This is a genomic window from Cellulomonas sp. 73-92 (assembly GCF_001898175.1).
Classification (GTDB): Bacteria; Actinomycetota; Actinomycetes; order Actinomycetales; family Cellulomonadaceae; genus Cellulomonas.
In genome coordinates this window covers 346862-404115 of sequence record NZ_MKTH01000013.1, presented here as the reverse complement: position 1 = coordinate 404115, position 57254 = coordinate 346862, and the positions used below count along the sequence as shown (strand labels likewise).

Annotated in this window: 50 protein-coding genes and 3 tRNA genes (1 of these 53 cut by a window edge); 20 read left to right on the top strand and 33 right to left on the bottom strand. The window is 73.7% G+C overall.

Translation table 11 applies throughout. The annotated features are described in order from the left end of the window. Positions 1-99: 99 nt before the first annotated feature. The 4 genes from BGO37_RS08520 to BGO37_RS08505 form a co-directional block, all read right to left on the bottom strand. Entirely contained in the window at positions 100-1413 is a 1314-nt protein-coding gene (locus BGO37_RS08520; RefSeq protein WP_291753928.1) for a DUF58 domain-containing protein, read from the bottom strand. Then, positions 1406-2374, bottom strand: a complete 969-nt coding sequence (locus BGO37_RS08515; protein WP_291753927.1) for a MoxR family ATPase — start codon at positions 2372-2374, stop codon at positions 1406-1408. The genes BGO37_RS08520 and BGO37_RS08515 overlap by 8 nt, the downstream gene beginning before the upstream one ends. Next, entirely contained in the window at positions 2371-2871 is a 501-nt protein-coding gene (locus BGO37_RS08510; RefSeq protein ID WP_291753925.1) for a hypothetical protein, read from the bottom strand. The genes BGO37_RS08515 and BGO37_RS08510 overlap by 4 nt, the downstream gene beginning before the upstream one ends. 64 nt (positions 2872-2935) lie before the next feature. After that, positions 2936-3679: a DUF4129 domain-containing protein gene (locus BGO37_RS08505; RefSeq protein WP_291753924.1), complete on the bottom strand. Its 744-nt coding sequence runs from the start codon at positions 3677-3679 to the stop codon at positions 2936-2938. A 325-nt stretch (positions 3680-4004) separates the two neighbouring features. Between BGO37_RS08505 and BGO37_RS08500 the strand changes: the two genes are divergently transcribed. Continuing rightward, the gene (locus BGO37_RS08500) at positions 4005-4733 is read left to right on the top strand and encodes an SDR family NAD(P)-dependent oxidoreductase (RefSeq protein ID WP_291753923.1); all 729 of its coding nucleotides are present in this window, start codon (positions 4005-4007) and stop codon (positions 4731-4733) included. Positions 4734-4736: 3 nt separating this feature from the next. Here BGO37_RS08500 and BGO37_RS08495 read toward each other — a convergent pair whose 3' ends face one another. Genes BGO37_RS08495 through BGO37_RS08475 form a run of 5 tightly spaced genes read right to left on the bottom strand, consistent with a single transcriptional unit; the run spans position 4737 to position 11249 of the window. After that, positions 4737-6428 carry an alpha-glucosidase gene (locus tag BGO37_RS08495; protein ID WP_291753922.1) on the bottom strand — a complete coding sequence of 564 codons (1692 nt, stop codon included), beginning with the start codon at positions 6426-6428 and terminating at the stop codon, positions 4737-4739. Next, on the bottom strand, positions 6425-8038 hold the full coding sequence (locus BGO37_RS08490; RefSeq protein ID WP_291753921.1) for a glycoside hydrolase family 66 protein: 1614 nt from the start codon (positions 8036-8038) through the stop codon (positions 6425-6427). The genes BGO37_RS08495 and BGO37_RS08490 overlap by 4 nt, the downstream gene beginning before the upstream one ends. A 57-nt stretch (positions 8039-8095) precedes the next feature. Continuing rightward, entirely contained in the window at positions 8096-8938 is an 843-nt protein-coding gene (locus BGO37_RS08485) for a carbohydrate ABC transporter permease (protein WP_291753919.1), read from the bottom strand. Next, a complete protein-coding gene (locus BGO37_RS08480) occupies positions 8935-9903 on the bottom strand; it encodes a carbohydrate ABC transporter permease (RefSeq protein ID WP_291753917.1) in 969 nt (322 codons plus the stop codon). The genes BGO37_RS08485 and BGO37_RS08480 overlap by 4 nt, the downstream gene beginning before the upstream one ends. Before the next feature lie 32 nt (positions 9904-9935). Beyond that, positions 9936-11249 (bottom strand): extracellular solute-binding protein, encoded by a 1314-nt coding sequence (locus BGO37_RS08475; protein WP_291753915.1) that lies wholly within the window; start codon positions 11247-11249, stop codon positions 9936-9938. A 220-nt stretch (positions 11250-11469) separates the two neighbouring features. Here BGO37_RS08475 and BGO37_RS08470 point away from each other — a divergent pair, with 220 nt between their 5' ends. Beyond that, on the top strand, positions 11470-12627 hold the full coding sequence (locus BGO37_RS08470; protein ID WP_291753913.1) for an ROK family transcriptional regulator: 1158 nt from the start codon (positions 11470-11472) through the stop codon (positions 12625-12627). A gap of 39 nt (positions 12628-12666) precedes the next feature. On the opposite strand, the gene BGO37_RS08465 is transcribed toward BGO37_RS08470, so the two are convergent. Beyond that, the gene (locus BGO37_RS08465) at positions 12667-13713 is read right to left on the bottom strand and encodes a DMT family transporter (protein WP_291753911.1); all 1047 of its coding nucleotides are present in this window, start codon (positions 13711-13713) and stop codon (positions 12667-12669) included. Positions 13714-13871: 158 nt separating this feature from the next. On the opposite strand from BGO37_RS08465, the gene BGO37_RS08460 reads away from it, so the two are divergent. Beyond that, positions 13872-16103, top strand: coding sequence for an EAL domain-containing protein (locus tag BGO37_RS08460; RefSeq protein ID WP_291753908.1), 2232 nt, complete (start codon positions 13872-13874; stop codon positions 16101-16103). An 11-nt stretch (positions 16104-16114) separates the two neighbouring features. Here the strand turns inward: BGO37_RS08460 and BGO37_RS08455 are convergent, their stop codons facing one another. From BGO37_RS08455 to BGO37_RS08435, 5 genes are all read right to left on the bottom strand, one after another. Continuing rightward, entirely contained in the window at positions 16115-18856 is a 2742-nt protein-coding gene (locus BGO37_RS08455) for an ABC transporter permease (RefSeq protein ID WP_291753907.1), read from the bottom strand. After that, on the bottom strand, positions 18853-22134 hold the full coding sequence (locus BGO37_RS08450) for a hypothetical protein (RefSeq protein ID WP_291753906.1): 3282 nt from the start codon (positions 22132-22134) through the stop codon (positions 18853-18855). The genes BGO37_RS08455 and BGO37_RS08450 overlap by 4 nt, the downstream gene beginning before the upstream one ends. After that, complete coding sequence (locus BGO37_RS08445) at positions 22127-22810, bottom strand: ABC transporter ATP-binding protein (protein ID WP_291753903.1); 684 nt, start codon at positions 22808-22810, stop codon at positions 22127-22129. Before BGO37_RS08445 ends, BGO37_RS08450 begins: the two co-directional genes overlap by 8 nt. Beyond that, positions 22807-23760 carry an ABC transporter ATP-binding protein gene (locus BGO37_RS08440; protein WP_291753902.1) on the bottom strand — a complete coding sequence of 318 codons (954 nt, stop codon included), beginning with the start codon at positions 23758-23760 and terminating at the stop codon, positions 22807-22809. The genes BGO37_RS08445 and BGO37_RS08440 overlap by 4 nt, the downstream gene beginning before the upstream one ends. A gap of 155 nt (positions 23761-23915) precedes the next feature. Continuing rightward, positions 23916-23998 (bottom strand) — tRNA-Leu (locus BGO37_RS08435). A gap of 160 nt (positions 23999-24158) precedes the next feature. Here BGO37_RS08435 and BGO37_RS08430 point away from each other — a divergent pair. Genes BGO37_RS08430 through pknB form a run of 7 tightly spaced genes read left to right on the top strand, consistent with a single transcriptional unit; the run spans position 24159 to position 33142 of the window. Beyond that, positions 24159-24866: a DUF3662 and FHA domain-containing protein gene (locus tag BGO37_RS08430; RefSeq protein WP_291753901.1), complete on the top strand. Its 708-nt coding sequence runs from the start codon at positions 24159-24161 to the stop codon at positions 24864-24866. 9 nt (positions 24867-24875) lie between these two features. Beyond that, positions 24876-25415: an FHA domain-containing protein gene (locus BGO37_RS08425; RefSeq protein WP_291753899.1), complete on the top strand. Its 540-nt coding sequence runs from the start codon at positions 24876-24878 to the stop codon at positions 25413-25415. Between the two features lie 3 nt (positions 25416-25418). Beyond that, on the top strand, positions 25419-26744 hold the full coding sequence (locus tag BGO37_RS08420; RefSeq protein ID WP_291753897.1) for a PP2C family serine/threonine-protein phosphatase: 1326 nt from the start codon (positions 25419-25421) through the stop codon (positions 26742-26744). Beyond that, positions 26744-28156, top strand: a complete 1413-nt coding sequence (locus BGO37_RS08415) for an FtsW/RodA/SpoVE family cell cycle protein (protein ID WP_291753894.1) — start codon at positions 26744-26746, stop codon at positions 28154-28156. The genes BGO37_RS08420 and BGO37_RS08415 overlap by 1 nt, the downstream gene beginning before the upstream one ends. Beyond that, positions 28153-29604, top strand: a complete 1452-nt coding sequence (locus tag BGO37_RS08410; protein WP_291753893.1) for a penicillin-binding protein 2 — start codon at positions 28153-28155, stop codon at positions 29602-29604. Before BGO37_RS08415 ends, BGO37_RS08410 begins: the two co-directional genes overlap by 4 nt. Further along, positions 29601-30941, top strand: a complete 1341-nt coding sequence (locus tag BGO37_RS08405; protein WP_291753891.1) for a serine/threonine-protein kinase — start codon at positions 29601-29603, stop codon at positions 30939-30941. Before BGO37_RS08410 ends, BGO37_RS08405 begins: the two co-directional genes overlap by 4 nt. 56 nt (positions 30942-30997) lie before the next feature. Continuing rightward, on the top strand, positions 30998-33142 hold the full coding sequence (gene pknB, locus BGO37_RS08400; protein WP_367188096.1) for a Stk1 family PASTA domain-containing Ser/Thr kinase: 2145 nt from the start codon (positions 30998-31000) through the stop codon (positions 33140-33142). 4 nt (positions 33143-33146) lie between these two features. Here pknB and BGO37_RS08395 read toward each other — a convergent pair whose 3' ends face one another. From BGO37_RS08395 to BGO37_RS08380, 4 genes are read right to left on the bottom strand one after another with little or no spacing between them, the layout of a single operon-like run. Beyond that, the gene (locus tag BGO37_RS08395; protein ID WP_291753889.1) at positions 33147-33770 is read right to left on the bottom strand and encodes an aminodeoxychorismate/anthranilate synthase component II; all 624 of its coding nucleotides are present in this window, start codon (positions 33768-33770) and stop codon (positions 33147-33149) included. After that, positions 33767-33928, bottom strand: a complete 162-nt coding sequence (locus BGO37_RS08390; RefSeq protein ID WP_291753888.1) for a hypothetical protein — start codon at positions 33926-33928, stop codon at positions 33767-33769. Before BGO37_RS08390 ends, BGO37_RS08395 begins: the two co-directional genes overlap by 4 nt. Before the next feature lie 16 nt (positions 33929-33944). After that, a complete protein-coding gene (locus BGO37_RS08385) occupies positions 33945-34748 on the bottom strand; it encodes a class E sortase (protein ID WP_291753887.1) in 804 nt (267 codons plus the stop codon). Next, positions 34745-35521 (bottom strand): DUF881 domain-containing protein, encoded by a 777-nt coding sequence (locus tag BGO37_RS08380; protein WP_291753886.1) that lies wholly within the window; start codon positions 35519-35521, stop codon positions 34745-34747. The genes BGO37_RS08385 and BGO37_RS08380 overlap by 4 nt, the downstream gene beginning before the upstream one ends. Positions 35522-35635: 114 nt before the next feature. Here BGO37_RS08380 and BGO37_RS08375 point away from each other — a divergent pair, with 114 nt between their 5' ends. Next, a complete protein-coding gene (locus BGO37_RS08375) occupies positions 35636-35884 on the top strand; it encodes a cell division protein CrgA (protein ID WP_291753885.1) in 249 nt (82 codons plus the stop codon). 47 nt (positions 35885-35931) lie between these two features. On the opposite strand, the gene BGO37_RS08370 is transcribed toward BGO37_RS08375, so the two are convergent. Further along, entirely contained in the window at positions 35932-36564 is a 633-nt protein-coding gene (locus BGO37_RS08370; RefSeq protein ID WP_367188095.1) for a rhomboid family intramembrane serine protease, read from the bottom strand. Positions 36565-36802: 238 nt separating this feature from the next. Continuing rightward, on the bottom strand, positions 36803-37342 hold the full coding sequence (locus tag BGO37_RS08365; RefSeq protein WP_291753883.1) for a peptidylprolyl isomerase: 540 nt from the start codon (positions 37340-37342) through the stop codon (positions 36803-36805). Between the two features lie 92 nt (positions 37343-37434). Here BGO37_RS08365 and BGO37_RS08360 point away from each other — a divergent pair, with 92 nt between their 5' ends. Further along, a complete protein-coding gene (locus tag BGO37_RS08360; protein ID WP_291753882.1) occupies positions 37435-38334 on the top strand; it encodes a hypothetical protein in 900 nt (299 codons plus the stop codon). A 179-nt stretch (positions 38335-38513) separates the two neighbouring features. Then, the gene (locus tag BGO37_RS08355) at positions 38514-39089 is read left to right on the top strand and encodes a hypothetical protein (protein ID WP_291753880.1); all 576 of its coding nucleotides are present in this window, start codon (positions 38514-38516) and stop codon (positions 39087-39089) included. A 90-nt stretch (positions 39090-39179) separates the two neighbouring features. Here BGO37_RS08355 and BGO37_RS08350 read toward each other — a convergent pair whose 3' ends face one another. The 12 genes from BGO37_RS08350 to dnaA form a co-directional block, all read right to left on the bottom strand. Next, positions 39180-39548 (bottom strand): hypothetical protein, encoded by a 369-nt coding sequence (locus BGO37_RS08350; RefSeq protein WP_291753878.1) that lies wholly within the window; start codon positions 39546-39548, stop codon positions 39180-39182. Positions 39549-39628: 80 nt separating this feature from the next. Further along, a tRNA-Ala gene (locus BGO37_RS08345) sits at positions 39629-39701 on the bottom strand. A gap of 32 nt (positions 39702-39733) precedes the next feature. Continuing rightward, on the bottom strand, positions 39734-39856 hold the full coding sequence (locus tag BGO37_RS08340) for a DLW-39 family protein (protein ID WP_291753876.1): 123 nt from the start codon (positions 39854-39856) through the stop codon (positions 39734-39736). A 21-nt stretch (positions 39857-39877) separates the two neighbouring features. Then, positions 39878-39951: transfer RNA gene (locus BGO37_RS08335), tRNA-Ile, on the bottom strand. Positions 39952-40006: 55 nt separating this feature from the next. After that, positions 40007-40939 carry a DUF3566 domain-containing protein gene (locus tag BGO37_RS08330; RefSeq protein ID WP_291753875.1) on the bottom strand — a complete coding sequence of 311 codons (933 nt, stop codon included), beginning with the start codon at positions 40937-40939 and terminating at the stop codon, positions 40007-40009. Further along, on the bottom strand, positions 40936-43488 hold the full coding sequence (gyrA, locus tag BGO37_RS08325; protein WP_291753874.1) for a DNA gyrase subunit A: 2553 nt from the start codon (positions 43486-43488) through the stop codon (positions 40936-40938). The genes BGO37_RS08330 and gyrA overlap by 4 nt, the downstream gene beginning before the upstream one ends. Before the next feature lie 47 nt (positions 43489-43535). Then, the gene (gyrB, locus tag BGO37_RS08320) at positions 43536-45557 is read right to left on the bottom strand and encodes a DNA topoisomerase (ATP-hydrolyzing) subunit B (protein ID WP_291754563.1); all 2022 of its coding nucleotides are present in this window, start codon (positions 45555-45557) and stop codon (positions 43536-43538) included. A gap of 208 nt (positions 45558-45765) precedes the next feature. After that, a complete protein-coding gene (locus tag BGO37_RS08315) occupies positions 45766-46557 on the bottom strand; it encodes a DUF721 domain-containing protein (protein ID WP_367188094.1) in 792 nt (263 codons plus the stop codon). Further along, a complete protein-coding gene (gene recF / locus BGO37_RS08310) occupies positions 46547-47728 on the bottom strand; it encodes a DNA replication/repair protein RecF (RefSeq protein ID WP_291753872.1) in 1182 nt (393 codons plus the stop codon). Before recF ends, BGO37_RS08315 begins: the two co-directional genes overlap by 11 nt. Next, positions 47729-48628, bottom strand: coding sequence for a phosphogluconate dehydrogenase (NAD(+)-dependent, decarboxylating) (gene gnd / locus BGO37_RS08305; RefSeq protein ID WP_291753870.1), 900 nt, complete (start codon positions 48626-48628; stop codon positions 47729-47731). It lies immediately after the preceding gene. Between the two features lie 94 nt (positions 48629-48722). Continuing rightward, the gene (gene dnaN, locus BGO37_RS08300) at positions 48723-49853 is read right to left on the bottom strand and encodes a DNA polymerase III subunit beta (protein WP_291753868.1); all 1131 of its coding nucleotides are present in this window, start codon (positions 49851-49853) and stop codon (positions 48723-48725) included. A gap of 615 nt (positions 49854-50468) precedes the next feature. Then, positions 50469-51905: a chromosomal replication initiator protein DnaA gene (gene dnaA / locus BGO37_RS08295; RefSeq protein ID WP_291753867.1), complete on the bottom strand. Its 1437-nt coding sequence runs from the start codon at positions 51903-51905 to the stop codon at positions 50469-50471. 442 nt (positions 51906-52347) lie between these two features. On the opposite strand from dnaA, the gene rpmH reads away from it, so the two are divergent. The 7 genes from rpmH to rsmG all read left to right on the top strand — a co-directional run. After that, positions 52348-52485: a 50S ribosomal protein L34 gene (gene rpmH, locus BGO37_RS08290; protein ID WP_043601468.1), complete on the top strand. Its 138-nt coding sequence runs from the start codon at positions 52348-52350 to the stop codon at positions 52483-52485. A gap of 11 nt (positions 52486-52496) precedes the next feature. Then, positions 52497-52859 (top strand): ribonuclease P protein component, encoded by a 363-nt coding sequence (gene rnpA, locus BGO37_RS08285; protein ID WP_291753861.1) that lies wholly within the window; start codon positions 52497-52499, stop codon positions 52857-52859. Continuing rightward, positions 52856-53161 (top strand): membrane protein insertion efficiency factor YidD, encoded by a 306-nt coding sequence (gene yidD / locus BGO37_RS08280; RefSeq protein ID WP_291753859.1) that lies wholly within the window; start codon positions 52856-52858, stop codon positions 53159-53161. Before rnpA ends, yidD begins: the two co-directional genes overlap by 4 nt. Before the next feature lie 22 nt (positions 53162-53183). After that, positions 53184-54356: a membrane protein insertase YidC gene (gene yidC / locus BGO37_RS08275; RefSeq protein ID WP_291753857.1), complete on the top strand. Its 1173-nt coding sequence runs from the start codon at positions 53184-53186 to the stop codon at positions 54354-54356. Positions 54357-54373: 17 nt separating this feature from the next. Further along, complete coding sequence (locus BGO37_RS08270; RefSeq protein WP_291753856.1) at positions 54374-54886, top strand: R3H domain-containing nucleic acid-binding protein; 513 nt, start codon at positions 54374-54376, stop codon at positions 54884-54886. A gap of 1129 nt (positions 54887-56015) precedes the next feature. Next, entirely contained in the window at positions 56016-56534 is a 519-nt protein-coding gene (locus tag BGO37_RS08265; RefSeq protein WP_291753854.1) for a tetratricopeptide repeat protein, read from the top strand. Between the two features lie 243 nt (positions 56535-56777). Next, on the top strand, positions 56778-57254 hold the 5' portion of the coding sequence (gene rsmG, locus BGO37_RS08260; RefSeq protein ID WP_291753852.1) for a 16S rRNA (guanine(527)-N(7))-methyltransferase RsmG. 222 nt of this gene lie beyond the right edge of the window; 477 of the gene's 699 nt are visible here — the first part of the coding sequence; the start codon lies at positions 56778-56780; the stop codon falls past the right edge of the window.

Genomic DNA, 57254 nt, shown 5'->3' with positions numbered 1-57254 from the left:
CGCCGCCGCTCACCGGCACAGCACCGAGCGGGGAGGGTTCGGGCCGCCAGGCGGACCGATTCCTCCCCATAGGCGCCACCCGCGCGACGTCCGTTCCCGTCATCGCGGCACCCCCGCGCCGGGGCGGCGGCGGTCGGAGCGGGCGAGCACCGCGAGCGCGAGCGCCGGGTCGTCGCGCCACGTGACCACCTCGACGTCGAGGTCGCGCAGGTCGGCCAGCCGGTCCTCCCGGTCGACGAGGACGAGCCGCGCCGCCGTGGCCGCACGGCCCGACAGGTGCGCCGTCCGCAGCCGCGGCAGCACGTCCACGGCGACCACCCGGTGACCGACGCGTCGCCACGCGGCGGCGGCGTCCGCCGGTTCGTCGTCCAGGAACGTGGAGAACACGACGACGAGCGCGCCCGACGGCAGCCGGGGCGAGCGCACCCGGTGCCGCGACCAGCCCTCCGGCTTGGTCAGCGCGAGCGCGTGGGTGATCCGGTCGAGCTGGCCGCGCCCGCCTCCGGGTGGCAGCGGGCGCCGCACCACGCCGAGGTCGTCGAGCCCCACGCGGTCCCCGCCGGCGATGAACGCCCGCGCCACCGAGGCCGCCGCTCGGCGCGCGACGTCGAGCGACGTGGGGTCGTCGGGCCGCGTCGGGCGGCTGCCCGCCCAGGTCCGCGGGTCGGGACCCACCTCGTCGCGCGAGTCGACGACGAGCATCACCGCGGCCTCCGCGAGCGCGTGCTCACCGCGCACGTAGAGCTCGCTCAGCCCGGGCGAGCGGCGGGCCGTGACGCGCCAGTCGATGCGGCGGAGCCGGTCGCCCGGGTGGAACTGGTGGACGTCGCGCAGGTCGCCACCCTCACCCGGCCGCCGCGAGACGTGCGCGCCCGTCAGCCCGCGCAGCCGCGCCGGCAGCGGCACCTCCCGCAGCGGCGCGGCCGACGGCAGCACCAGCGCGTCGCGCCGCACCGGTCCACCCGCCTCGCTCGCCGCGGCCAGGCCCGGCCCCAGACCCTGGACCTCCACGGTCGCCAGCTCCTGCGGCCCGGTCCGCACGGTGCGCACGACGAGCGGCACGCGCCGCGTCACGGGGCCCGGCCCGGCCTCGTCGGGCAGCGCGAGGAGCGCGTCCGCCGCGGGCAGTCCCGCGCGGTGCACACCGACCGCCACGGCGACCGCCCCCGCCGGGGCCTCCAGCGACAGCTCCGCGCGCAGCGCGCCGTCGTCGTCCGCGCGCGCCGGGGGTCCCAGGGACGGCCGGACCTCCCCGGTGGGCCGCCGCAGCAGGTCCCACGCACCCACCACCAGGGGCAACGCGCCCACGAGGGCCACGTCGCCCCGGCCGGCGAAGGCCCCGAGCGCGAGCAGCACGGCGCCCGCCAGCACGGTGCCGGTGGCGGCGGCGGTGACGTGCCAGCGGTCAGCCACGGGCGGTCGTCGGCCCCGGGACGTGCTCGAGCACGTCGCGCACCACCGCCTGCGGCAGGGTGCCGGTGGCCCACGCCTGCGGCGTGAGCGACAGCCGGTGCGCCAGCGCCGCGACCGCGACCTGCTTGACGTCCTCCGGGAGCACGAAGTCGCGCCCGTCGAGCACCGCCAGGGCCCGCCCGACGAGCATGAGCGCCTGCGAGCCGCGCGGTGACGCGCCGACCTCGACGGCCGGGTGCGACCGCGTGGCGGCGGCCAGGTCCACGCAGTAGCGGAGCACGTCGTGGTCGACGGCGACCGCCTCGACGCCCGCCTGCATCGCCCGCAGCGTGCCGGCGTCGACCACCCGGTTCACCGGCGCCCACTCGGTGCGCCGGGCGAGCCGGCGGGCGAGCACGTCCACCTCGGCGTCGGCCGTGGGGTAGCCGATCGCGAGCCGCACCATGAACCGGTCGAGCTGCGCCTCCGGCAGCGGGTACGTCCCCTCGTACTCCACAGGGTTGGACGTCGCGACCACGAAGAACGGGTCGGCGAGCTTGTGCGTCGAGCCGTCGACCGTCACCTGGCGCTCGGCCATCGCCTCCAGCAGGGCCGACTGCGTCTTGGGCGCCGTTCGGTTGATCTCGTCGGCCAGCAGCAGGCCGGTGAACACCGGGCCCGGCCGGAACTCGAAGCTCGCGGTGCCCGGGTCGAACACCGACGAGCCCGTGATGTCGCTCGGCAGCAGGTCCGGCGTGCACTGCACCCGCCGGAAGTCGAGGCCGAGCGCGGCGGCCAGCGACCGGGCGGCCAGCGTCTTGCCGAGGCCCGGCACGTCCTCGAACAGCACGTGCCCGCCGGCGAGCAGCGCGGCCAGCGCGAGCCGCAGCGGGTCACGCATGCCAACGACGACGGTGCCGACCTCGTCGAGCACGGCCCGGCCATGGGCCGCGACCTCGGGGACCGGCAGGGGAGTGCTCATCTCGGGTTGCTCCTCGAGGAGGTGGTGGCCCGGGCCGGCTGGCCGGGGCCGAGGCGGTCGAGCACGATCACCGTGTGGTCGACGTCGCTCAGGCGCGGCCACGGCTCGCGCTCGCAGCGCAGCGTGGCGAGGGCGCGCGGCCCGACGAGGGCCCGCAGCGCCGCGTCGTCGGCGGGCGACGCCAGGTCGAGGCCGTGCCGGGCGAGCCGATGGGCGCCGATGCGCTGCACCTGCTGGAGCGCGCGCCTGCCCACCCGGCCCTCGTGGCCGGCGAGCGCCCACGTCAGCATGAGGGCCTCACGGCGCTCGCCCGCCCGCTGCGGGCGCTCCGGCAGCCAGCGCAGCGGCTCGGTGACGGCACCGAGGCGCTGCACCGCGAGCCCGAACGCGACGACGACGAACGCCACGGCGGTGGCGCCCAGCCAGTCGAGCAGCAGCAGCCGCGCCAGGCCGGCGACGACGAGCGCAGCGACGACCACGCGCCACACGCGGCTCACGTGCTCACCCGCCGCGACGGAGCGGCGGCGACGGCCGGCGGGACGACGACCCGCGGGGCCTGGCTCACGACGCGGCCTCCCTCGTCGTGCCCGCCGGCCGTGGAAGTGCCGCGGCGAGGACGCCGAGCGCCGCCCGGGCCGCGGCGACGTCGCCGGGCCGGATCTCGTGGTCGCTGAACCGGGCCCGGTGGTACAGCCGCAGCAGCGTCCGCGCAGCGGCCGGGTCGGCGGGCGTCCGGTCGAGCAGCGCGAGCGTGAACTCGGTCGCCGTCGCCGCCGGCTCGCGCTCCACGCCACCGCGGCCGGCGGCGTGCTCGAGCGCCAGCCACGCCGCGATGACGGCATCCCCCGGCGGCAGCTCGTCCCGCAGCGCGCGGCCGGCGTCGAGGTAGCCCTCCTGGAGCGCCGCCTGCGTCACGTCGTCGAGCGCGTCCAGCACGGCCCCGCCGGCGGGCTCGTCGCCGGGGCCGCCGGTGTCGACCGAGCCCAGTCGCTGCTGGACCAGGCGGTACAGGAAGCGCAGCAGCAGGAACACGAGGACCGCGAGCGTCGCGAGCACCAGCCACCGGACGGTCTGCGTCACCCACGCCGGCGCCTGCAGGGAGTCCTGCGCGGTCCCGGTCGAGGGCGGCAGCGTCGGCCCGGGCGGCGGTGTCGGCAGCACGCCGTCGAACGCGAGCCAGCTCGGCGCGTCGTGCCACCGCGGCACCAGCGGCCCGGCGAGGACGGTGACGAGCACGACGATCCCGGCGAGCAGCACGACGAGCAGCTCGCGCCGCCCCGTCGTCGTGCCCCGCCCCGTCGCCACGCTGGCGAGCCTAGCCAGCGGCCCGGCACCCGGTGGCGGGCTCGGCGACGACGTCCCCGGGCTCCGAGCAGGGCGCGACTGCGCGGCGGCCCCGGCTGTCCGAGCAAGGAGGGCCGAGCCGCCGGCCCGGAGTCCGAGCGGCGCGCACCGGGCTCGCGGCGGAGCACTGTGCTCCCGGCCCGCCGACCCGGGGTCGTCGCCAGCGTGAGCGACCATGGTGCGCGGACCACCGGGGCATCGGGTGGACGTGCAGGCGGATGGCGTCTGCACGTCCACCCACAAGGCGCCGCGGGCGGATCCCGACGCACGGAGAGTGGAGGACCGCATGACCGGCTCAGCGGACTTCGTCGGGCGCACCGCTCTGGTGACCGGCGCCGGCGGTGGCATCGGGTCGGCGCTCGTCGTCGCCCTGCTGGACGCGGGCGCGACCGTGGTCGCCACCGCCCGCGATCCCCACCCCGCACGCCTGGCGGCGGTGCCCGACGAGCTGCGCGCCCGCCTCGACGTGCGCGTGGCGGACATGCGCGACCTGGCCTCGCTGCCGGCGCTCGTCGCCTCGGTCGAGAAGGACCACGGCTCGCTCGACGTGCTCGTCCCCGCTGCCGGCGTCGGGGCGGTGCACGGCCTGGACCTGGCGCTCGACGTGTGGCAGGACGCGCTGACGGTCAACCTCACCGCGCCGTGGCTCCTGGCGCAGGCCGCGCTGCCGGGGATGACGGCCCGCGGGTTCGGCCGGATCCTCTTCGTCTCGTCGATCGCGGCGTACACCGGCGGCCGGATCGGCCCGCACTACGCCGCGTCGAAGGCGGGCCTGCACGGGCTGGTCCACGCGATCGCGTCCCGGACGGTCGCGGCGGGCGTCACCGCGAACGCCATCGCGCCGGCGCTCATCGGGGGCACCGACATGGTCGCCGCGATCCCGGACGTCACGCTGCCGCCGATCGGCCGGCTCGGGCGCCTCGAGGAGGCGACGTCCCTGGCCCTGGCCCTGCTGTCGAACGCCTACCTCACCGGCCAGGTGGTGCTGCTGGACGGCGGCATCCGCCCGGACTGAGCGCTACCCGGCCAGGCGCAGCACTTGCGCCTCCCACGGACGCAGCACGCCGGCCACGGCGCCTTCCAGGTTGCCGAGCACCAGCTCGGCGCCGGCCAGGCCGGCGAGCAGGGTCCGGACGTCGCGCTCCTCGCCCGAGCAGTTGGCGGCGACCAGCAGCGGCGGCCGGCCGGCGAGAGTGCGCGTGAACGCCCAGACCGCGGGGTCGTCGGGCAGCAGGAGGGTGAAGTCCCCGTCCACCACGACGGGGTCGTCGTGCCGCAACGCGATGAGCGCCCGGTAGTGCTCGAACACCGATCCGGGGACCCCCACCTGCGAGGCGGCGTTGAGCCACACGTGGTTCGGGTTGACCGGCAGCCACGGCGTGCCGTCGGTGAAGCCGGCGCCTGGCCCGGCGTCCCACTGCATGGGCGTGCGTGCGTTGTCGCGGCTGCGGTTCCGCAGCCCCGCGAGCGTGCGGTCCCGGTCGGCGCCGCACGCCACCGCCTCGGCGTAGAAGTTGCGCGCCTCGATGTCGCGCATCGCGTCGACGTCCGGCCAGGGGGCGTTCGTCATCCCGAGCTCCTCGCCCTGGTAGACGAAGGGCGTTCCCCGGTGCAGGTGCAGCACCGTGGCCAGGGCGGTGGCCGACTCCCGCCACCATCGCACGTCGTCGCCGAAGCGGGACACCGCCCGCGGCTGGTCGTGGTTGGACCAGTAGAGGCTGTTCCAGCCGACGGCGCCCAGCCCCTCCTGCCACGCGGCGAGGTTCGCCTTGAGGCGCGGCAGTGCCAGCGGCACCGGGTCGAACTTCGTCTGGCCCTGGTCGAGCGAGACGTGCTCGAACTGGAACACCATGTCGAGCTCCCCGCGCGCCGGGTCGGTGAACAGGCGGGCCTCCTCTCGGGTGACGCCGGGCATCTCGCCCACCGTCATCAGCTCGCGGCCCGCGCCGTCGAACACCTCGCGGCGCATCTCGGCGAGCAGCTCGTGCACGCGCGGCCGGGTGGCGTAGTGCGCGAACCCGTCGCCGAGGCTCGCACCCGGCGGCACCGGCCCGTCCGGCAGGTCGGGGTCCTTGGCGATGAAGTTGATGACGTCCATGCGGAACCCGTCGATCCCGCGGTCGAGCCACCAGCGCATCATCGCGTGCACCGCCTCGCGCACCTGGGGGTTCTCCCAGTTGAGGTCCGGCTGCTTCGTCGCGAACAGGTGCAGGTAGTACTCGCCCGTGGCCTCGTCCCACGTCCACGTGGGCCCCGAGAAGAACGACGACCAGTTGGTCGGCTCGGCGCCGGGCTCGCCCGGCGTCGCCCCGGGTCGCGCCGGCCGCCACCAGTACCAGTCCCGCTTCGGGTCGTCGGCCGACGAGCGGGACGCGACGAACCAGGGGTGCTCGTCGGACGTGTGGTTGACGACGAGGTCGAGGACGATCCGGATGCCCCGCCGGTGGGCCTCCGCGATGAGCTCGTCGAGGTCCGCCAGCGTGCCGAACATCGGGTCGACGTCCTGGTAGTCGCTGATGTCGTAGCCGTTGTCGGCGTGCGGCGAGCGATACACGGGCGAGAGCCACACCGCGTCGACACCCAGGGCCGCGAGGTGGTCGAGCCTTGAGACGACGCCGCGCAGGTCACCGATCCCGTCGCCGTCCGAGTCGGCGAAGCTGCGCGGGTACACCTGGTAGACGACGGCCGAGCGCCACCACGGCCGGCTCATCGCCGGCCCCGCAGGTCGACGACGACGGTCTGCCACACGTGCGGCGGCGGGAGCACGGCGACGGCGTCCTCGCCGTCCAGCTCGACGGCGACGTCGGTCAGGTGGCCGCCGCGGTCGGGATCCGCCACCCGCACCACGGGGACCGCCGACCCCGCGCGCTTGACGCGGAGGGTGCCGGCACCCGGGTCCGCCGGCACCGCGCGCGGCGCGTCCCACTCGGTGTCCGCCTGCCCAGCGAGGTTGATGAGGTGCACGACGAGGAGCTCGCCCACCTGCACCACGCGCCGCCACACGCCGCCGGGCGTGGGGCCGTCGGTCGTCGGTGCGGCCGCGAACCTCACGTCCAGCGCGTCGTTGTAGGCGCCCACCCACGCACCGCTGACGTCGGCCGCGCCGGGCGCCATGAGCAGCTCGTCATGCTCGACGAGGAAGTCGTACCAGCGCTGCAGGAGCGCGAGCGTCTCCGGCTCGGCCGGGCGGTTCCGCACGTAGTACGGGTCGACCAGCAGGTTGCCCTGCTCGCCCGCGAGCAGCTGGGTGGCGCCGTGCGAGAACAGGGTCGCCATGGTGAACGACGTCGAGAGGTCCGCCTCCGAGCGCGGCGCCACCTCGTACACGTGCTGGTAGGCGGCGATGACGACCGGCCGCCCGTCGCGGGCGGCACGGGCGCGCTCGACGAGCCGGGCGAGCGATCCCAGCGTCGTGTGCGGCGGCCACACCTCGATGTAGACCGCGTCCTGCGGGGCGTCCGCGGTGGCCCGCGTCGGGAAGTCGTTGACGTTGTTGAACACGAGCCGGGCGTCGGGGAGCCCGGTCCGCACGGCCTCGATCAGCGCGCGGAACGACCGGCTCAGGTCGACGGCGCCGCCGCCGACCAGCCCCGCCCACCGCGGGTAGCCGTACTGGTCGAGGTGGAAGCCGTGCAGCCCCACCGCCGCCACGGCGGCCCGCAGGTCGCCGACGAGGTGCTCCTGCCAGTCCGGCGCCCCGGGGTCGACGAGCGTCAGGAAGTCGCCGAGCGACCACGCCTCACCGTCGGCGCGCAGCAGGGCGCGGTGCGACCACGCCGGCCACTCCTCGCTCCCCACGCCGTAGACGGCGGCGTAGCCGAGCGCGTCCGTGCCCGCCGCGGCGAGCCCGGCCGCCAGCCGGCGCACGGTGTCCAGGGCGATCGGCTGGCCGAGCGGGTCGGCGTAGGTCTCGCCGCCGCCCATCAGGTCGGCGTGGCGGTACGCCCAGTCGTAGAGCTGAACGGCGTCGAGGTGCAGCCGACGGGCCAGGTCGACGACGGCGGCGACGTCCTTGTCGGGTGCGTAGGAGGCGACGAAGCCGTAGCGCATCCGGCCCCGCGGCTCGTCGGTCACCAGGACCGCGGTGCGGGCGACCGGCGTCCCGTCGGCGGTCTCGAGGTCGACCCCGTACCCGCCCGCGGCCAGCGCGCCGAGGCTGACCGTGCCGGGACCGGCGGCGTCCGCCGTGCCGACGACGGCGCCGAGGTGGCGCACCACCAGGCGGCCGGGTCCGGCGGTGCGGACCTCGATCTCGACGTCCGCACCGGTCGAGTACCGGCTCCGGGTCGGGAGGAGGGGGATGAGCGGCTGGGAAGGCATGGGCTCCTGCACCTGGTGGGCGCTGGTCGGTTGGGGTGGGACGGGGTGGCCCGGCGGTCAGCTCTTGAGCGCTCCGCTGGTCAGGCCCGTGACGAGGTGACGCTGGAAGACGACGTAGACGACGATCACCGGCACGACGGCGATCAGCGACGCCGCGAACACGAGACCCCAGGAGGTCCCGTGCTGCCCGTGGAACAGGGCGATGCCGATCGGCAGCGTCCGCTTGGACTCGTCGTTGATGACGGTCAGCGCCCAGACGAACTCGTCCCAGCTGCCGAGGAAGGTGAAGATCGCGCACGTCGCCAGCGCCGGGCGCGAGAGCGGCACGGCGAGGTTCCAGTAGCGGCGCCACGCGCCGCCCCCGTCGATCGTCATCGCCTCGTCGAGCTCGCCCGGGATCTGCTCGAAGAACGCCCGCAGCAGGAAGGTCGAGAACGCGACCTGCGTGCCGACGTAGAACGGGATGAGGCCGGGCAGGGAGTCCAGCAGGCCGAGGTTCTTGGCGAGGAGGAACTGCGGGATGATCAGCAGCATCGTCGGGATCGTCAGGCCGACGATCACCATGCCGAACAGCACGCCCTTCCCCGGGAACCGGAACCGCGCGAAGCCGTAGGCCATCATCGAGGCCAGCAGCACCGTGCCGGCCGTGGTCGCGACGGCGACGAACGACGAGTTGAGGAAGTACCGGCCGAAGTTGTTCGCGCTCCATGCCTGGACGTAGTTGTCCACGGTCGGGTGGCTCGGGATGAGCCGCGGCGGGTACTCCAGGAGCAGGGTGTGCGACTTCAGCGAGGTCGACAGCATGTAGCCGAACGGCAGTGCCAGGACCACGGCCGCAGCGATGAGCAGCGCGTACCGCACGGCCGCGACGCCGTGCCGCCGCCGCGCCCCGGCGATCACGCCGCACCCCCGTCGGCGGTCCGCCGCGCGAGCCAGTACTGCAGCCCGGAGACGACGAGGACGAGACCCGTCAGCAGGAACGAGATCGCGGACCCGTACCCGAAGTCGAGGTAGCTGAACGCCTGCTTGTACATGTAGGTCAGCGGCACCTGCGTCTGGTCGAGCGGACCGCCGTCGGTCATGAGGAGCACCGACGTGAAGACGTTGAACCCCCCGATGACCAGGAGGATCAGGACGGTCACCGCGGTGCCCCGCAGGAACGGCAGCGACACGTGGCGGAACCGCCGGCCGGCTCCCGCGCCGTCGAGCGCGGCCGCCTCGTGCAGCTCCTTCGGGACGCCGGTCAGCGCCGCCAGGAAGATGAGCATCGACCAGCCGACGCCCTTCCAGACGCCGAGGGCGCTGATCGCGACCATCGCCGTCCAGCGTTGCCCCAGCCAGTTCACCGGGTGCCCGACGACGTGCAGCACGTCGACGAGGAACCAGTTGACCACGCCGTGGTCGGTGGCGAAGAGGTACTGGAACAGCAGGGAGACGATGACCCAGCTGGTCACGACCGGGAGGTAGAACAGCACCCGGAAGAGCGTGCGGCCCGGCAGCGCCGTGTCGAGCAGCACCGCCAGCCCGAGCCCGATGAGCATCTGCGTCGGCACCGTCGCGAGCATGTAGACGGCGGCGTTGACGAACGCCCGCCCGAGCACCGGGTCGTGGAACGCCCGGACGTAGTTGTCCAGGCCGATCCACGGGCTGACCGCGCCCGGCGTGATCTTGTAGTCGCGCAGGCTGATGAGCAGCGCCTGCACGGCGGGGTAGCCGATGATCAGCGCGTACAGCGCGAACCCGGGGACGATGAACGTCAGGCCGGCGATCGCCGCCCGTCCGCGGGCCGAGAGGGCGGGTCTCCTGCTCGGTCCGCGGACGGGGGTGTGCTCGACCGACCCGAGCGCCGGGGTCGTCGTCGTCATGGTCGGTCGTCCTGTCGGTCGTGCCGGGGTGGTCAGCCGGCGTACTGCGCGAGCAGCGGGTCGATCTGGGCCGCGGCCTCGTCGAGCGCCTGCTGCACCGGCTCGCCCTGCAGCGCCTTCTGGATCTGCGCCTTGAGGATGTCGTCGATCTTCGGCCACGCCGGCGTGGGCGTGCGCGGCTGGGCGTTGGCCAGCTGCTTCACGAACGGCGCGTAGTAGGCGTTGATGCCGACGAGCTTGTCGCCGAGCGCCGAGAGCACCGACATCTGCCCCACCTTGGCCATCTCGTACTGCGAGTCCTGCGAGAGCAGGAACCGCATGAACTCGGCCGCGGCGTCCTTGTTCTTCGACGACTGCGTCATGACGACGGACTCGCCGCCGACGACGGAGACCGAGCCGCCCGGGCCGGACGGCATCGGGGCCGCCTGGAGCTTGAAGTCGGGGTACTGGCTCTGGAAGATCGGGTACATCCACGGGCCGTCGAGGATCGTCCCGTACGCCCCGGTGGCCAGGCCGTCGGAGGTGGCGGTCCCGCCGGTGCCGCCGAGGATGATGTCCGGGATCGCCTTCTGCTGGTACAGGTCGACGAGCAGCTGCACCCCCGCCACCGACTTCGCGGAGTTGAGGTACCCGGTCGCCTTCGTCACCTTGTCGTCGGTGACCGCGCCGCCGGCGCTCCAGATCCAGGGCAGGACGTTCCAGCCCGAGGTGCTGTTGTCGGCGAACGCGTAGACGCCGGCGGCGGTCAGCTTCGGGGCGTCCGCCTTGAGCTCGTCGAACGTCGCCGGCGGCTGGGTGATCCCGGCCTTGGCCAGCGCGTCCTTGTTGTAGAGCAGCACGCGCGTGTTGGTGTCGAGCGGGAGCCCGTAGTAGTGGCCCTTGTAGGCGTTGGTCGCCAGGGCGCCGGGGTAGACCTGGCCGGCGAAGGTGCTGAAGTCGGGCAGCTGCTGGTCGAGCGGGACGAGCACGCCGAGGTTGGCCAGCTCGGGGACCCACATGATGTCCGAGCGGACGAGGTCGGGCAGCGTGTCGCCCGCCACGGCGGTGACGAGCTTCTGGTGCAGCTGGTCGTACGGCACGGCGACCGCATCGACCTTCACCTTGGGGTGCGCCTGCTCGAACTTCGGGATGAGCACCGTCTCGAGCGTCTTCACCTCCGGCGAGTCGGCCGAGTACGCGTGCCAGAAGGTCACCGTGCCCGAGATGTCGGCCCCCGCGGTGGCGACGGGGGTGGGTGTGGTGCCGGCGGCGCCGGCCCCGCCCGAGCTGCAGGCGGTGAGAGTCAGTGCGAGCGCCGCCGCCGCCCCCAGGGCGGTGAGTGCGCCTCGTCGTGCGCTGGTGAACATCCTTGGCCTCCGAGATGGGACGTCATCGTCTCTCGCGACGCCGATGGGGCAACATCCCGGCGGGATGGTCGACCATCGACGTGTTTTCGTTGTGCCAACGCAAAATGACAGAGGTTCGGCGAGCCGTCAAGGCTGATCAGGTCGCGATCCTGTCACGGGAGGTCGACCGATATCGTTCCGCCGTGACATGATCAGGGCAGACGACCCGAAGGAGCATCGGATGCCTGCGCCCGCCTCGCGCTGGAAGAGCCTCTCGGCGTCCGAGCGCCGCGTGGCGCTCGAGGTGCTCGTCCGCGGACCGCTGGCCCGCACCGAGCTGGCGCAGCGGCTCGGCCTGTCGACGCCGAGCCTGTCGCGGCTGACCAAGCCGCTCCTCGATCTCGGCGTGCTGCACGAGGTGGACGACGCCGAGCCCGTGGCGCGGGGTGGTGGCCGGCCGCCGCAGCCGCTGGACGTCAACCCCCGCCTTGAGCACTTCGTCGGCATCAAGCTGACCGGCACGCGGGCCTACGCCGCGCTGACCGACCTGCGGGCTGGCATCATCCGCGCGGCTGACGCCAGGGTCGACGACCACGACCCGCAGGCGGTCGTCGAGGTGCTCGCCGGCCTGGTCCACGACCTCAACGGCGACACGGCTGCGACGGTGCTGGCCATCGGGGTCGGGCTCGGCGGCATGGTGGTGGAGGACGTCCGCGTCGGGCGGGCGCCGTTCCTCGGCTGGCGCGATGTCGACCTCGGCCCGCAGCTCACCGCGCGGACCGGCCTGCCTGTGGTGCTGGCGAACGACCTGGACGCGCTCATGGAGGCGGAGCACTGGTTCGGTGCCGGGCGCGACGTGACGAACTTCGCCGCCCTGACGATCGGTGCCGGCGTCGGCTGCGGCCTCGTCGTCCACGACCGGCTGGTCCACGGCCGCGACTCGGGCCTCGGCCTGCTGGGGCACTTCCCCCTCGACCCGCTCGGCCCGGCGTGCCCCGACGGGCACCGTGGCTGCGCGAACGCCCTGCTGTCGATGGACGCGATCCAGACCCAGGCGTCGCTGGCGACCGGCCGCGCGCTGGAGTACGACGAGGTCCTCGACCTGGCGCAGGCCGGCGACCCGATCACCGACCAGATCGTCGGGAACGCGGCCCGGGCCTTCGGCGTCCTCGTGGCCGACGTCGCGAACATCGCGCAGCCGGAACGGGTCGTGCTCACCGGCGAGGGCATCCGGCTCGCCGAGGTGGGCTGGGAGCGCCTGGTGAGCAGCATCCGCGAGCACCGCAACGCGGAGGCCGCGGAGCTCGACCTCCTGCTCGTCAAGGACGACCCGACCCTCTGGGCGCGGGGCGCGGCCGCGGTCGCCATCCAGCGGACGGTGCTCGACACCCTGCCCTGAGCCACCGGACGCCCTCGACGCGGGAGCGGGATCCGGCCCCTAGTGCGCGTGCCGGTGGTGCGCGTCCGGGTAGTGCGGGTGGGTGTGGGTGATCGGCTCGTGGATGTGCGGGTGCGTGTGCCAGGTCCCGGGCGGCACGGGCTCGTCGTGCGCGTGCTGGTGGTGCTCGTCGTGGGTGTGCCGGTGCGTGTGCTCGATCGCCTCGTGGGTGTGCGCGTGCTCGTGGCGCTCGCTCAGGTGCAGCCAGACGCCGAGGCCCATGAGCAGGCCGGCTACGACGAGCGACCAGGTCACGGCCTCGCCGAGGACGATCGCCACGACGGCGCCGACGAACGGCGCCACCGCGAAGTACGCGCCGGTGCGGGCGGTGCCGACGCTGCCGAGCGCGTGGATGAACAGCACCAGGCTGAGGCCGTAGGCGACGAGGCCGAGCCCCATCGCGCCGAGGGTCGGCACCAGCCCGGGCAGCCGCGCTCCGAGCGCCAGCGCCAGCACCAGGTTGATCGGCCCGGCGACGGCACCCTTGACGGCGGCCAGCCACGTCGCATCGGTGAGCGCGACCTTCCTGGTCAGGTTGTTGTCGAGGCCCCAGCACAGGCACGCGCCGAGCACCGCGAGCGCCGGCAGCGGGGTCCCGAGGGCAACGCCGGCGGGGACGCTGAGCACGGCGGCGCCCGCCACGATGGCGACCATCCCCACGACGATCCGCCGGTCGACGTGCTCCCGGAACACCACCCATGCCAGCAGTGCGGTGAACACGGCCTCCGCGTTGAGCAGCAGCGACGCGCCCGACGCGGGCATGCGCGACAGCCCCAGCATGAGCAGCACCGGCGCGACGACGCCGCCCGAGGCGACCGCGCCGACCAGGGGCATCACCTCGGACCGCCGCAGCACCACGCGCCCCGGCCGGCGCACCAGCCGGTAGCCCCACAGGCCCAGCCCCGAGCCGCAGTACAGCAGCCCCGCGAGGAGCCACGGGCTGACGTCCCCGAGCAACGCCTTCGCGAACGGCGTGCTGACGCCGAACAGGACGGCCGACGCGAGGGCCGCCTGCACGCCCGGGTGGCGCAGCGCGAGTCGTTGCACGCTCCGAGTGTCCCGGATGCCGGGCGCCCCGAAACGTGGGCCGGCGGCCGCGTCACCCGGGTGGAAACCCCTTCACGGGCGCGTGACCGCCTCAGGAGTCGCCCGTAGCGGCCGACGAAGAAGGGGCGGGGGGCCGGACGGGAGTGTGGGTGTCGGCGATGGGTGTCTCGGCTGCGCAGTTCCGAGCGGCCGTCGGCGTGGCGGTGGCGGCGGCGGTCGCCTTCGCGCTCGCCTCCCCGGACGCGCGCCTGTGGCTCCTCGTCGTCGCCCCCCTGGTCGCCGCCGCCACCATCGTCGTGGCGGTGCGGCGCCGTGCCCCGGCCCGGCCGGTGGCGTGGCTGCTCCTCGCCCTGGCACTGGTGTCCGCCGGCGTCGGATCCGCGGTCCAGGCGCGGGAGCAGGCGCTCACCGGCCCGGCGTGGATCGCGTTCGCCGCCGGCTCGGTCGCCGCCGCGGCGGGGATCATCGGCTTCACGCCGCCGCTCCCGCCCGACCGGGACCGGCTGGCGTGGCTGGACAGCGCGATCGGCGTCGTCTCGCTGGCCACCCTGGCCTACCAGTTCCTCATCCAGCCGTACGTCGACGCGAAGGCGGGCATCGCCGCGGTCGCGTCTGCCGCGGCACTGCCCGTGCTGGACCTGGCGCTGTTCGCCCTGCTCCTGCGGCTGCGCGACCGCCGGCCGCGCCGGAGCGTGGCGATCGCCATCCTCGTCGCGGCCCTGTTCGGTGCCATCTCCTCGGACACCGTCGTCGGCCTGGCCACGGTCGCCGGTCACTACAGCCCGGGCTCGGCGTGGGACGTGTTCTCGTACGTCTCCTACCTCGCACTGGGGCTGGCGGCCCTCCACCCGTCGATGACGCACGTGGGGCAGCCCGCCCACGGCCCGGCGCCCTCGCGCGTGCCCGGGCTGCTGCTCCTGCTGCCCACGGGCGCCGTGGTGCCGGCCGTGTCTCTGATGGCCGCCCTCGGGCTGGCCCGCCTGGATCTCAGGCTCGCCGCGATCGCGGGCCTCGCCCTGTTCCTCCTGGCGATGGCCCGCGCGATCCACCTCCTGGCGCACACGGAGCACGCCAGCCTGCACGACGAGCTCACCGGCCTGGGCAACCTGCGGCGCTTCCGCCAGGAGCTGGCCCGGTCGGCCGGCGCCGCTCGCGGCGCCTCCGCCCTGCTGGCGATGCTCGACCTGGACGACTTCAAGGGCATCAACGACACGTACGGCCACACGGTCGGGGACGAGCTCCTGGTGCAGGTGGCCGGCCGGCTGACGGCGGCCCTGCCGCCCCGGCTGCTCGTCGCCCGCTTCGGCGGTGACGAGTTCGGCGTGCTCGCGGTTGGACCCGAGACGGACACCGCCGCCTTCGCCGAGCAGGTGGGGCGGCAGGTGCTGTCGGCCTTCGTGGAGCCGTTCGAGCTCGACGGGCTGCCGCTGCGGGTCTCGGCGAGCGTCGGGATCGTCACGTCGCCCGACGTGGCCACGCTCGAGGGGTTGCAGACCGACGCCGACATCGCGATGTACGCGGCGAAGAACGCCGGCCGGTCGACCTACCGCCTCTACACCAGGGAGCTGCGGGAGCAGGTCCTGGGCGAGCGCACCCTGGCCGCGGAGCTCGACCACGCGCTGCAGCATCCCGACTCCGGTGGGCTCTGGGTGGCCTACCAGCCCGTCGTCGCGCTCGACGACGGCGCCCTGGTCGGCCTCGAGGCGCTCGTCCGCTGGCAGCACCCGACGCGCGGCCCGCTCGTGCCGGCGCAGTTCCTGCCGGCCGCCGAGCGGGCCGGGCTGTCCGCGGCGATCGACGACTTCGTCCTGGTGACCGCGCTCCGCCAGGACGCGGCGTGGTGCGCGGCGGACCCCGTGTTCCGGTCGGTGCGGATGGGCGTCAACATGAGCGCCGCCTCGCTCGGGCGTGCCGACCTCGCCACCCACGTCCTGGGACGACTGGTCGACGCCGGCCTGACGCCCGCGCAGCTCACCGTCGAGATCACCGAGCAGGCCGCCGTGCCGGGGGACCTGGAGCTCGCCGCCGCGCTCGGCGATCTCGACGCCGCCGGCGTCCACCTCGCCATCGACGACTTCGGCACCGGCTACTCGGCCCTGACGTACCTCGAGCGGTTCCCCGTGTCGGTGCTGAAGCTGGACAAGAGCCTGGTCGACTCCGTGGCCGCCCACCCGTCGCCCCTGCTGGCCGCGGTCACGGCGCTCGCGCAGTCGCTCGGCCTGATCCTCGTCGCCGAGGGCGTGGAGACCCGCGGGCAGCTCGCCGCGCTCCAGGAGCTCCAGGTCGCGCTGGCTCAGGGCTTCCTCATCGCCGCGCCGCTGCACCCGACCGCCGTGACGGAGTACGTGCGCGGGCACGACGCCGCGATGACCGGCCTGTCCCTGCGCTGACGAGCCGCCGCTCAGCCGCCGATCCGCATCACCTGGCCGAGCGCGCTGCGGCGCCCCGCCTGCACCGCCGCGACGGCGCCGGCGACGAGCACCACGAGCGGCAGCACCGCCAGCGGCCACCAGGGCCAGGTCAGGCCCGGGTCGGCGGCCTGGCCGGTCAGCAGCCGGAGCTGGAGGGGTCGCTCCACCAGCCGTGCCATCCAGACGCCCGCCGCCAGGCCGCCGGCGGTGGCCAGCAGCACCCAGGGCAGCACCTCGCCGACCGCCACCCGCCCGACCTGCCGTCGGTTCAGGCCCAGCACCCGCAGCACGGCCAGGGTCCGGGCGCGGCGCGAGGCGTCGACCGCGGCCGCGAGCGCCACGACCACCAGCCCGAGCCCGACGAGGATCGGCGCCGCGACGCGCAGCAGCAGGAGCAGGCCGGACGTCAGCGGCTCGCTCCGGCGTTCGGCGAGCCACGTGGCGCGGCCGGTGACCGCCGCGCCGTCCACGCCGGCCGCGTCCACGGCTCGCTCCGCGCCAGGGCCGACGGCCCACAGCACGTCGGCATCCAGCGGCTCGCCGGCGGCGGCGGCGAGCAGCCGTCGGTCGACCACGACGAGCGTCGCGGTGGGCCCGGTGCCGGCGAGGGCCGGGCTCAGCGCCGGGGCGGCACCCACCCTCCGGAGCGGCAGCGTGCGGCCGTTCCACAGCAGCGCCGGCGACGCGCCGCCCGCGCTCAGGGACGCGCCGCCGAGCACCGGCAGCGCGGCGTCGGGCGCCTGTCCCGGGACGAGCGCGCCGAGCCCGGGCGGCGTCGGCACGGGGGTGGCCGCGAGCAGGCGGGCGTAGTCCGCGGCGTCGACCGCCAGCACGTCGACCCAGTCGGTGCCCGGCACGCCGGAGATCTGCACGTTCGGCACCAGCCGGGCCAGCGCGACCCCCTCGACTCCACCGGCCGCAGCCACCCGCGAGGCGACCGCGTCCAGGGGATGGTCGGCGTCCGTGTGCACGACGACGTCGGCGCCGACCGTGTCCCACGAGCCCGCGTCCTGGCCGGCCGTCACGGTCGCGCCGACCACCGTGCTGAAGACGGCGAGCGTGGTGCACAGCGTCAGCGCGACGAACGGGCCGAGGCCGGGCGCGGCGGCGCCGCCGGCCGACGCCAGCAGGGGGCCGGCGCGGCGGAACCGCGCCGCGGCGGGGACCATGGCGCGCAGCAGCAGCCGCAGGACCCGGGCGCCGACCAGGCCGATCGCCAGCGCTCCCAGGGCGGGGGCCGCCGCGAGGAGCAGGTCCGCGCCGGTGGGCTCGTCGGGCAGCCCCCGACGACGCACCGTCACGAGGGCCGCGACCGCGATCAGCACCACGGCCGCCTCGAGCGCGCCGCGCCGGACCTGCGCCGGCTCCGGTGCCCGGCGCCGGCCGACCTCCTCCGACTCCGACGCCGCGCGCCGTGCCCTCGGCCCGGCGGCCGTCAGCGTGCCGAGCACCGGCACGGCGAGCACCGCCACCGCGAGCACCGGCAGGACCCACGGCCAGGAGACGGGCCCGGGCGCGAGGCGCTGCGCCACGACCAGCCCGACCGCGCCGACCGCGAGACAGAGCGTGGCCTGCTCGAGCGCCAGGCCGAGCCCGATGGCGGGCAGCGACGCGCCACGCGCCCGGTCGCGGTTCAGCACCACCGCGCGGCGACGCACGAGCAGCCCGGCGGCCAGCACCAGCACCGCCGCCGACGCGCCGAGGGTCCCGACGAGCAGCACCGACGCCTGGGCGCCGGCCGCCTGCACCCGCGCCTGGATCGACCGTGCGAGCCCCTCGAGCTGCGACCACACGGTCGGACGCGGACCGAGCAGGCCCAGGGTCTTCGGGGCCGCCTCGAGCGCCGCGGCGGCGCGCGCGATGTCGCCCAGGTCGGCGAACGCCACCGTCGCGGGCCGCACCCCGAGGGTGAAGGTCCGGGTCACCGCCTGCGGCGGCAGCGCGAGCCGGACGTCGGCGACCGACTCCGCCGAGAGCAGCGCGCCCATCACGGTCCTCTGCCCGGCGTTGGCGCCGAGCGTGATCGGCTCGAGCAGGCCGGGCACCTGGGCCCAGAGCGGGTCGCCCGGCTCCCGGGCCCGGAAGATCCCGCTCACCGTCACGTCGAGCGGTCGGCCGTCCGGGCCGCTGGCCGCGATCCGGTCACCGGGACGGACGCCGAGCTGCGCGGCGACCGGGGCGGACAGCCCCACCGCGACGGGCCACGTCCCGCCGTCGGCGCTGCCGAACTCGCCGCTCGCGGGAGCACCGGGGGCCTGGCCCTCGAGCCAGTCCACCCCGGCGAACCCGTCCCGCCAGAGGTACGCCAGCTGCAGCGAGACCGCCCCGTCGGGCGCCGCCGTCGGCAGGTAGGTGGTGCTCACCAGGCCCGAGGGCGGGGCGAGCACGCGCGCCAGGGCCGGAGGCAGGGCGGCCTCGATCGTCGCGCCGTCCGCGGCCACCTGCTCCGCCGTGCTGGGATCACGGTCGGCCGAGACCAGACCGTCGTCGAACGGCGCCGTGACGGTGATCCCGACGGAGGGCCGGGCGGCGACGGCGGCCCGCACGGCCTCGTCGGCCACCCTCGTCAGCAGGCGCGGGGTCGCGTCGGCGAGCACCACCGCGAGCAGGAGCAGCACCGCCGTCAGGGTGAGCGGCCACGCGTCCGCCGCGGCGCGGCGACGCAGCCCGAGGAGCGCCGCCCCCGTCGTCGTGCGCCGCGGCCCCACGCCCGCCCGCTCGGCCGCCGTCACGGCTGGCCCTCCATCCGCAGGTGGGTCGCGCTCGCGCGGCGGACCGCGGCGCTCGCCACGGGCGCCGCGAGCGCCACCGAGCCGAGCGCGAGCAGCGTCACGGCGACGGCGAGCGCCGGCCAGGGCCACACCACCAGGACGTCCGGGACCGGCGGCGCACCCGTGCTCGACACCACGAGCAGCGGCACGACGAGGCGCACGACGACCCCGCCGAGGAGCGCCCCGGTGCCCACCGCGAGCAGGCAGACGCCACCGTGCTGCACCAGCAGCGCGGCGCCCACGGCGGCGCGCGACATGCCGAGGCCCAGCAGGCGTGCGACCTCGACGGCCCGGGCACCGATCGAGGCGACGACGTGCGCCGCGGTCCCCCACAGGGCCAGCAGGGCGGCCGCCGCGACCAGCAGCCACGTCGCCGCGAGGATCGCCATCCGCAGCGGCCCGTCCCGCAGCTGGGCGGCGACGGCGTCACGCGTCTGCGGCGCCCCGAGCCCGCCGGCGGTGACCGCCGCGGCCGCCGCCCGGGGGTCGGCCAGGCCGCTCACCCACCAGCGGTCGGTGAGGGGGCTGAGGTCGCCGGCACCGAGCAGCGCGCGGTCGAGCGTGGTCCGGTCCGCGAGCACGCCTCGCGGGGCGACGATCGACGGCAGGTAGGGGACGACGCCGGTGATCCGTCCGTCGAGCTGCGACTGGCCCACGGTCAGCGAGAGCCGCCCACCGGGCTGGGCGCCGAGCTCGTCGGCCAGGCCGGCGGTGACGACCACCGGGACGTCGGCCACCGGTGAGCCCGCGACCACCACGAGGCGGCCGCTCTCGTAGAGCAGGCCGGTGAGCGAGACGGTGGCCGACGCGGTGACGCCGACGCCGGCTGGGTCGCCCGCCTCGGTGGCCTGCGCGCCCCGCGCGATCTGCCACGGATCGGTGCTCGTCGACCCGAACCAGTCCGAGGAGCCGGAGCCCGCCGTGGCGCCGAGCAGCACCGTACGCACGGTGACCACCGAGGTCTGGTTCGCGTCCGGCGACGGCGCGGCGCCGTCACCCAGCGCCAGCCCCAGGTCGAGCGCGACGAGCCGGAGCCGGTCGGGCAGCGGCACGGCGTCGGGTCCCGTGGCGATCCGGAGCTCGTGCGGCGCGCCGTCCAGCGGGACGGGCCCGCCGTCGAGCACGGCCTGGCCGCCCCACGGGTCCTCCACCACCAGCGACGGCGTCGCCACCACGGGTGTGCCGTCCGCCGTGTCGCCGGTCAGCACCAGGCGGAGCGGGCCGGCGGGCAGCAGCGGGCCGGCCGGGTCGACCGTCGCCAGGCCGGCGGTCGCGGCCGCCCAGGTGGTGCCGGCGGGCGGGCGGCCGACCTCGAAGCCGTGTCCCGCCCGCAGGTCGGTCGCCAGCAGCTGCGTCGCGTGGCCGGAGGTGTCCGCGCCGATGAGCGAGCCGAGCGAGATCGAGCGCTGCGTCACCGCCATGGGGCTGCCGCCCGTCGCGGCTCCGAGCGCGCGGCCCTCGGCGATCGGGGCGACCGCGCCCGGGTCCACCTGCAGCTGCGCGCCCACCTGCGCATCCGCCTGGTCGGCCTGCGACCGCTCCCACGTGGCGACGAACGTCAGCCCGAAGGTGGTGGTCGCGGTGGCGAGCACCAGGAGGAAGGCGCCGGCCGTCGAGTGACGGCGACGAGCCAGCTCCCAGGCGGCGAGCGGGAGGACCAGGCGGGACGACCGCGCGGCGTGCACCTCGGCGAGCCGGGCCACCCACGGCAGCACCCGCAGGGCCAGCACCGCGCCCGCCGCCAGGCACAGCACCGGCGCGGCGACGAGCACGGGGTCGACGGCCGCGCCCAGGGCCACGCGGTGCGCGCGCAGCTGCAGGTAGCCCAGCACCGCGAGCGCGACGAGCACCAGGTCGACCCCCGACCGCGCGACGAGGCCATGCCGCCAGGCTCGGCCGCGGGTGCCGCGCGACCGCAGCGACACGACGACGAGGACGCCGGACAGCCCGAGCGCGGCGCCTCCCACCGTCGCCACCAGCACCGCGGTGGGTGCGGCGGCCGCCGCGTCCATCCCAGCGCGCGCCAGCCGAGGGATGCGAGCCAGCGCGCGGAAGGCCGCGAGGGACAGGGGGATGCTCAGGGCCGCGGCCACGAGCGCCAGGACCAGGGCCTCGGCAGCCGCGTGCGCGGCCAGCTGCCGGGAGGCGGCGCCGCGCGCCACGAGCAGGGTGTGCTCGGCCGCGCGACGATCGGCCAGCAGCCGGGCCGCCAGCCCGAGCGCCGTGCCGGCGAGCGCGCCGGCCAGGAGCGCGGCCACCAGCACCACCGACGCGGTGACCCCGAGCTGCGCCCGCACCTGCTGCAGCGTCTCCGGGTAGGGGTTGGCCAGCGCCACTCCCGAGGCCCGCTCGCCGAGGCGCTCGTCGAGCGCCCTCCTCAGGCCGCCGAGGTCACGCTCCGCGGTGGCGATCCGGGACGTCGTCGCGCCGGACAGCACCGGGGTGAGGACCACGGAGAACCGTGCCACCGGCTGGTGGCCGACCAGCGTGCCGGGCGCGACGACCAGCGGGCCGTAGGCGGGCAGCGCGGCGCCGAGCGCGTACGTGGCGTAGCCGGCGGCGTCGAGCGGGTCCCGGGTCCAGGCCTGGTCGCCGCGGCGGGGCGTGAAGGTCCCGACGACGAGCACGGTGCGCGGATCCGCCGGTGGCTCGCCTGCGTGCTGGGGAGCGCCGGTGAGGCTGATCGTCGAGCCGGACGCGACGCCGAGCAGCCGGGCGGCCGAGTCCGGCAAGGCGACCTCGGTGACGGCGGCGGCCCCGCTCGTCGGCCAGCGTCCCGCGGTGAGCGTCGCGTGCGCCGCGACGTCGTCCCCGTCGAGCAGGTACGTCTGCCGCAGGCCGCCGTCCGGCGCGGGGTCCAGGAGCAGCCGCGTGGACGTCGCCCACACCGACGTCGTCGTGGGGAAGGCGGCCAGGGCGGTCTGTGTCGTGTCGGAGACCTCGGCCAGGGCACGCGCCGCGGCGTCGGCCGCCGTGGCGTCGTCGGCCAGCGTGACGGCGGCGACCACCTGCACCGACGCCGGGTCGGTGCCCCGCACGGCCGCCACGAGCGCCTGGTCCCGCACCGTGGTGAGCAGCAGGCTGCACAGGCCGAGCACCGTGGCGCCGGCGACGACGAGGGCCGTCACCATCGCCACGAGGCCCGCCTGCGCGCGAGCGCGGCGCAGCACCAGCCGGGTCGGCCGGGCTCCGCCGCCCGGTCGACCGCCGTCGCCGGGAGCGCCGTGCCCGTCAGGCATCGACCAGGCGGCCGTCGACGAGGCGGACGGCACGGTCGGCGAGCGCGATCATCACCGGGTCGTGCGTCGAGACGATCGCCGTCATGCCCTCCGCTTCGACCACGGCCCGGATGAGGGCCATCACCGCGAGGCCGGTCTCGACGTCGAGCTGGCCGGTCGGCTCGTCGGCGACGAGGAGGCGCGGCGACACCGCCAGCGCGCGGGCGATCGCCACCCGCTGCTGCTGCCCGCCGGACAGCTCCGTCGGCCGCTGGGCGGCGTGGTCGGCCAGGCCGACGAGCTGCAGGAGCAGCTGCACGCGGCGCTCCCGGTCGGGCACCGGCAGGCCGCGCAGCCGCAGCGGGACGCCGACGTTCTCGGCCGCCGTCAGCACGGGGATCAGCCCGAACGTCTGGAAGACGAACGCGACGGTGTCCCGGCGCAGGCGGACCAGCCCCGCCTCGTCCAGCGCGGTGACCTCGACGTCCCCGACGGTGATCGCACCGGCGTCCGGCCGGTCCAGCCCGCCGACGAGGTTGAGCATCGTCGTCTTGCCGGAGCCCGAGCGGCCGACCAGGGCCACCAGCTCGCCGGGGGCCACGTCGAAGGACACGTCGGACAGCGCGTGCACCGCGTTCCGCCCGGAGCCGAAGGTCCGGCGGACGCCGCGCACCGACACCGCCGCGCCCGCGCTCACGGCTCGGCCCGATCGCCGTGCCGGCCGGCCCGGCCCGACGGCCAGAGGCTGACGTGGTCGGCCTCGAGCGCCAGCCGCACCCGATGGGTCAGCGCCAGCGCCTCGCGGTACTCCCGCGGCACCTGCACGCGTCCGGCGCGGTCCATCACCGCGTACTCCTGTGCCACGACCGGCGCCCCGTCCTCGTGCCCCTCCGCCACGCGCAGCACCTCGGTGCTGGTGCGCCCGTCCCGGATGGCCACGGTCCGCGCGACCTGCTCGCTCACCGCCGAGTCGTGGGTCACCACCACCACCGTCACGCCGGCCTCGCGGTTGGCGGTGCGCAGGGCGTCGAACACCTCCTGGGAGGTCGTGGTGTCGAGCTCGCCGGTCGGCTCGTCGGCCAGGAGCACGCGGGGCGAGTTCGCCAGGGCGACGGCGATCGCGACGCGCTGCTGCTCGCCGCCGGACATCTGCCGAGGCAGCCGGTCCGCGCAGTGCCGCACGCCGACGAGCCGCAGCACCTCCTCGGCCCGCGCGCGCCGCTCGCGCCGCCCGGCCCCGGCGAAGGCCAGGGGCAGCAGCACGTTCTGCGTCCCGCTCAGGTAGGGGACGAGGTTCTGCGCCGCCTGCTGCCACACGAAGCCGACCATGGTGCGCCGGTACGCGACCCGCTCGGCACGTGACATCCCCATGAGGTCCCACGGCCCGACGCGCACGCGTCCCGCGGTCGGCTGGTCGATCCCGGACAGCACGTGGAGCAGGGTCGACTTGCCGGACCCGGAGGCGCCGACGACGGCCACCATCTCGCCCTCGTCCACCAGCAGGTCCAGCCCCTGCAGGGCCTGCACCTCGACCGGACCGCTCCGGTAGATCCGCACGAGGTTGTCGCACACGACGAGGGCATCCCGGCCGAACTGGCCGGCCCGGGGCGTGCGCGCTCCCAGGTCTTCCAGGGTGCTCTGGCTCACCGGCGGCCTCCGTGCTGGCGCTCGCGCACCGTCGCCCGAGCCGCTCGAAAGGTTATCCCGGCCGCGCCGGTCCGCTCAGGAACCACGAGACGAAGAGAGCCGGGACCCCTGGGGGACCCGGCTCTCCACACGCCCGGGGAGTCCCCCGGTCTGGGTGCGCGAGGCGGGATTTGAACCCGCACGCCCTTGCGGGCACTGGCACCTGAAGCCAGCGCGTCTGCCGTTCCGCCACTCGCGCGCGGCCAGAACAGTAGCACGGTCCGCGGCTAGTCCCGGGGGCGGACGCCGACGGGGGGCCTGCACGGATACGATCGAGCCGGGTTGCGCGCATCCTCCGATGTCGCACACCCCCGCCCCGGTCCTGTGACCGCGGGCGTCCGGGCGGGAAGGAGGTGGCGATGGGCTTCCTCGACAGGTTCGAGAACGGGGTCGAGCGGGCGGTCAACGGCGCCTTCACCCGGTTCTCGCGCGGTGCGGTGAAACCGGTCGAGATCGCCAGTGCGCTGCGTCGGGAGCTCGACGACCGCGCCGCCGCGGTCGGCCGGGACCGCACCGTCGCACCGAACGACTACATCGTCGAGCTCTCGTCGGCCGACTACGACCAGGTCGAGGCCTGGGGCGCGGAGACTCTGGCCGACGAGTTCGCCGCCAACCTCACCGACCACGCCGCGCGTCAGCGCTACGCCTTCGTCGGGCCGGTCACGGTCAGCTTCGCGGAGAACCCCGAGCTGGAGGAGGGTCGCTTCACCGTCCACTCCTCGACCGTCCGCGGCGCCGTGGCCCCCGCGACGAGCGCGGCGCCGAGCGCGCGCCACCCGATGCTCGACATCGACGGACAGCGCTACCTCCTCACCGGCCCGGTCACGGTGATCGGCCGCGGCTCGGAGGCGGACATCATCGTCGACGACCCCGGGGTCAGCCGGAAGCACCTCGAGATCCGGGTCACCCCGGACGGCGTGGTCGCGACCGACCTGGGATCGACGAACGGGCTGTTCGTCGAGGGCCACCAGGTGCCGGCGGCGACGCTGCTCGACGGCAACACGCTCACCATCGGCCGCACCCGGATCCTCTTCTGGACCGGTGGCGAGCCGGACGGCGACGGGTGACCGCGCCGCATGAGTGAGGTCACGATCACCCTGCTCCGGCTGGGGTACCTGGCGCTGCTGTGGGTGCTCGTGCTGTCGGCCATCTCGGTGCTGCGTCGTGACCTGTACGGCACGCGGATCTCGGACCGCCGGCGGGCGGCCCGCCAGGCGTCGGCCCCCACGGCCACCACGGGCCCCTCGGCGTCCGCACCGGCGTCACCGGCGCCGGCCGCCACCGCCCCGGCCCGCGCGCTGCGCTCCACGCGCGGCCGCTCGTCGTCCCCCACGCGCCTGGTGGTGACCGAGGGGCCGCTGCGCGGCACGATCATCCCGCTCGGCACCTCGAGCGTCCTCGTCGGGCGCTCGCCGAGCTGCACCCTCGTGCTCGACGACGACTACTCGTCCTCCCGGCACGCGCGCGTGTTCCCGCAGGCCGACGGCTGGTACGTCGAGGACCTCGGGTCCACCAACGGCACCTTCGTCGGCGAGCACCGGATCGAGGGCCCGACGCCCCTGCCCACCGGCACGCCGGTGCGGGTGGGTCGCAGCGTGCTCGAGCTGCAGAGGTAGCCCGTGAACGTCGGTCTCAAGTACGCCGTCAGGTCCGACGTCGGCCTCGTGCGCGCCAACAACCAGGACTCGGCCTACGTCGGCCCGCACCTGCTCATGGTCGCCGATGGCATGGGCGGGCACGCGGGCGGCGACGTCGCGTCCTCGCTGGCGATCGCGGCCTTCGCGCCGTTGGACGACGAGGCGCACGGGCCCGACGACGCGCTGGCCGAGCTGGAGCGGGCCACCGAGTCCGCGCGTGACGAGATCATCCGCCGCACCGAGGCCGAGCCGGACCTCGCCGGCATGGGCACCACCGTCACCGCGATCCTGCGCGCCGGCAACAAGCTGGCGATGGCGCACCTCGGCGACTCGCGCGGCTACCTGCTGCGCGACGGCGAGCTGACGCAGGTCACGGTGGACCACACGTTCGTCCAGCACCTCGTCGACACCGGGCGCATCAAGCCGGAGGAGGCCGAGCACCACCCGCAGCGCTCGGTCGTCATGCGCGTGCTCGGCGACTTCGACGTCGACGTCACGCCCGACCTCTCGGTCCGCGAGGCGCGCCCCGGCGACCGGTGGCTGCTGTGCTCCGACGGGCTGTCGGGCTTCGTCTCGCACGACACGCTCGCCGACACGCTGCGCGACGTGACGGACGTCGACGCGTGCGCCGAGCGCCTGGTGCAGCTCGCGCTGCGGGGTGGTGGCGGCGACAACGTCACGGTCATCGTCGCGGACGTCGTCGACCTCGACGACCTGCCCGACGGCACCGCGCCCTCCACCGCGGTGGCCGTCGTCGGCGCCGCCGCGATCTCGCGGCACAAGCCGTCGTCCGCGGCGGACGGCCCGGCGGCGCGCGCGGCCAACCTGCTGCGCAAGCCCGCCGCCGAGGGCGGGGGTGACCCGGCGTCCGACGACGAGCCGGAGGCCGTCACCGGCGCGCGCCCGCGCACCCTGCTCGTCGTGTGGGGCGCCGCGCTCGCCGTCGTCCTGCTCCTGCTGGGCGGGGGCTACGCCTGGTCGCAGGGCCAGTACTTCGTCGGCGCGTCCGACGGCCGGGTGGCCGTGTTCCGCGGGCTGCCCACGGCGGTCGGCCCGCTCGACCTGTCCCGCGTGGTGGAGACGAGCGACGTGTCCCTCGACTCCCTGCCCAGCTACCTGCGCGACCGCGTCGCCGGGTCGATCCACGCCGACTCCCTGGCCGCCGCGCGCAGCCAGGTGCAGCAGCTCGCCGGCGAGACGGTGGCACCGACCCCGGTGCCGACGTTCTCGCCCGGGCCGCTGCCGACGTTCACGCTGGGACCGGCGCCCACGCTGTCCGTCGAGCCGTCCCCCGCGAGCAGCGGCTGATGGCCACCGTCCAGCCCGTGCGGGTGAGGTCGGGTCGAGGCGTCGAGCTCGGCCTGCTCCTCCTGGCACTGGCCGTCGGGTGGGCCGCGTATGCGCTCGTCGGGCTGGGCACCGCGAACCGGGTGCCCGCCAACGCCCTCTGGTACGGCGTCGGCATGGCCGCCATGGCGCTGGGCATGCACGTGGTGCTGCGGTGGCGCGCGCCGTACGCCGACCCGGTGATCCTGCCGGTGGCCGTCGCGTTCAACGGCATCGGGCTGGCGATGATCTACCGGATCGACGTCGCCGAGCACACCGACTTCGCGGGCAAGCAGCTGGAGTGGACGGCGCTGTCGCTGGTGCTGGCCGCGGCGGTGATCGTCTTCCTGCGCGACCACCGGACGCTGCGCCGCTACACGTACACCGCGATGGTGGTGGCGCTCGTCCTGCTCGTCTCACCCCTGGTGCCGGGTGTCGGCCGCGACGTCAACGGTGCGCGGATCTGGGTCCGCGTCGCCGGCGTCGGCCTGCAGCCGGCCGAGCTGGCGAAGCTCGCGCTCGCGGTGTTCTTCGCCGGCTACCTCGTCACCAACCGCGACACCCTGACGCTGGCCGGCCCCCGGATCCTCGGCCTGCAGCTGCCACGGCTGCGCGACCTCGGCCCCCTCGTCGTCGTGTGGGGGACGAGCATCGCGGTCCTCGTGCTGCAGAGCGACCTCGGCACCTCGCTGCTGCTGTTCGGCCTCTTCGTCGCGATGCTGTACCTCGCGACCGAGCGGGTCAGCTGGGTGCTCATCGGCGTGGTGCTGTTCGCCGTCGGCGGCTGGGCGGCCGCGGTGGCGTTCCCGCACGTCGGCCAGCGGTTCACCATCTGGCTGCACGCCCTCGACCCCGCCGTCTACAACAGGCAGGGCGGCTCGTGGCAGCTGGTGCAGGGGCTGTTCGGCCTGGCCAACGGCGGGCTGTTCGGCACCGGCTGGGGCCAGGGCCGGCCGGACATCGTGACGTTCGCGCAGTCCGACTTCATCGTGACGTCGCTCGGCGAGGAGCTCGGCCTGACCGGGCTCGTCGCGATCCTGCTCCTCTACGCGGTCCTCACCGAGCGCGGCCTGCGCACCGCGATCGGCGTGCGCGACGGGTTCGGCAAGCTCCTCGCCGGCGGCCTGGCGTTCGTCATGGCGTTCCAGGTCTTCGTGGTCGTCGGCGGCGTGACGCGGATCATCCCGCTGACGGGCCTGACGACGCCGCTGCTCGCGTACGGCGGCTCGTCGCTCCTGGCCAACTGGGTGATCGTCGCGCTGCTGCTGCGGGTGTCCGACGACGCCCGCCGGCCCGCGCCCGCGCTGGCACCCGCCAGCGGGCCGACGCCGGTGGTCCCCGCCCCGGCGGGCGACGAGCAGCCGACCGAGCGCATCACGGGGGCCCGGCCATGAACACCCCGCTGCGCCGCCTGGCGACCATGGTGCTGGTGATGTTCCTCGTCCTCGTGGGCGGGGTGACGTCGGTGCAGGTGTTCCAGGCCGCCCGCCTCAACGGCGACCCGCGCAACGCGCGCACCCTCTACCGGGAGTTCGGCTTGCCACGCGGCCCCATCGTCGCCGGCGGCACGGCCATCGCCGAGAGCGTGAAGGTCGAGGACCCCTTCCGCTACCAGCGCCAGTACGCGAACGGGCCCGAGTACTCCGCCGTCACGGGCTTCTACTCGGTGGTCAACGGGCGCAGCCAGCTCGAGGACGCGGAGAACGACACCCTCACCGGCCGCAGCGACCAGCTGTTCCTCACCCGCGTGCGCGACCTGCTCACGGGCCGCCCGCAGGAGGGTGCGGCCGTGGAGACGACGATCATCCCGGCGGCGCAGGACGCGGCGTGGAAGGGGCTGGGCAACCAGCAGGGCGCGGTGGTGGCGATCGAGCCGGCCACCGGCAAGATCCTCGCGCTGGTCTCCACCCCCGGGTTCGACCCCAACGCCCTGGCCGTGCACGACACGAAGGTCGCCGGCGACGCGTGGAGCCAGCTGGTCAAGGCCCCCGGCAACCCTCTGCGCTCGAACGCGACGCAGGACAGGTTCGCGCCCGGTTCGACCTTCAAGCTCGTCACCGCGGCCGCGGCGCTGGCCAGCGGGAAGTACACGCCGGACACCCAGGTTGCGTCCCCGACGGTGCTGGCGCTGCCCGGCTCGACCTCGACCATCGGGAACTTCGGCGGCGAGAGCTGCGGCGGCGACACCGTGACGCTCACCGTGGCGCTGCAGGTCTCGTGCAACACCGCGTTCGCCCAGATCGGCATGGACCTCGGCGACCAGGCGATCGCCGACCAGGCCAAGGCGTTCGGCTTCGGCGACTCCTCGCTGACCATCCCCATGGGCGTGGTGGCGTCGGTGTTCCCCACGGGGCTGGACCAGCCGGAGACGGCGCAGTCGGCGATCGGCCAGCGCGACGTCCAGGCGACGCCGCTGCAGATGGCGATGGTCGCCGCGGGCATCGCCAACGGCGGCGTCGTCATGCGGCCGTACCTGGTGCAGACGATCCGGGCGGCCGACCTGTCGATCGTCTCCGACACCAAGCCGCAGCAGTACTCCACCGCGATGACCGCCGCGAACGCCGCCGCGCTGCGCGACATGATGATCAACGTCGTCGAGCACGGCACCGGCCAGGCCGCCCGGATCCCGGGCGTGAGCGTCGCCGGCAAGACCGGCACCGCCCAGACGCAGGCCGGCTCGGCGCCGCACGCGTGGTTCGCCGCGTTCGCACCCGCGCAGTCCCCGCGGGTGGCCGTCGCGGTCCTCGTCGAGCACGGTGGCTCGCTCGGCAACGACGCCACCGGCGGGCAGGTCGCGGCGCCGATCGCCAAGGCCGTCATCCAGGCGGTGCTCGGCCAATGATCACGGCACCCGGGGTCGCGCTGGGCAACCGCTACCGGCTGGAGCGGCGGATCGCCGTCGGCGGCATGGGCGAGGTCTGGCAGGCGTACGACGAGTCGCTCACGCGTCCCGTCGCGGTCAAGGTGCTGCGCGACGAGTACGCGGGCGACACCGGCTTCCTCAACCGGTTCCGCACGGAGGCGCGCAACTCCGCGGCGCTGTCCCACCCCAACATCGCCACGCTGCTGGACTACGGCGAGCAGGGCGGCTCGGCGTACCTCGTCATGGAGCTCGTCGTCGGGGAGCCCCTCTCCGACGTGCTCGAACGCACCCCCGTGATGTCCGCCTCCCACCTCATCCCGATCCTCGCCCAGACGGCCCGCGGGCTCGCCTGCGCGCACGAGGCGGGCGTGGTCCACCGCGACGTCAAGCCGGGCAACATCCTCATCGCGCGCGGCGGGCGCGTGAAGATCACCGACTTCGGCGTCTCCCGGGCGGCCGGCCAGCCGACGATGACCGCCAGCGGCATGGTGATGGGCACCGCGCAGTACCTGTCGCCGGAGCAGGCGGTCGGCAAGCCCGCGACGCCGCTGTCCGACCTCTACTCCCTCGGCGTCGTCGCCTACGAGGCGCTCGTCGGGCACCGGCCCTTCACCGGACCCACCGCGGTGGACATCGCGGTCGCCCACGTCAACGACCCCGTGCCGCCGCTGCCGCCGGTGGTCGACCGCCCGCTCGGCTCGCTCGTCATGCGCCTGCTCGACAAGGACCCGAAGCGGCGCCCGCAGTCGGCCGACGAGCTGGCCGAGCTCTTCGACCGGCTCCTGGCGCGCACGCCGCCGGAGGGGGTGCCCGTCGTCGTCAGCGCGCCGACCCCTGTGCAGGCCCCCGTGCGCCCGGCCCCCGAGGTCGCCCCGGTCGGCGCATCTGCCGCGGCCCCGGCACCCCCGGCGCGAGCCCCGCAGGGGGCCACCGCCACGAGCCTCCCACCCGCCGCGGCGGAGGCCGCCGGCGGGCCCGGCCCCCGACGCCCGGCCCCGCCGCCGTCGTACCCGCCGGCCCGCCCGGTGCGCCCGCCTCTGCCCTCGCGCCCGGCGGCGCGCCACGGCGTTGCGCCGCAGCCCACGACGCCGGAGAGCGTCGGGCGCCGGCTGGGGCGGTGGCGCTGGCCCGTGGTGCTCATCGCGCTGCTGGTGCTGCTGCTGCTCGGCGCGCTGGCGGCCAACAGGCTGACCGGCGCGTGGCCGCCCACACCGGCGCCGCAGCGCCTCGTTGCCGACGAACAACCTGGTGACGGGCATGGCCAGGCGCTGCGAGTCCGGATCGTGACCGACGATCAGGACCGGTGGATGGAATGATCGGGCAGGATGACGGGCGGCATACGCCCGCCGAGGGACGAGAGGCACCGCACGTGGTGGACGAAGGATCGCGCATCCTCGCGGGACGGTACGAGGTCGGCGAGCTCATCGGGCGTGGCGGCATGGCCGAGGTGCACATCGGCTACGACCGCCGGCTCGGGCGCACCGTCGCCATCAAGATCCTGCGCTCGGACCTCGCGCGCGACCCGTCGTTCCAGAACCGGTTCCGGCGCGAGGCGCAGTCCGCGGCCGCCCTCAACCACCCGGCGATCGTCGCGGTGTACGACACCGGCGAGGACGTCATCACCGAGCCGACCGGCGTCGCGGCGCACGTGCCGTTCATCGTCATGGAGTACGTCGAGGGCCACACGGTCCGCGACATCCTCCGCGACGGCGCCGCCGTGCCGATCGACGAGGCCCTCGAGATCACCGCGGGCGTGCTGTCCGCGCTCGAGTACTCCCACCACGCGGGGATCGTCCACCGCGACATCAAGCCCGCCAACGTCATGCTCACGCCCGCCGGGGCGGTCAAGGTCATGGACTTCGGCATCGCGCGCGCGATGGCGGACTCCGCCGCGACCATGACGCAGACGCAGGCCGTCATCGGCACCGCGCAGTACCTGTCGCCCGAGCAGGCCCGGGGCGAGACCGTGGACTCCCGCTCCGACCTGTACTCCACCGGCTGCCTGCTCTTCGAGCTGCTCACGGGCCGGCCGCCCTTCACGGGCGACTCGCCGGTCGCCGTCGCCTACCAGCACGTCCGCGAGGCCCCGCCGGCGCCGAGCGCCATCGCCTCCGACGTGCCCGACGCCCTGGACCGGGTGGTCCTCAAGGCGCTGGCCAAGGACCGCGAGGCGCGCTACCAGACCGCCGACGAGTTCCGCGCCGACCTCGAGGCGGTGCTCCACGGTGCCGCGGTGAACGCCCCGGCGGTGGGTGCCTACAGCGCCGCCCTGGCCACCGTGCCGATGAACGCCGCCGAGGCGACGCAGGTGATGGCCCCGGCGACGAGCGCCACCCAGGCCCTGCCGCCGGCCGTGGCCGGCTCGCCGTGGGCCGCCACCGGGCTGGCGACGCCCGGCGGCGGCATCGGGTACCGGGACGACGAGGACGGCGGCCGCCCCTGGGTGATCTGGGTGCTGCTCGTCGTCGCCGTGCTCGCCGTGGGCGCGATCGTGGCGCTGCTGCTCAACAACCACAACACCAACCAGTCGTCCCTCATCACGGTGCCCGACGTCGTCGGCCAGGTGTACACCGACGCGACGTCGAAGCTGAACCAGGACCAGCTCAATCCCGTGCGGGTGGAGACCCCCGACCCGACGGTCCCCAAGGACCACGTCGTCAAGACCGACCCGGTCGCCGGCACCAAGCTCGCCCCGCGCAGCGACGTCAAGGTCTACGTCTCCACCGGCCCGGCGACCACCGACGTGCCGAACGTCGTCGGACAGCCCGTCGACCAGGCCGTCCGCACCCTCCAGGGCGCGAACCTCACCGTCAACCCGACGTACACGGACGACAACAACCCGAAGTACCCCAAGGGTCAGGTCACCGCGACCGATCCCCCGAGCGGCACCGCCGTCTCGACGGGCCAGGCGATCACGCTGTCCGTCTCGACCGGCAACGTGGACCTGCCGGACCTCAAGGGCAAGACGCAGGCCGATGCCCTGGCCACGCTCAACTCCCTCAACCTCATCGCGGTGCCCCAGAACCAGGAGACGCCGGACTCGCCCGCGGGCACCGTCATCTCCCAGGACCGCACCGGGCTCGTCCCGCAGGGCACGCAGGTGACGATCGTCATCGCCCAGGCGCCCACCACGGCCACCGTCCCCGACGTCGCCGGGCTCTCGTACAGCGACGCCGTCTCCAAGCTCGCCGCCGTCGGCCTGAAGTCGGTGCAGCAGCAGAACGCTGCTTCGGACCAGACTCCGAAGGACCAGGTCATGTACACCAGCCCGGCGAAGGGCACGGTCGTCGGCCTCAACCAGACGATCACGATCGTCGTCTCGAGTGGCCCAAGCCCGACTGCGACGGGGAACCTCACAGACGTGACCGGGAAGTCCTGGCAGCAGGCGCACGACATCCTCACGCAGGAGGGCTTCACGAACATCACGCCGAGCTCGCCGCAACCCGGCACCGTCAAGACCCAGACGCCGCCGCCCGGCACCTACCCGACGTCGACACCGATCACGCTGACCTTCTAGCGGGCTACGCCCGCACCAGCGGGTGCAGCCCGGCGGACCGGGCGACGGCCTCGTCGTCCCCGCAGATCGCCAGCCAGTTCGCCAGCAGTCGGTGCCCGCCCTCCGTGAGCACCGACTCCGGGTGGAACTGGACGCCGTGCAGCGGCAGCGTCCGGTGCTGCAGCCCCATGATGATGCCGTTCGCCCGGGCGGTGACCTCGAGCTCGTCGGGCACCGTGCCGTCGACGACGGCCAGCGAGTGGTAGCGCGTCGCGGTGAACGGCGACGGCAGCCCGGCCAGCACGCCCTGCCCGGTGTGCTCGATCTGGCTCGTCTTGCCGTGCATGAGCTCCGGCGCGTGGGTGACCACCGCGCCGAACACCTCGCCGAGCGCCTGGTGGCCCAGGCAGACGCCGAGCATCGGCAGCCCGGCGACGGCGCAGTCGCGGATCACCTGCATGCTCCGGCCGGCCTCGGACGGCGTCCCCGGCCCGGGCGAGATCAGCACGCCGTCGAACCCGCCACGCTCGTCCGCCGGCGGCACGGCGTCGTTGCGCACCACGACGGTCGAGGCCCCGAGCTGGTTGAGGTAGCCGACGATCGTGTAGACGAAGGAGTCGTAGTTGTCGACGACGAGGATCGAGGTCACTGGCCACCCACCGTGGTGTCGTTGAACGGCATGTACGGGGAGATCGCGGGGTAGACCCAGACGAAGCACGCGGCCAGCACGGCCGCCGCCAGCACCACGGCCAGCAGCGCGCGCACGCCCACCGGCCCCGGCAGGTGCCGCCACAGCCATCCGTACATCAGGACCTCCCGGACCTCATGATGCGGCACCGAGCAGCTCGGCCGGCACGGAGCCGTCGTCCGCGGACGCCCAGTAGTCGAGCACCCCGTGGACCACGTACCGCTGGCTGGCCGAGTACATCGGGTTGCACGTCGTCATGGTGATCATGCGCTCGGTGGGCTTGGCGCCCGGCTTGTCGGGGACGGGCGCCACGACCTCGACCTGTGTCGGCCTGACGATCTCGATCGAGGTGACCTTGTACACGTACCAGGTGTGCTGGGTGCGGACCACGACCGCGTCGCCCACCTGGATCTCGGCGATGCGGTTGAACGGCTTGCCGTACGTGGTGCGGTGCCCGGCGACGGCGAAGTTGCCGACGGCACCCGGCATCGCCGTGCCCTCGTAGTGCCCGACGCCGAGCCGGTCGAGGACCGTGGCCTTGTCGGTGCCCTCGCTCACGGGCTTGGCCGGCGTGCCGGCCCACCGCGGCACCTGGATCGTCGCGAACGTCACCGCGTGGCCGGGCTCGGCCTCCACCGGGGGGTCGTCGTGCCGCGGGACGGCGATCTTCACGGCCGGCGGCGGGTCGCCGGGCGACGGCGACGCGCCAGGCTGGGCGGCGGCCGCCGGCAGCGACGGCTGTGTCCAGGGCAGGGACTGGACGATGGACGCCTGCTCCCGGTTGGCGACGACGTCCGTCCACCACAGCTGCCAGACGAGGAAGCCCAGCAGCAGCACCCCGAACGTGATGAGCAGCTCGCCGACCACCCCGAGCGCCGCGAGGCCGACGCGGGCCGCGGTCGAGGGGCGCGGCGCGCGCGCGTCGGCGGGGTGGCTCACCCGCCGGATCCTGCCAGACCGGGCAGCACGTCCACACCGTTCGGCACGCTCGCGTGGTCCAGCTGGGTGGCCGCGTAGGCCGGCATCTGCAGGCTGCCGTCGTCCTTGACCTCCCAGCCGAGGCCGACGCGCTGCGAGTCCCGCTGGTAGGCGCGCACCGCCGGGGACGCGTTGAGCGCCGCGCGCATCGCGGCGGCGTTGCCGATGGCGCGCACCTCGTAGGGCGGGGAGTAGACGCGCCCGTGCAGGCGCAGCACGTTGCCGACGCAGCGCACGGCGCTCGTCGAGACCACGCGCTGGTCCATGAGCTCCATCGCCTCCGCGCCGCCCGCCCACAGGGCGTTCATCACGGCCTGCAGGTCCTGCTGGTGCACCACGAGAACGTCCGGGCTGACGTCCGAGGGCGCGCCCTGGGCCGGCGCGTCGTCGAGCCGCACGACGAGGCCAGGCCCGCTCACCGGGGTCGACCCGGACTCGATGGCGTAGGCGGCGGGGAGCGAGCCGCTCGACTGGCCGGCCGCCGCGTCCGCCTGGTCCGTCAGCTGCTGCACCTGGGCGGACAGGTCGTTCACCTGGTTGGCCAGCTGCTCGACCTTGGCCGACTGCGCCTGGACGAGCTCGGTGAGGTTCTGCGGCCTGCGGGTGGCCGGGTCGCGCGCGTCGCGCGCGGAGACGACGAACAGCACCGCGGCGAGCATCAGCACGACCGCGACCGAGAGCGGCGCCCGGGCCAGCAGCCGGCGGCGGCGCGCGTGCGGGTGTTCGGCGTCCACCACTCCCCCGGGGCCGTGAGTCCTTCGGTCTAGGCTATGTCAGCGCGCGCCCGGTTCGTGACGCCCCGGACCCACGGGGCAGGCCGCGGCGTCGACGGACAGGAGCTAGCGGACGTGCCCGAGTCGAAGTCCCGCAAGAAGGACGCCTACATCGCCCCGCCCGCGAAGGCGAAGGCCAAGAAGCCCAACCCCCGGTGGTTCGTCCCGGTGATGGTCGGCCTCATGGTCGTCGGGCTCGCGTGGATCGTCGTGACGTACCTGTCGCAGTCGCAGTTCCCCATCCCGGCGATCCGGCAGTGGAACCTCGGCATCGGCTTCGTGCTCATCATGGCCGGCTTCGGGATGACCACGCGCTGGCGGTGACTGTCCCCAGCGGTGAACAACCCTGTGGATAATCACACCGGTGTGATTCACCCGAGCGGGACGCCTGCCTGGGCATACGTCACCAGGGTGGACGCCACGAGCCCGCCGACGACGACGAGCGTGGCGGCCACCGACACCAGGTGCTGGCGCCCGCGCGGCGCGTAGGCGTACGCCGCCCCCAGCAGCGCGCCGGTGACGAGCCCGCCGAGGTGCGCCTGCCAGGCGATGCCCGGCAGCACAAAGCTGAGCACGCCGTTGACGACGATGACGCCGATGATCCCGCCGGCCGAACGCCCCAGCCGCCGCAGCACGACGAGCACGGCGCCGAACAGCCCGAACACCGCGCCGGACGCGCCGACGGCCGCCTGGCCCCACGAGCCGAGCGCCGGTGCCAGCACCACCATGCCGACCGAGCCGCCGATCGCGGACACCACGTACAGCGTGAGGTAGCGGGCCCGCCCGAGCGTCGCCTCGAGATAGGGCCCCACCGACCACAGCGCGATCATGTTGAACACGATGTGCAGCAGCGAGCTGGGGGAGTGCAGGAACGCCGCCGTGAGGAAGCGCCACGGCTCGGACGCCCCCTGGATCGGCGAGAACCACCACCGCGACGTCCACCCCGGCACGGTCCACTGCAGGACGTAGCTGGCGACGCACAGCCCGATGATCCAGAAGGTCACCAGGGGCCGGTCACCGCGCACTCGGCCGCCGAAGACCGTCTGGGCCTGCCGCGTCCCGCGGGCCGCCTCCGCGACGCAGTCGACGCAGTGCACGCCGACCGGCGCGGGTCGCTGGCAGTCGGGGCACACCGGGCGCCCGCACCGCTGGCAGCGGACGTACGAGACGCGGTCGGGGTGCCGAGGGCACACCGGAGGCGTCGCCGCCTCCGGTGGCCACGTGGGCGAGGGTGTGCTGATGTCAGTCCTCGACGGTGACGGACTGCAGCACGACGTCGGTGACGGGACGGTCGCCGGGACGGGTCTTCGTGGTGGCGATCGCGTCCACCACGGCCTTGCTGGCGTCGTCGGCCACGCGCCCGAAGATCGTGTGCTTGCCGTTCAGCCACGGCGTCGCCGCGACGGTGATGAAGAACTGGGACCCGTTGGTGCCGGAGAGCTTGCCGCTGATGCGGTCGGGCCGCTTGCCCGCGTTCGCCATCGCCAGGATGTAGGGCTGGGAGAACGTCAGCTCGGGGTGGATCTCGTCGTCGAAGGTGTAGCCGGGGCCGCCGGTGCCGGTGCCCAGCGGGTCGCCGCCCTGGATCATGAAGCCGTCGATGACGCGGTGGAACACGACGCCCGAGTAGAGGGGGTCGTTCGAGACCTGCCCGGTGCGGGGGTCGGTCCACTGCTTGGCGCCCGTCGCCAGGCCGACGAAGTTCTCGACAGTGGCCGGCGCGTGGTTCGGCAGCAGCTCGACACGGATGTCACCGAGGCTCGTGTGCAGGGTTGCGAACATGCTGCACATCCTCGCACGTGACCCCACTGCGGGGCCGGGGCCGCAGTGGCAGAGTGGGGTGGCACAGTCCGACCGAGAGCCGGAGGTTTGAGATGGGCAGCACGCACCGCACTTCCATCGACGTCGACACCGAGAAGCTCAAGTCGCAGGCGGCGGAGATCGGCAGTGCGCTGTCGGACGCGGCCGTTCACGCCAAGGAGTGGAGCACGCCGCGGATCGAGGCCTTCGTCGAGTGGCTGACCCCGCGGCTGGAGAAGGCCTACAGCGAGAGCCTCAAGGCCGCGGCCCCTCGCCTGGAGAAGGCCGCCGAGAAGGCGGGCCCGGTCATCGACACGGCCCACGACAAGCTGGTCGACGAGCTGATCCCCAAGCTCATCGCCGCGTTCAACGAGGCCGCCGAGAAGGCGCAGGTGACCGCCGAGCACGCGGCCGGGGCGATCCACGAGCACGCGGACGCCGCCGCCGTGGCGATCCACGAGCACGCGGACGCGGTCGCCGACGCCGCTTCGGACGCCGCGCAGGCCGCCGAGGAGAAGAAGAGCCACGGCGCCGCCAAGGCGTTCTTCGTCGTCGCCACCCTGGCCGCCGCCGGCGCCGCCGGTGCCGCCTGGTACCGCTCGCGGACCAGCGTCGACCCCTGGGCCGAGCCGTGGGAGCCGACCGACCCGACCGGCGCCGACTCGCTGCAGACCCGCCCCCACGACGGCCACGGCTTCACCGACGCCGTCGGCGACGCGGCCGACGCCATGGGCGAGGCGGCCGGCGCGGCCGTGGCGAAGGGCCGGGAGGCGAGCCGCAAGGCAGCCGAGCGCGCCGCCGAGGTCAAGGAGGCCGCCGAGGAGCGCGCCGCCGAGGTCCGGGAGGCCGCCGCCGAGCGCGCCGCCGAGGTCAAGGACGCCGTCGAGGGCACCGCGCGCCGGGTCACCCGCCGCTCGTCGTCCAAGGCGGACGAGCCCGCCGCACCGGAGGCTCCCGAGGCGCCGGAGGCCTGATCACCGCGATCGGCCGGGACACGACGGCCGGCAGGCTCGCCGGGTGGAGCTCGACGACGCGATGCCGTACGCCTGGACCGCGGCGCACCGGACCAGTCAGTTCGCCGACGGGGGTGCTGCTCGGGCTCGCCTGATGAACGGTGACATGCCCGACACGTGACCGGAGTACGGTTCGCGCCATGCAACTGGCTGACCTGCAGGCACGCGTGCGCATCGCGCTGACGAACACCATCGCCAACGAGTGGACGCTGTTCACGCCGTCGAGCGGGTCGTCGAGCGCCTCCGAGCGCACCATCGCGTTCCACCTGGGCTGGAACCTGCGGCCGCTGGTCGAGGAGGCCTGGGATATCGACGCGGAGTACGACCGCTCGGGCATGGTGCTGGAGAAGGCGGTCAAGCTCGAGGACGACGAGGCCGGCCGGCGCATCCCCGACCTCATCGTGCACCGGCGCGGGCGCCTCGGGCCGGAGGAGAACCTGCTCATCCTCGAGCTGACGGCCGACCGCGAGACGCGCGGCACCAGCGCCGGCGACTTCACGCGCGCGGTGGCGATCCAGCGCCGGTTCGGCTACCGCTACGCGGTGCTCCTCGACCTCCACCTGACGCTCGACGCCGACTCCCCGAAGCTCGCCCCGACGTGGCACTGGGCGACGCTCGAGGGCGGTCCCGCGACGATCGACCCCGAGGACGTCTACCTGCCCGACGTGCTGGACGACGTCGCGGCACGCGCGGCACGGGCGGCCCACCGCCGCTGAGCGCCTCGACCGGCCCGGGCGCAGCGCCCGGCCGGGGTCAGGACGTGGTCAGGCGTGTCGGAGGGTGGCCGGAGCGTGGTCAGAGCGTGGTCAGAGCGCGAACCCGTTGACCGGGAGCACGACGACGACGAGCGCCAGCGAGAGCACGGCGCTGACGAAACCGCCGGTCACACCGCCCCACAGCTCCCGCCCCGTGACGCACGAGGCGCCGGCGAAGCCCAGCGCGGCCGGCAGGCCGAGCAGGAGCATCGGCAGCCCCGCGATGAGCGGCATCGTGTCCCAGAGCGAGCCGAGCATGTCCGGGGGCTGCCCACCCGGGTACTGGGCGAGGAGCCAGCCGGCGACGAGGCCGATCCCGGCGATGGCGACGAGCGCGGAGACCAGCGCCGCGGCGCCCGGGTGGTCGAGCGCCCATGGCGTCGCCCGGTCGCCCGCCACGTCCCCCGACTGCGCGGTCACGGAGACAGGATCGTCGGCGGCTCCCCGGGTTGACCAGGGTCGATGGTCCGCCTCACCCCCATCGGGGCGGCTCGCAGGGGTGGAGCCGACGGGACTCGAACCCGCAACCCCCTGCTTGCAAAGCAGGTGCGCTACCACTTGCGCCACGGCCCCCGGTGGCCGCACAGAGGCGGCGACGGGGAAGGTCAGTCGTCCAGCGTGTCGGTGACCTCGGCCCACAGGTCCCGCTCGTCGCGGTCCTGCAGGTACTTGGTGTAGAGGACGTACCCGGCCGCGGCGAGCGCCGCGAGCAAAAGCAGCTTCTTCACGGGTCCTCCAGTGGGATCCAGTGGGCCTAACAGGACTTGAACCTGTGACCTCTTCCTTATCAGGGAAGCGCTCTAACCGTCTGAGCTATAGGCCCGTGCGCGCGAGCGCCGGTCGAGACTACCCCAGGCGGATCGCCCGTCCCAAACCGATCACTCGTCGGTCATCGTCACGTGCACGCCGCCCACCAGCGCGGCGACCACGTTGTACAGGAATGCCCCGATCGTGGCGAGCGCCGTCAGCAGCAAGACGTCGATCACGGCGACCAGCGTGGTGATCGACAGCACCTTGGAGAACTGGACGTACGTCAGGATGTTGATCGAGCTCTCCTGGCCGACGATCTGCGTCACCAGGTTGTTCAGCGACGTGAACACGTGCAGCCCGTCCAGCGTCAGCCAGAGCACCGAGACCGCGACGACCAGCATGATCCCGGCGGCGAACGACATGAGGAACGCCAGCTTCATCACGGACCACGGGTCGAGGCGCGACACCGCGAGGCGCACCCGGCGCGGGCCGGGGCCACCGACGACCGGCGTGCGACCTGAGGCCGGCCGGACCGTCGGCGTGCCGGCGGTCATCGCGGGCGCCGTCGGTGGCACGACGGGACGAGGCGGCGCGCCGGTCACGTGCGGGTTGGCGGTCATCGCGTCGTCCTCCGAGCGGGGTCGTGTCAGGGAAGCGTACGCGGCCGACATCGACGCGCCCGTCGCGCTCGCCGCCTTCTTCAGCCATTGCCCGGTGTGCTCCACGGCGGTGGCCAGCGGGGACGGTCCCTCGGGGATCTCGTCGTCCCTCGGCGAGGCGACCGCCGGGGACGGCGCTCCCGGTGGGCCGACGACGGGGAACGCCGCGCCGGGCGCCGGCCGCACGTCCCGCGGCTCGCTCGTCGGCGTCCGGCGCGTGGCCTGTCCCGCCTCCGGCACGACGAGCGGGGGGGCCGCCTCACCGGCGGGTGGCCGCCCGGTGCCGTCGGGACCACCCCGGCCCGGCACCGTCGTCACGCCCCACGTGCCGGCGGGCGTCGCCGAGGGCCGCTTCCGCGGCGGGATCGAGGGCGGGATCGAGGGCGGTGGCGCGTCGGTCATGCATCCTCCGCGGTGGTCGGGTCACCGGTCTCGGCGTCCACGGTACCTGCATCACCCGCCGGCTCGTCACCCAGGCTGCGCTCACCGTTGCGGGCGACGGCGATGATGCGGTCGCCGGCGTCGGGCTTCGCGAAGATGACGCCCTTCGTCGTGCGGCCGTGCGCCGGCACCTCAGCGGTCGCCGAGCGCACCACCTTGCCGCGCTCCATGATGACGAGCACCTCGTCGGCCTCGTCCGTGACGAGGGCGCTGACCAGCACGGCGTCCGAGAGGTCGGCCACCTTGATGCCGAGGCCACCGCGCCCCTGCTGCCGGTAGTTCTCCACCGTCAGCGCGGTCCGCTTGGCGATGCCGCCCTCCGTCACGGTGAAGAGGAAGGCGTCCTCGCGCACCACGTCCATCGCGAGCAGCTCGTCGCCGGCGCGGAAGTCCATGCCCTTGACGCCGGACGTCGCGCGGCCCATCGGCCGCAGGGCCTCGTCGTTCGCGGTGAACCGGATCGACTGGCCGTGCCGCGACACGAGGATGAGGTCCTGGTCGGCGTTGACGAGGCGGGCAGAGACGAGCTCGTCGGGCCGGCCCTCCTCGTCCTCGCGCAGGTTGATGGCGATGACGCCGCCGGAGCGGTTGGAGTCGTACTCGCTCAGCCGCGTCTTCTTGACCAGGCCGCTCTTCGTCGCGAGCACCAGGTACTCGGCCTGCTCGTAGTCGCGCAGGTCGAGGACCTCGGCGATGCGCTCGTCGGGCTGGAACGCCAGGAGGTTGGCCACGTGCTGGCCCTTGGCGTCGCGGCCACCCTCGGGCAGCTCGTACCCCTTGGCGCGGTACACCCGGCCGAGGTTGGTGAAGAAGAGCAGCCAGTGGTGGGTCGTCGTGACGAAGAAGTGGTCGACGATGTCGTCCTCGCGCAGCTGGGCGCCACGGACGCCCTTGCCGCCCCGGCGCTGCGCGCGGTAGTTGTCGCTGCGCGTCCGCTTGGCGTACCCGCCGCGGGTGATGGTGACGACCATCTCCTCCTCGGCGATGAGGTCCTCGTCGGTCACCTCGCCGTCGAACGGCAGGATCCGCGTGCGGCGCTCATCGCCGTGTCGCGCGACGATCTCGGCCAGCTCGGTCGAGACGATCTCCCGCTGCCGCTCGGGCGAGGCGAGGATCGCCTGGTACTCGAGGATCTTGGCCTCGAGCTCGGCGTACCGGTCGAGGATCGCCTGCCGCTCGAGGGCGGCCAGCTGGCGCAGCTGCATCCGGAGGATGGCGTTGGCCTGCTCCTCGTCGATCGCCAGCAGGTCCATGAGGCCGATCCGCGCGGCGTCGGCGCTGGCCGAGGCCCGGATGAGGGCGATGACCGCGTCGAGCTGGTCGAGCGCCGCCAGGTAGCCGCGGTAGATGTGGATCTGGCGCTCGGCCTCGGACAGCCGGTGGCGCGTGCGGCGCTGGATGACGTCGAGCTGGTGGGTGACCCAGTGCCGCACGAACCCGTCGAGCGGCAGCGTGCGCGGCACCCCGTCGACCAGCGCGAGCATGTTCGCGCCGAACGTGTCCTGCAGCTGCGTGTGCTTGTAGAGGTTGTTGAGGACGACCTTGGCGACGGCGTCGCGCTTGAGCACGATGACCAGGCGCTGGCCGGTGCGCCCGGAGGTCTCGTCGCGGATGTCGGCGATACCACCGACGCGCCCGTCCTTGACGAGCTCGGCGATCTTCGTCGCCAGGTGGTCCGGGTTGACCTGGTACGGAAGTTCGGTGACGACGAGGCACGTGCGGCCGTGGATCTCCTCGACCTCGACCACCGCGCGCATGGTGATGGCGCCGCGACCCGTGCGGTACGCGTCCTCGATGCCGCGCCGCCCGAGGATCGTCGCCGCCGTCGGGAAGTCCGGTCCCTTCACGCGCTGCAGGAGCGCCTCGAGCAGCTCCTCGCGGTCCGCCTCCGGGTGCTCGAGGTACCACTGCACGCCGTCCGCGACCTCGCGCAGGTTGTGCGGCGGGATGTTGGTCGCCATGCCGACGGCGATGCCGGCCGAGCCGTTGACCAGCAGGTTCGGGAACCGGCTCGGCAGGACCTGCGGCTCCTGCGTCTCACCGTCGTAGTTGTCGCCGAAGTCGACGGCGTCCTCGTCGATGTCCCGGACCATCTCCATGGCCAGGGGCGCCATGCGGCACTCCGTGTACCGGGGGGCGGCTGCCGGGTCGTTGCCGGGGGACCCGAAGTTGCCCTGGCCGGCCACGAGCGGGTACCGCATCGACCAGTCCTGCACCAGGCGGACGAGGGCGTCGTAGATCGCGCTGTCGCCGTGCGGGTGGAACTTGCCCATGACGTCGCCGACGACGCGCGAGCACTTGGAGAAGGAGCGGTCCGGCCGGTACCCGCCGTCGTACATCGCGTACAGCACCCGCCGGTGCACCGGCTTGAGGCCGTCGCGCACGTCCGGCAGCGCGCGCCCGACGATGACCGCCATCGCGTAGTCCAGGTACGACCGCTGCATCTCCAGCTGCAGGTCGACCTGGTCGATGCGGCCGTGCTCGATCGGGGAGTCCGTGGTCTCGCTCATGCTGTCGTCCTTCGGTGTGTGCGGTCGATCGTCCGGGGCCGGCTACCTCAGATGTCGAGGAACCGCACGTCCTTGGCGTTGCGCTGGATGAAGCTGCGGCGCGCGTCGACGTCCTCGCCCATGAGCACCGCGAACGTCTCGTCGGCGGCCGCGGCCTCGTCGAGCGTCACCTGGAGCAGGATCCGGTGCTCGGGCGACATCGTGGTCTCCCAGAGCTCGTCGTAGTTCATCTCGCCGAGGCCCTTGTAGCGCTGGTAGGGCTTCTCCTTGGGCAGCCGCTTGCCGGCCGCCTGCCCGCTCGCGACGAGCACGTCACGCTCGCGGTCGGTGTAGGCGTACTCGTGGTCCTGGTTGGTCCACTTGATCCGGTAGAGCGGCGGCTGCGCCATGAACACGTGGCCCTGCTTGATGAGCTCGGGCATGTACCGGAACAGCAGCGTCAGCAGCAGCGTGCGGATGTGCTGGCCGTCGACGTCGGCGTCGGCCATCAGCACGATCTTGTGGTACCGGAGCTTGGACAGGTCGAAGTCCTCGCCGATCCCGGTGCCGAACGCCGTGATGAGCGACTGCACCTCCTGGTTGCCCAGGGCACGGTCGAGCCGCGCGCGCTCGACGTTGAGGATCTTGCCGCGGATCGGCAGGATCGCCTGCGTCCGCGGGTTGCGGCCGCGCACGGCCGAGCCACCGGCGGAGTCGCCCTCGACGATGAACACCTCGCACTCGGCGGGGTTGTTGCTCTGGCAGTCCTTGAGCTTGCCGGGCATCGAGTTCGACTCGAGCAGGCCCTTGCGACGGGTGGCCTCGCGGGCCTTGCGCGCCGCCATCCGCGCGGCCGAGGCCTGGATGGACTTGCGGATGATCTCCTTGGCGTCGACCGGGTGCGAGTCCAGCCAGTCGCCGAGGCGCTCGTTGACCACGCGCTGCACGAAGGTCTTCGCCTCGGTGTTGCCGAGCTTCGTCTTCGTCTGCCCCTCGAACTGCGGCTCGCCGAGCTTGACCGAGACGACCGCGGTGAGGCCCTCGCGGACGTCGTCGCCCGTGAGGTTCTCGTCCTTCTCCTTGAGCAGGCCCTTGTCGCGGGCGTACCGGTTGACCAGGGACGTCAGTGCGGCGCGGAAGCCCTCCTCGTGCGTGCCGCCCTCGGTCGTCGAGATCGTGTTCGCGTACGTGTGCACCGACTCGGAGTAGGCGCCCGTCCACTGCATGGCGATCTCGACCGAGATCCGCCGCTCCGTGTCCTCGGCCTCGAAGTCGATGACGTCGGCGTGCACCGGCTCGTACTTCTTGGCGGCGTTGAGGTGCCGGACGTAGTCGACGATGCCGCCCTCGTACCGGTAGGAGACGGAGTGCCGGGTCTCCTCCGACTGCTCGACGACGTCGACCGCGTCGTCGTCGGTCGTGTCGACGTGGCGCGGACGGAGGTCCTCGAGGCTGATCCGCAGGCCCTTGTTGAGGAAGGCCATCTGCTGGAACCGCGAGCGCAGGGTCTCGAAGTCGTACTCGACCGTCTCGAAGATCTCGTCGTCCGCCCAGAACGTCACGATGGTCCCGGTGACGTCGCTCGGCTCGCCCTTCTCGAGCGGCCCGGTCGGCGTGCCGCGCAGGTAGGCCTGGCGCCAGACGAAGCCGTCCGTGTGCACCTCGACCTCGAGGCGCGTCGACAGCGCGTTGACGACGGAGACACCGACGCCGTGCAGGCCGCCGGAGACCGCGTAGCCGCCGCCACCGAACTTGCCGCCGGCATGGAGCACCGTGAGGACGACCTCGACGGCGGGCTTGCCCTCGGACTTGACGATGCCGACGGGGATGCCACGACCGTCGTCGACCACCCGGACCCCGCCGTCGGGCAGGATCGTCACCTGGATGTCGCTCGCGTAGCCGGCGAGGGCCTCGTCGACGGAGTTGTCGACGACCTCGTAGACGAGGTGGTGCAGCCCCCGCTCGCCGGTGGAGCCGATGTACATGCCGGGGCGCTTGCGGACGGCCTCCAGCCCCTCGAGCACCGTGATGGCACTGGCGTCGTAGCCGCCGTTGCCTTCGTGACGCTCGAGGGGGGTGCCGTCCGGGATGCTGGGGGTGGGCGTGGGCTCAGGAACCACGGGCGGCGGTCTCCTCGAAGGGCTGGACGGCGCGGAGGGCCCCGCCCGTTGACGCACAGGGCGGATCACTCCACGACGCGAGAGTTCTTGTCTCAGGACGGGCGCGGACGCGCCAGAAAGACCCTCCTAGTCTACCGCCTGACCCGCCCCGACCTGGGATCTGTCAACAGGCGCCGGCTCAGCCCCATGTGTCCCGTGCCCCGCGGCCCGGCACCGAGCGGCGCCCGCGGCCGAACCCCGGCCCGGCCGGCCCGAGGACCTTCACCTCGACGACGACCCCGTCACCCAGCTCCTCGGCCAGGCGGCCCAGCAGCCGCTGCGCCTCGAGGGTGAGCGTCGTCGCCCACGCGGTCGACGACGCGCGCAGCGTCAGCAGGCCCGCCTCGAACGTCTCCGGCCGGCAGTGCTCCGCGATGTCCGGTCCGACGAGCTCGGGCCAGCGTCCCCGCAGGTCACCCTCGACGAGACCGGGTCGCCAGCCGAGCTCGGCCGCCAGCCGTCCCGCGGTCACCCCGACGGGCTGTGGGTCGCGGGCGTCCGGCCCGGCCGCCGTGGCGATCGGGGCGGCCGACGAGCGACGCGGGGCGTCACCGGGGCGCAGGCCACGGGCGCGCGCCGCCTCCTGGGCCCTGGCCAGCGCCGCGCGTGCGACCTGGTCGGGCGGGGTGGTCGGACGGAGGGGGGGCGGCGCTACGCCGGCCGGCACGCGCTCCTGCCCGTCGGACGGCTGCTCGACATCCTGCGTCGCTGCCCCGGCGGGCACGTTCTCCTGCCCGTCGGGACCCGGCCTGGCGTCCTGCGTCGCTGCGCCGGCCGGCACCTGCTCCTGCGGGGTGAGGCGCTGCTCGGCGCCCTGCGCCGCGGTGACGGCGGGATCGACGGTGGCCGTCGGCGTGCCGTGCCCTGCCCCCCGCCGGGCCCCCCGCTCGTCGCGCCCGGCCCGCCGACCCCCGGCCCGGTCAGAGGACACGCGAGACCTCGCCGGCCATGACGTCCACGCGCGCGCCGGCGAGCGCCTCCGGCACGTCGCCCGGCACGGCGGCCGTGACGATCACCTGCCCCGCAGGTGCCACGAGCTCGGCCAGGCGGTCCCGGCGCCGCGTGTCGAGCTCGGCGAACACGTCGTCGAGGATCAGCACGGGGTCGCCGTCCGGCCCCCAGTCGCCGGACCACTCGTCGCTGCCGGCGCCGCCGCGCAGCAGGGTCGCCGACCCGAGCCGCAGGGCCAACGCGTACGACCACGACTCGCCATGGCTCGCGTACCCCTTGGCCGGCAGGTCGCCGAGCGTCAGCACCAGGTCGTCGCGGTGCGGCCCGACGAGGCTGACTCCGCGCTCGATCTCCTTGCTCCGCAGGCGGCCCATCGCCTCGAGGAGCTGCGCCTCGACGAGGTGCTCGTCCCCCGCCGGGGTGACCTTTCCGTCGTCGAGCGACGAGTCGAGCGACGACCGGTACGCGATCCGCGCCTCTCCGGCCGCGGCGCTCACCTGCGCATACGACTCGAGGACCACCGGCGCCAGCGCGGCGACGAGGCTGCGGCGGGCGACGACGATCCGTGCGCCTGCGGCCGCGAGCTTGCCGTCCCACACGTCCAGGGTCCGCAGGTCGACGCCACGCGAGGCGCGCATCGCCCCGGCGGCGGTCTTGAGCAGCGCCGACCGCTGCCGCAGCACGCGGTCGTAGTCGGCGAGCACCGCCGCGAGCTGCGGCCGCAGCTGGACGACGAGCTCGTCGAGGAACCGGCGCCGGCCGTCCGGATCCCCCTTGACCAGGGCGAGGTCCTCGGGTGCGAACTGGACGGTCCGCAGGATGCCGAGCACGTCCCGCGCCCGGACCGGCGACCCCCCGTTCACGCGGGCGCGGTTCGCCCTGCCCGGCGTGATCTCCACCTCGACCGTCGTCGCGCGGCCGGAGCGCTCCACGCGCGCGCCCACCACGGCGCGGTCCGCGCCGGCCCGCACGAGCGCCGCGTCCGTCGGGACGCGGTGGCTCGACAGGGTGGCCAGGTAGCCGATCGCCTCGACCAGGTTCGTCTTGCCCTGGCCGTTGGGGCCGACGAGCGCCGTGATCCCGGGTGTCAGCGGCAGCTCGACCTGCGGGTAGGAGCGGAAGTCGGTGAGCGCGAGGTGCGAGACGAACACTCAGGCCCCGTCGGGACCGGAGGGCTTCACCGCATGGCCCCCGAACTGCTGCCGCAGAGCCGCCACCGCCTTGAGCGCGGGCGACTCCTCCTGGCGGGAGGCGAACCTGGCGAACAGCGACGCCGAGATCACGGGCGCCGGGACGGCCAGGTCGATCGCCTCGTCGACCGTCCAGCGACCCTCGCCGGAGTCCTCGACCCAGTCGTCGATCGCCGAGAGCCCCGGGTCCTGCTCGAGCGCCTGGACCAGCAGTTCGAGGAGCCAGGACCGCACGACCGTACCGCGCGTCCACGCCTTCAGGGTGCCCTCGACGTCGTCGACCAGGTCCTTCGCCGCGAGCAGCTCGTAGCCCTCGGCGTACGCCTGCATCAGGCCGTACTCGACGCCGTTGTGGACCATCTTGGCGAAGTGGCCCGCGCCGACCTTGCCGGCGTGGACGAACCCCTCCGCCCGCGGGCCCTCGGGACGCAGCGCGTCGAACACCGGCATCAGGCGGTCCACCGCCGCCTTGTCGCCGCCCACCATGAGGCCGTAGCCGTTGGCGAGCCCCCACACGCCGCCGGACACGCCGGCGTCGACGAACCCGACCCCGTGCTCGGCGAGGAGGTCCGCGTGCGGCTGGTCGTCCTGGTAGTACGAGTTGCCGCCGTCGATCACGACGTCGCCCGCAGTGAGCAGCCCCGCGAGCTGCCGGATCACGGCGTCGGTCACCTCGCCGGACGGGACCATCACCCAGACGTTCCGCTCGCCGGCGGGCAGGGCCTCGACCATCGCCTCGAGGGAGGGGACGTCGGTGACAGCGGCGTTGCGGTCGTAGCCCACGACGTCGATGCCCGCGCCACGCAGGCGCTCGCGCATGTTGGCGCCCATCTTGCCCAGCCCGACCAGGCCGATCTTCATCTCGCGCCCTCTCCGATCACGGCCCCGACGGCCGTCGCCACCCGTCACTGTGCCTCAGCGTGACGCACCCCGCCACGCCGGTCACCCCGGGGAGTCAGCCGGCGAACCGGATCGGGACGAGCAGGTAGCGGTACTCCTGCGAGTCCTCGCCGCCGGCCTCGTCCTGACCGGTGAACTCCACGGGCTTGTTGGGGTGCGTGAACGACAGCCGGACGAACGGGGTGTCGAACGCGCCGAGCCCGTCGAGGAGGTACTGCGGGTTGAACGCCACGGTGATCGGCTCGCCCACCAGGGCCGCCTCGAGCGCCTCGGACGCCTGGGCGTCGTCCCCGTGGCCGGCCTCGAGGACCACCTGACCCTCGCTGAACGACAGCCGGATCGGCGTGTTCCGCTCGGCGACGAGCGCGACGCGCTTGGCGGCGTCCACGAGCGACGGGCGGTCGACGACAGCGTGGATCGGCGTGTCGTCGGGGAACAGGCGACGCACCGGCGGGTAGTCGCCGTCGACGAGCAGGCTCGTCGTGTGGCGGCCACCGGCCTCGAACCCGATGAGGTCGACACCACCGGAGGTGGTGAGGGCGACCGTGACCGAGCCCGCGGTGCCGAGCGAGCGCGCCACGTCCGTCAGCGTCCTGGCCCGGACCAGGGCGATGCTCGAGAACCCGGGCGTCGAGGGCTTCCACGACAGTTCACGGAGCGCCAGCCGGTACCGGTCGGTCGCCAGGAGCGTCAGCTTCTCGCCGTCGATCTCCATCCGCACGCCCGTCAGCAGCGGGAGAGTGTCGTCGCGGCTCGCCGCCACGCTCACCTGGGCCACGGCGTGCGTCAGGTCGTCACCGTCGACCACGCCGGCGACGGGCGGCATCGCCGGCAGGCTCGGGTACTCCTCGACGGGCATCGTCAGCAGGGTGAACCGGCTCGCGCCGCACGTGATGACGACCTTGGTGCCGTCCAGCTGCACGTCGACCGGCTTGTCCGGCAGCGATCGAGAGATCTCCGCGAGCAGCCGGCCGGACACGAGCACCGTGCCGGCCTCGCTGACGTCAGCGGGGATCTGGGACCGCGCGGACACCTCGTAGTCGAAGCTCGAGAGCTCGATGGTGCCGGTGGTGTCGGCAGCGATGCGCACGCCGGCGAGCACCGGGACGGGCGGCCGCGTCGGCAGCGTGCGGGCCGTCCACGTCACGGCGTCCGCGAGGACGTCACGCTCGACCCGGAACCTCATGCTTCACCTCTTCGTCGTGCTGCCGCGATGGTCGCGCGCAGCCGTCCTTGACCGGAAACGAGCCTTCCGACGAACACTACGGGATCGGTATGACGCGGCCGGGCCGCCTCCCCGCTCGACGGTGTCATTCGTTCGCCATGGAGAAGATTCGTTGTCGTCATCGGCGCTGTGGGTTGTGTGGATGAGCGGTAGCGGTGCACGTCGTGTCGCGTGGCGGGCTGTGGACGTGACTGTGGGGCGTCGGCGGGAATCCGTGCGCGGCCGTGGACGGCGGGAAGGAGTCACCGCTGCGTCCACCGATGTGCCCGGTCGGGTCCACACGATCTGGACGGTCGTCCACTGTCGTCCACAGGCGTGTCAACAGGTGTGAACAATCGTCCCATCGAAGCCTCAGGCGTAGGTGGAACGTTCTCGCGGCGTCGTCCCGACCGACCGGCGGAGGTACCACAAAAGGGACGTCACGGCACGTCACGAAGCCAGGGTGCAACACGGAGGCGCGCCGGACGGGACGGAGACACCGGACCCGGCACGAGCCGCGCGCTGGGACCTGCGACCTACCCGCGCCCAGTTTGACCACAGGTTTTTCCACAGGGCTGGGGGCCGTTTGTGGACGAGCTAGCCGCGGTTCTGCTGCTTGATCCGGTTGGTCAGCTCGGTCACCTGGTTGTAGATCGAGCGGCGCTCGGCCATGAGCTCGCGGATCTTCCGGTTGGCGTGCATGACGGTCGTGTGGTCCCGGCCGCCGAAGGCCTGCCCGATCTTGGGCAGCGAGAGGTCGGTGAGCTCACGGCAGAGGTACATGGCGATCTGCCGGGCCGTGACCAGGACACGGGAGCGGCTCGACCCGCACAGGTCCTCGATCGTCAGGCCGAAGTACATGGCGGTCTGGCCGATGACGATCGTCGCCGTGATCTCGGCCGAGTCGTCGTCGGTGATGAGGTCCTTCAGGACGATCTCCGCGAGCGACATGTCGACCTGCTGCCGGTTGAGGTTCGCGAACGCGGTGACGCGGATGAGCGCACCCTCCAGCTCGCGGATGTTGCTGCTGATCTTGGAGGCGATGTGCTCGAGGACGTCGTCCGGCGCCTTGAGCCCCTCCGAGCCCGCTTTCTTCCGCAGGATCGCGATGCGCGTCTCGAGGTCCGGTGGCTGCACGTCGGTGATGAGGCCCCACTCGAAGCGGGACCGCATCCTGTCCTCGAACCCGTTGAGCTCCTTGGGCGGCAGGTCGGAGGTGATCACCACCTGCTTGTTGGCGTTGTGCAGGGTGTTGAACGTGTGGAAGAACTCCTCCATCGTCTGTTCCTTGCCCTGCAGGAACTGGATGTCGTCGATGAGGAGGACGTCCACCTCGCGGTAGCGGCGCTGGAACGCGCCCGCCTTGCCCTCGCCGATGGAGTTGATGAAGTCGTTGGTGAACTCCTCGGAGTTCACGTACCGCACCCGGATCGTGGGGTAGAGGTTCTGGGCGTAGTGCCCGATCGCGTGGAGCAGGTGCGTCTTGCCGAGCCCGGAGTTCCCGTAGATGAACAGCGGGTTGTAGGCCTTGGCGGGTGCCTCGGCGACGGCGAGGGCCGCCGCGTGTGCGAACCGGTTGGACGACCCCGGGACGAACGTCTCGAACACGTACTTGGGGTTCAGACGCGCCGGCTCCACTGCCGCGCGACGACCGCTCGGGACGTCACCGCCCGAGGCGGAAGGCGAGTACGGCGCCGCGGTGCGTGCCGGGGCGACCTCGACGACGGGCGTCGGGGCCGGCGCGGGCGGCAGGGGCAGAGCCTGGTCGTCGAGGTCTGGGTCCACCGAGACGGCGAAGCGTGCCTCACGGCCGATGGCCTCCGAGAGCGCGTGCGTCACCTCGGTCCGGACGCGGGACTCGAGGTAGTCCTTGGTGAAGTCGTTGCCGACCGCGAGCAGGAGGGTGCCGTCGAAGAGACCGAGCGGACGGGCGAGCCGGACGAAGGCCAGCTGACGCGGCGTGATGTCCGGACTGGTCCCCAGCTCGGACACCACGTGGCCCCAGATCTGGGCCAGGTCGTCGCTCACACTCACCCCTGCTGCTCTCGACCAAAAGTCGTGTCCGGTACCTCAGCGCGCGCTCATCCACACACTTGTCCACATCTGTGTGCGGTTCAGCCCGACCTTCGCCCAACGCGCGCACGGCGCGGCGCGGCGACCGTGGGGTGGGGGGCGCAACGACCACAGATCGTAGTGGCCGGGCGGGTGTGCGACGAGTCCAGGCGGCGGGTGAGTTGGCGGCGATCGGCGTGTCGACTGGACAACGGGTCGGATTTGACCTGTTCAGCGGCGGCAGCGTAGCGTGATTCAGCCTTGTTGACGGCTCCCGTTCGCGCGCCTCGATGCCATCGCCCTCGGTCGTTTACCGAGATCGAGACCGGTCGAGAGCACCCTGCAGTACGGGGAACGTCCAGCCGGCGACCTGACCTGCTCCATCCGTCCGCGCACGTCGCGGGCCAGTTCCGGGGAGAATCTCGTGACCAAGCGGACCTTCCAGCCGAACAACCGTCGGCGCGCGAAGACCCACGGCTTCCGGCTGCGGATGCGGACCCGCGCCGGGCGCGCCATCCTCGCCGCGCGGCGCCGCAAGGGCCGCGCGGAGCTCTCGGCCTGACGCATCCCGCGGTGCTGCCTCGCGCGCACCGGATGCGCCGCGGCTCGGACTTCGAGCAGGCGGTGCGCCGTGGCACGCGCGGCGGCCGGGAGTCCCTCGTGGTGCACCTGACGACCTCGACCGACCCGGAGCCCTCGGGCCCCGTGGTCGGTCTTGTCGTGTCGCGGGCCGTGGGCAACGCGGTGACGCGCAACCTGGTGAAGCGTCGCCTGCGGGCGCTCATGGGAGAGCGGCTCGGCGCGCTGCCCAGCCGCTCGCGCGTCGTCGTGCGCGCGCTGCCGCCCGCTGCGACGACGAGCTTCGCCCACCTAGCGGCAGACCTGGACTCCGCGTTGTCGACGGCGGTCCGACGAGCCGGCGAGCGGTCCCGATGAACGCGCTGGCGCGGGCCGCGCACGTCCTGGTGCGCCTGCCGGCACGGCTGGTCCTCCTGCTCATCAGGGTCTACCAGCGGTACCTGTCGCCGATGCGGCCGCCGACCTGCAAGTACTACCCGTCGTGCTCGCAGTACGCCGTCGTCGCCATCCAGCGCCACGGCCTGCTGCGCGGGTCGGCCCTGGCCGGCTGGCGCCTCCTGCGATGCAACCCTTGGAGCCGCGGCGGCGTTGATGACGTGCCCCCTGCGCGCGAGCGGCACGCGCACCACCGTCCAGCCGTGGCCGGCGCCACGCATTGATTGACCTAGGAGCTCTGCCCCGATGAGCTGGTTCGACAGCCTGCTGTGGCCGATCATGATCGCGGTCGCCTGGATCATGACGACCTTCCACTCGCTGTTCTCGGCGATCGGCCTCGATCCGGCCGGCGGCGCGGCGTGGGCGCTGTCGATCATCGGGCTCGTCATCGTCATGCGGATCGCGTTGATCCCGCTGTTCTTCCGCCAGATCAAGGCGTCCCGGGGGATGCAGCTGATCCAGCCGGAGCTGCAGGCGATCCAGAAGAAGTACAAGGGGAAGTCCGACCCCGCGTCCCGCGAGGCCATGAGCCGCGAGACGATGGAGCTGTACCGCAAGCACAACACGAACCCGTTCGCCTCGTGCCTACCGATCCTGCTGCAGTCCCCGATCTTTTTCGCCCTGTTCCGGGTGCTCAACAGCCTGACGCTCCTGTCGGAGGGCAAGTACGCCGGCGGGGCGAAGACCCACATCGGGACCCTGACACAGCAGCTCGCCGCTCAGGCGGAGAGCGCCACGGTCTTCGGCGCCCCGCTGTCCGGCTCGTTCATGCGCGCGGGCGGCAACGTGCACATCCAGATCGTGACGATCGTGCTGATCGTCGCTATGTCGGTGACCACGTTCACCACCCAGCGCCAGCTGACCATGAAGAACATGCCGAAGGCGGCGCTCGAGGGTCCGATCGCGCAGCAGCAGAAGGTGCTGCTCTACGTGATGCCGTTGATCTTCGCCTTCTCCGGCGTCAACTTCCCCATCGGCGTCCTCATCTACTGGACCGTGACGAACGTGTGGTCGATGGGCCAGCAGTTCTACACGATCCGGCGGATGCCAGCGCCTGGTTCGGAAGCCGAGCGGCTGTTCAAGGAGCGCCAGGCCAAGAAGGCGGCTCATCACGGGACCGAGGCGGTCGTGACCGACGAGAAGCCGACGATCGAGGAGCGGCCCCGGTCCGGTCAGCGGCAGCAGCCGGTGCGGAAGGATCGTCAGAAGCCTCGCCCGGGTGTGACCATGACCACGTCATCCTCGTCGGCCGACGACGAAGCTCCCGACCCGGTGGACGAGCCGGAGGAAGCCCCCGCACCGAGCGGTGCCGGCAAGAAGGCGTCCTCCGGCCGGGGTGGTGCCGGACAGCTGGAGATACCTCCGGCGAAGAAGAAGCGCAACGACCCGAGTGCCGGCGCAGCCGGCTCGACGAAGTGACGGGAGCGGACGAGACGATGAGCGCCACCACGCCGGAGGAATCCGGTGATGCTGCGGTGACGAGACGCCTGGAGGAGGAGGGCGAGATCGCCGCGGACTATCTCGAGGAGCTGATGGACATCGCCGACCTTGATGGGGACATCGAGATCGACGTCGACCACGGCCGGGCCGCGGTGGAGATCGTCTCGGAGAACCCGTCGGACCCTGCGCTGCGGCGCCTGGTGGGTCCCGAAGGTGAGACCCTCGAGGCTCTGCAGGAGCTGACGCGGCTCGCGGTCCAGGCGCGCACCGGGGATCGGAGCCGGCTCATGCTGGACGTCGCCGGCTACCGGTCGGGACGCAAGACCGAGCTGACGCGCGTCGCTGAGGACGCGATCGAGCAGGTGCGGTCGTCGGGTCGTCAGGTGGAGCTCGAGCCGATGAACCCGTTCGAGCGGAAGGTCGTGCACGACGCAGTAGCGGCGGCGGGCCTCGTGTCGGAGTCCGACGGGCAGGAGCCCTATCGGTACGTGGTCGTGCGGCCGGCCTGACGGACGTTTCACGTGAAACAGCGGGCCGCGGCGGTGGCCCGCCGTTTCTGTCTCGCCCAGGCACCAGCGACCGGCCGACAGGTTCGTGCGGTCATCGTGACGGCGGCGACGGCTGACCCTGTTTGAGTGGACGTCGTGCACGACGCGTCAGCGGCGGCAGGCCTTGTGCCGGAGTCCGGCGGCCAGGAGCCCCCCACCGGTATGTGGGGCGGCCGGCCAGACGGACGTTTCACGTGAAACGGAGGACCGCGGCGGTGGGTAGCCGTGCCTGTCGCACCCTGCGCCGGCGGCCAGCAGACGGGTTCGTGCGGTCACCCTGACCGACGGCGACGGCATGCTCGCTGTGCTGGGTTGAGATCGCGAGCCTGCGTGCGACGAGGCCCACGGTGGCGCACCGACCCGACCAGGCGGGGCTCAGGGGGCCCACGTGATCGCACTACTGCTTCGCCCGCTCAGCCAGGTGCTGGAGGAGTCGGTGTTGAGCGACGCCTCTCGCATCTGGCCGGTGGCCCGGACGGGCCGCCGGGCGGCGCGTCACGTGCTGTGGACTACGCCCGAGGGCCCGTCCCCTGTCGATGGACAGCCAGCATGACTCGCGGCCAAGACCTGTGGGCGGGAGTCCCGCGTTTGGCGGGCCGGTACCACCTCGGTTTCACGTGAAACGTTGCGGCGGGGTCCCATCCGGCAGGGGTGATCCATAGGGCCCTTCGTTGCGGCTTCGCCGGGGCGGTGACCGGGTGGACGCGAGCGCTGCCGGCACGCTTCACGTGAAACGTCGACCCGTTCGGCGCGGACCGTCTGATGGATGACGGGCCCGGACAGGAACAGCCCCGTCGCCAAAGCCACCGCGGAGTTCGGCGGGCTTGCTGGTGCACCCGTCCCGCGTGAGACGTCGCGCCGTCCCGCCGAGACCGTCCGATGGGTCTCCTTCGTCGCCGCTCTCCGAGGCGGCGGTGAGCTCAGGTGGAGTGGTGGTGGCCAGCGCCGGTGCAGCGAACGCCTCGTTGGCCGCGACCGCCACAACCGTTACCCCGGCGAGTGCTGCGCCCCCACCCTGCAACGGATCAGCGGCAGCTCCCGCGACTCGTCCCGGCGAAGGTCGTCGTCGCCGGTTTGTAGCATCGCATCCATGACGCTCACCCTGACCGCCGAGCTCGAGGCCGCGATCGCTGAGGGTTACGAGCGCCGCGACCCGAACAACATGGCACCGACGATCGCCTACTTCGAGGATCTCCTGAGGCAGCACCCGGGCAACCCGGTCCTGACTTACGAGGTCGCCGGCGCGTACGACACGGCCGGTCACGAATCCCAAGCGCGAGCTCGCTACGAGGAGGCGTTGCGTCTGGGACTGTCGGGGGAGAGCCTGCGTCGCTGCTCGTGTCAGTACGGCAGCACGCTGCGGTGGCTCGGCGAGTACGAGGCCTCACTTCAGGTACTCGACCGCGCCGCCCGCCAGTTCCCGACGTCCGAGTCCGTCGGGGTCTTCCGTGCTCTTACCCTCAACGAGGTCGGGCGTCAGGACGAGGCCGTGGCCGAGCTTCTGACCATCGTCACGAACCATGCCGAGGTCACCGATCTGGGCCGGTACGCGACCGGCCTCGCGGGCCTCGCGGAGTGGTACGCCCAAGGCCGTCCGACGGACCAGTAGCGGCCCCGAACCACCGCCCCCCGACTCGGATCAGCCTTCGGAGCACGGCCTGGTCGAACGGCTGGGCCCGGGCGTGTCGCCAGGTGGTGGCTCGCGTGCGGGACCAGGAGCGATGGAACGGCGTGGGCCCGATCTTCCCGAGCCTGTGGGCGGTGGCGCAGACGGACCGGCCGCGCCGGGTAGCGTGGGCGGACGTTGTCGGCGTGAGCGTGGGGTGCGGGTGTGAGCGGTACGGAGGCGGGGATGGCCCATGATGGACGGTCCACGGCCGAGTCCGCCGACATCGTGGAGACCCCGGACCCGCTCGACGGCGACCCCCGGGTACGGGAGTACTTCGGCCCCGCGTGGGCTGCGGTCCAGGGCTTCGCCGAGCTGCTCCGCGTACACGGCGTCGAGCGTGGTCTCCTCGGTCCCAACGAGGCAGGTCGCCTCTGGGAACGCCACCTGCTGAACTCCGCGGGAGTGGTGAACCTCCTCCCGCCCTCGGGCGCGCTGGTGGACCTAGGCAGTGGTGGTGGCCTGCCGGGCATCGTGGTGGCGGCGATGCGACCTGAGGCGCACGTGGTACTCCTGGAGCCGATGGAGCGGCGCGCCGATTGGCTGCGATTCGTCGTCGGCGAGCTGCTCCTCTCGAACGTGGAGGTCCTGCGCGGTCGCGCCGAGGATGTCGTCGGCGCCGTCCGCGCGGACGCCGTCACCGCACGCGCGGTCTCGGGGCTC

Coding starts and splice junctions, on each gene's coding strand:
- yidC (WP_291753857.1), top strand. CDS start 53,184: ATGAGCTGGTTCGACAGCCTGCTGTGGCCGATCATGATCGCGGTCGCC.
- BGO37_RS08270 (WP_291753856.1), top strand. CDS start 54,374: ATGAGCGCCACCACGCCGGAGGAATCCGGTGATGCTGCGGTGACGAGA.
- BGO37_RS08265 (WP_291753854.1), top strand. CDS start 56,016: ATGACGCTCACCCTGACCGCCGAGCTCGAGGCCGCGATCGCTGAGGGT.
- gyrA (WP_291753874.1), bottom strand. CDS start 43,488: ATGAGCGAGACCACGGACTCCCCGATCGAGCACGGCCGCATCGACCAG.
- BGO37_RS08470 (WP_291753913.1), top strand. CDS start 11,470: ATGCCTGCGCCCGCCTCGCGCTGGAAGAGCCTCTCGGCGTCCGAGCGC.
- BGO37_RS08410 (WP_291753893.1), top strand. CDS start 28,153: ATGAACACCCCGCTGCGCCGCCTGGCGACCATGGTGCTGGTGATGTTC.
- BGO37_RS08460 (WP_291753908.1), top strand. CDS start 13,872: ATGGGTGTCTCGGCTGCGCAGTTCCGAGCGGCCGTCGGCGTGGCGGTG.
- BGO37_RS08425 (WP_291753899.1), top strand. CDS start 24,876: ATGAGTGAGGTCACGATCACCCTGCTCCGGCTGGGGTACCTGGCGCTG.
- BGO37_RS08480 (WP_291753917.1), bottom strand. CDS start 9,903: ATGACGACGACGACCCCGGCGCTCGGGTCGGTCGAGCACACCCCCGTC.
- BGO37_RS08355 (WP_291753880.1), top strand. CDS start 38,514: ATGCAACTGGCTGACCTGCAGGCACGCGTGCGCATCGCGCTGACGAAC.
- BGO37_RS08490 (WP_291753921.1), bottom strand. CDS start 8,038: ATGCCTTCCCAGCCGCTCATCCCCCTCCTCCCGACCCGGAGCCGGTAC.
- BGO37_RS08450 (WP_291753906.1), bottom strand. CDS start 22,134: ATGCCTGACGGGCACGGCGCTCCCGGCGACGGCGGTCGACCGGGCGGC.
- gnd (WP_291753870.1), bottom strand. CDS start 48,628: ATGAAGATCGGCCTGGTCGGGCTGGGCAAGATGGGCGCCAACATGCGC.
- BGO37_RS08360 (WP_291753882.1), top strand. CDS start 37,435: ATGGGCAGCACGCACCGCACTTCCATCGACGTCGACACCGAGAAGCTC.
- BGO37_RS08405 (WP_291753891.1), top strand. CDS start 29,601: ATGATCACGGCACCCGGGGTCGCGCTGGGCAACCGCTACCGGCTGGAG.
- BGO37_RS08495 (WP_291753922.1), bottom strand. CDS start 6,428: ATGAGCCGGCCGTGGTGGCGCTCGGCCGTCGTCTACCAGGTGTACCCG.
- BGO37_RS08365 (WP_291753883.1), bottom strand. CDS start 37,342: ATGTTCGCAACCCTGCACACGAGCCTCGGTGACATCCGTGTCGAGCTG.
- BGO37_RS08415 (WP_291753894.1), top strand. CDS start 26,744: ATGGCCACCGTCCAGCCCGTGCGGGTGAGGTCGGGTCGAGGCGTCGAG.
- BGO37_RS08515 (WP_291753927.1), bottom strand. CDS start 2,374: ATGAGCACTCCCCTGCCGGTCCCCGAGGTCGCGGCCCATGGCCGGGCC.
- BGO37_RS08475 (WP_291753915.1), bottom strand. CDS start 11,249: ATGTTCACCAGCGCACGACGAGGCGCACTCACCGCCCTGGGGGCGGCG.
- dnaN (WP_291753868.1), bottom strand. CDS start 49,853: ATGAGGTTCCGGGTCGAGCGTGACGTCCTCGCGGACGCCGTGACGTGG.
- BGO37_RS08500 (WP_291753923.1), top strand. CDS start 4,005: ATGACCGGCTCAGCGGACTTCGTCGGGCGCACCGCTCTGGTGACCGGC.
- BGO37_RS08430 (WP_291753901.1), top strand. CDS start 24,159: ATGGGCTTCCTCGACAGGTTCGAGAACGGGGTCGAGCGGGCGGTCAAC.
- BGO37_RS08330 (WP_291753875.1), bottom strand. CDS start 40,939: ATGACCGACGCGCCACCGCCCTCGATCCCGCCCTCGATCCCGCCGCGG.
- BGO37_RS08390 (WP_291753888.1), bottom strand. CDS start 33,928: ATGTACGGATGGCTGTGGCGGCACCTGCCGGGGCCGGTGGGCGTGCGC.
- yidD (WP_291753859.1), top strand. CDS start 52,856: ATGAACGCGCTGGCGCGGGCCGCGCACGTCCTGGTGCGCCTGCCGGCA.